Annotated in this window: 48 protein-coding genes and 1 tRNA gene; 30 read left to right on the top strand and 19 right to left on the bottom strand. The window is 59.3% G+C overall.

Annotation, left to right across the window (positions count from 1 at the left end):
* Positions 1-103: 103 nt before the first annotated feature.
* A tRNA-Arg gene (locus ACIOU6_RS18340) sits at positions 104-180 on the bottom strand.
* Between the two features lie 275 nt (positions 181-455).
* On the opposite strand from ACIOU6_RS18340, the gene folD reads away from it, so the two are divergent.
* Positions 456-1,310: a bifunctional methylenetetrahydrofolate dehydrogenase/methenyltetrahydrofolate cyclohydrolase FolD gene (folD, locus tag ACIOU6_RS18335; protein ID WP_221730453.1), complete on the top strand. Its 855-nt coding sequence runs from the start codon at positions 456-458 to the stop codon at positions 1,308-1,310.
* A 242-nt stretch (positions 1,311-1,552) separates the two neighbouring features.
* Positions 1,553-2,491, top strand: coding sequence for a D-alanyl-D-alanine endopeptidase (gene pbpG, locus ACIOU6_RS18330; protein WP_221730454.1), 939 nt, complete (start codon positions 1,553-1,555; stop codon positions 2,489-2,491).
* Between the two features lie 53 nt (positions 2,492-2,544).
* On the opposite strand, the gene ACIOU6_RS18325 is transcribed toward pbpG, so the two are convergent.
* The 3 genes from ACIOU6_RS18325 to ACIOU6_RS18315 all read right to left on the bottom strand — a co-directional run bounded on the left by ACIOU6_RS18325 (position 2,545) and on the right by ACIOU6_RS18315 (position 3,729).
* On the bottom strand, positions 2,545-2,751 hold the full coding sequence (locus tag ACIOU6_RS18325) for a hypothetical protein (protein WP_401138549.1): 207 nt from the start codon (positions 2,749-2,751) through the stop codon (positions 2,545-2,547).
* A 12-nt stretch (positions 2,752-2,763) separates the two neighbouring features.
* Positions 2,764-2,970, bottom strand: a complete 207-nt coding sequence (locus ACIOU6_RS18320; protein ID WP_401138547.1) for a DUF6021 family protein — start codon at positions 2,968-2,970, stop codon at positions 2,764-2,766.
* 87 nt (positions 2,971-3,057) lie between these two features.
* Positions 3,058-3,729, bottom strand: a complete 672-nt coding sequence (locus ACIOU6_RS18315; RefSeq protein WP_221730496.1) for a peptidase C39 family protein — start codon at positions 3,727-3,729, stop codon at positions 3,058-3,060.
* Between the two features lie 248 nt (positions 3,730-3,977).
* Between ACIOU6_RS18315 and ACIOU6_RS18310 the strand changes: the two genes are divergently transcribed.
* Entirely contained in the window at positions 3,978-4,136 is a 159-nt protein-coding gene (locus ACIOU6_RS18310) for a hypothetical protein (protein ID WP_221730497.1), read from the top strand.
* Positions 4,137-4,209: 73 nt separating this feature from the next.
* On the opposite strand, the gene ACIOU6_RS18305 is transcribed toward ACIOU6_RS18310, so the two are convergent.
* Positions 4,210-4,959 (bottom strand): TerC family protein, encoded by a 750-nt coding sequence (locus tag ACIOU6_RS18305; protein ID WP_221730457.1) that lies wholly within the window; start codon positions 4,957-4,959, stop codon positions 4,210-4,212.
* Positions 4,960-4,988: 29 nt separating this feature from the next.
* A complete protein-coding gene (locus ACIOU6_RS18300; RefSeq protein ID WP_221730458.1) occupies positions 4,989-5,231 on the bottom strand; it encodes a hypothetical protein in 243 nt (80 codons plus the stop codon).
* Positions 5,232-5,364: 133 nt separating this feature from the next.
* On the opposite strand from ACIOU6_RS18300, the gene nhaR reads away from it, so the two are divergent.
* On the top strand, positions 5,365-6,264 hold the full coding sequence (nhaR, locus tag ACIOU6_RS18295) for a transcriptional activator NhaR (protein ID WP_401138545.1): 900 nt from the start codon (positions 5,365-5,367) through the stop codon (positions 6,262-6,264).
* On the opposite strand, the gene ACIOU6_RS18290 is transcribed toward nhaR, so the two are convergent.
* Entirely contained in the window at positions 6,259-7,422 is a 1,164-nt protein-coding gene (locus tag ACIOU6_RS18290) for an MFS transporter (protein WP_339431957.1), read from the bottom strand. The two genes, nhaR and ACIOU6_RS18290, sit on opposite strands and share 6 nt — an antisense overlap.
* 336 nt (positions 7,423-7,758) lie before the next feature.
* Between ACIOU6_RS18290 and sstT the strand changes: the two genes are divergently transcribed.
* Complete coding sequence (sstT, locus tag ACIOU6_RS18285) at positions 7,759-8,991, top strand: serine/threonine transporter SstT (RefSeq protein WP_221730461.1); 1,233 nt, start codon at positions 7,759-7,761, stop codon at positions 8,989-8,991.
* A 72-nt stretch (positions 8,992-9,063) separates the two neighbouring features.
* Here sstT and ACIOU6_RS18280 read toward each other — a convergent pair whose 3' ends face one another.
* Entirely contained in the window at positions 9,064-9,573 is a 510-nt protein-coding gene (locus ACIOU6_RS18280; RefSeq protein WP_221730462.1) for a DUF1993 family protein, read from the bottom strand.
* 125 nt (positions 9,574-9,698) lie between these two features.
* On the opposite strand from ACIOU6_RS18280, the gene ACIOU6_RS18275 reads away from it, so the two are divergent.
* On the top strand, positions 9,699-10,343 hold the full coding sequence (locus tag ACIOU6_RS18275; RefSeq protein WP_401138541.1) for a YceH family protein: 645 nt from the start codon (positions 9,699-9,701) through the stop codon (positions 10,341-10,343).
* Positions 10,344-10,410: 67 nt separating this feature from the next.
* Here the strand turns inward: ACIOU6_RS18275 and ACIOU6_RS18270 are convergent, their stop codons facing one another.
* On the bottom strand, positions 10,411-11,229 hold the full coding sequence (locus tag ACIOU6_RS18270; RefSeq protein ID WP_401138538.1) for a shikimate 5-dehydrogenase: 819 nt from the start codon (positions 11,227-11,229) through the stop codon (positions 10,411-10,413).
* Between the two features lie 245 nt (positions 11,230-11,474).
* On the opposite strand from ACIOU6_RS18270, the gene ACIOU6_RS18265 reads away from it, so the two are divergent.
* The 3 genes from ACIOU6_RS18265 to ACIOU6_RS18255 all read left to right on the top strand — a co-directional run bounded on the left by ACIOU6_RS18265 (position 11,475) and on the right by ACIOU6_RS18255 (position 12,544).
* Complete coding sequence (locus tag ACIOU6_RS18265; RefSeq protein ID WP_221730465.1) at positions 11,475-11,834, top strand: hypothetical protein; 360 nt, start codon at positions 11,475-11,477, stop codon at positions 11,832-11,834.
* A 230-nt stretch (positions 11,835-12,064) separates the two neighbouring features.
* Positions 12,065-12,259: a hypothetical protein gene (locus tag ACIOU6_RS18260; protein ID WP_221730466.1), complete on the top strand. Its 195-nt coding sequence runs from the start codon at positions 12,065-12,067 to the stop codon at positions 12,257-12,259.
* Between the two features lie 102 nt (positions 12,260-12,361).
* Positions 12,362-12,544, top strand: coding sequence for a hypothetical protein (locus ACIOU6_RS18255; protein WP_221730467.1), 183 nt, complete (start codon positions 12,362-12,364; stop codon positions 12,542-12,544).
* On the opposite strand, the gene ACIOU6_RS18250 is transcribed toward ACIOU6_RS18255, so the two are convergent.
* The gene (locus tag ACIOU6_RS18250) at positions 12,541-13,602 is read right to left on the bottom strand and encodes an AI-2E family transporter (protein WP_339431951.1); all 1,062 of its coding nucleotides are present in this window, start codon (positions 13,600-13,602) and stop codon (positions 12,541-12,543) included. The two genes, ACIOU6_RS18255 and ACIOU6_RS18250, sit on opposite strands and share 4 nt — an antisense overlap.
* Positions 13,603-13,799: 197 nt before the next feature.
* Here ACIOU6_RS18250 and yegQ point away from each other — a divergent pair, with 197 nt between their 5' ends.
* The gene (gene yegQ / locus ACIOU6_RS18245) at positions 13,800-15,131 is read left to right on the top strand and encodes a tRNA 5-hydroxyuridine modification protein YegQ (RefSeq protein WP_401138533.1); all 1,332 of its coding nucleotides are present in this window, start codon (positions 13,800-13,802) and stop codon (positions 15,129-15,131) included.
* Between the two features lie 108 nt (positions 15,132-15,239).
* Here yegQ and ACIOU6_RS18240 read toward each other — a convergent pair whose 3' ends face one another.
* Positions 15,240-15,953, bottom strand: a complete 714-nt coding sequence (locus ACIOU6_RS18240) for a FadR/GntR family transcriptional regulator (protein ID WP_401138530.1) — start codon at positions 15,951-15,953, stop codon at positions 15,240-15,242.
* A gap of 355 nt (positions 15,954-16,308) precedes the next feature.
* On the opposite strand from ACIOU6_RS18240, the gene ACIOU6_RS18235 reads away from it, so the two are divergent.
* Positions 16,309-17,655 (top strand): MFS transporter, encoded by a 1,347-nt coding sequence (locus tag ACIOU6_RS18235; RefSeq protein WP_221730471.1) that lies wholly within the window; start codon positions 16,309-16,311, stop codon positions 17,653-17,655.
* Between the two features lie 24 nt (positions 17,656-17,679).
* Positions 17,680-19,023 carry a glucarate dehydratase gene (gene gudD, locus ACIOU6_RS18230; protein ID WP_401138526.1) on the top strand — a complete coding sequence of 448 codons (1,344 nt, stop codon included), beginning with the start codon at positions 17,680-17,682 and terminating at the stop codon, positions 19,021-19,023.
* 57 nt (positions 19,024-19,080) lie between these two features.
* On the opposite strand, the gene ACIOU6_RS18225 is transcribed toward gudD, so the two are convergent.
* On the bottom strand, positions 19,081-19,959 hold the full coding sequence (locus ACIOU6_RS18225; RefSeq protein ID WP_401138523.1) for a LysR substrate-binding domain-containing protein: 879 nt from the start codon (positions 19,957-19,959) through the stop codon (positions 19,081-19,083).
* 160 nt (positions 19,960-20,119) lie between these two features.
* On the opposite strand from ACIOU6_RS18225, the gene ampC reads away from it, so the two are divergent.
* Positions 20,120-21,286, top strand: a complete 1,167-nt coding sequence (ampC, locus tag ACIOU6_RS18220) for a class C beta-lactamase (RefSeq protein ID WP_401138520.1) — start codon at positions 20,120-20,122, stop codon at positions 21,284-21,286.
* 117 nt (positions 21,287-21,403) lie between these two features.
* Here the strand turns inward: ampC and ACIOU6_RS18215 are convergent, their stop codons facing one another.
* On the bottom strand, positions 21,404-21,970 hold the full coding sequence (locus ACIOU6_RS18215) for a DUF4174 domain-containing protein (protein ID WP_221730475.1): 567 nt from the start codon (positions 21,968-21,970) through the stop codon (positions 21,404-21,406).
* A gap of 207 nt (positions 21,971-22,177) precedes the next feature.
* On the opposite strand from ACIOU6_RS18215, the gene ACIOU6_RS18210 reads away from it, so the two are divergent.
* Positions 22,178-22,642: a GNAT family N-acetyltransferase gene (locus ACIOU6_RS18210; protein ID WP_401138515.1), complete on the top strand. Its 465-nt coding sequence runs from the start codon at positions 22,178-22,180 to the stop codon at positions 22,640-22,642.
* Between the two features lie 28 nt (positions 22,643-22,670).
* Here ACIOU6_RS18210 and ACIOU6_RS18205 read toward each other — a convergent pair whose 3' ends face one another.
* From ACIOU6_RS18205 to ACIOU6_RS18190, 4 genes are all read right to left on the bottom strand, one after another.
* Positions 22,671-22,997, bottom strand: a complete 327-nt coding sequence (locus ACIOU6_RS18205) for a hypothetical protein (protein WP_401138512.1) — start codon at positions 22,995-22,997, stop codon at positions 22,671-22,673.
* Between the two features lie 8 nt (positions 22,998-23,005).
* A complete protein-coding gene (locus ACIOU6_RS18200) occupies positions 23,006-23,791 on the bottom strand; it encodes a sulfite exporter TauE/SafE family protein (RefSeq protein ID WP_221730478.1) in 786 nt (261 codons plus the stop codon).
* Positions 23,792-24,014: 223 nt separating this feature from the next.
* A complete protein-coding gene (locus ACIOU6_RS18195; protein ID WP_401138509.1) occupies positions 24,015-25,229 on the bottom strand; it encodes an MFS transporter in 1,215 nt (404 codons plus the stop codon).
* An 80-nt stretch (positions 25,230-25,309) separates the two neighbouring features.
* Positions 25,310-26,059, bottom strand: coding sequence for a hypothetical protein (locus ACIOU6_RS18190; RefSeq protein WP_401138506.1), 750 nt, complete (start codon positions 26,057-26,059; stop codon positions 25,310-25,312).
* A 244-nt stretch (positions 26,060-26,303) separates the two neighbouring features.
* Here ACIOU6_RS18190 and ACIOU6_RS18185 point away from each other — a divergent pair, with 244 nt between their 5' ends.
* The 3 genes from ACIOU6_RS18185 to ACIOU6_RS18175 all read left to right on the top strand — a co-directional run bounded on the left by ACIOU6_RS18185 (position 26,304) and on the right by ACIOU6_RS18175 (position 28,863).
* A complete protein-coding gene (locus ACIOU6_RS18185; RefSeq protein WP_401138503.1) occupies positions 26,304-27,452 on the top strand; it encodes an aldose epimerase family protein in 1,149 nt (382 codons plus the stop codon).
* A gap of 90 nt (positions 27,453-27,542) precedes the next feature.
* A complete protein-coding gene (locus ACIOU6_RS18180) occupies positions 27,543-28,364 on the top strand; it encodes an aldo/keto reductase (RefSeq protein WP_401138500.1) in 822 nt (273 codons plus the stop codon).
* 28 nt (positions 28,365-28,392) lie between these two features.
* A complete protein-coding gene (locus ACIOU6_RS18175) occupies positions 28,393-28,863 on the top strand; it encodes a DUF1810 domain-containing protein (protein ID WP_221730482.1) in 471 nt (156 codons plus the stop codon).
* Here the strand turns inward: ACIOU6_RS18175 and ACIOU6_RS18170 are convergent.
* Positions 28,828-31,188, bottom strand: coding sequence for a DNA polymerase II (locus ACIOU6_RS18170; protein WP_221730483.1), 2,361 nt, complete (start codon positions 31,186-31,188; stop codon positions 28,828-28,830). The two genes, ACIOU6_RS18175 and ACIOU6_RS18170, sit on opposite strands and share 36 nt — an antisense overlap.
* Positions 31,189-31,386: 198 nt before the next feature.
* Between ACIOU6_RS18170 and ACIOU6_RS18165 the strand changes: the two genes are divergently transcribed.
* Positions 31,387-31,827, top strand: coding sequence for a CBS domain-containing protein (locus tag ACIOU6_RS18165; protein WP_008084932.1), 441 nt, complete (start codon positions 31,387-31,389; stop codon positions 31,825-31,827).
* 128 nt (positions 31,828-31,955) lie between these two features.
* Here ACIOU6_RS18165 and ACIOU6_RS18160 read toward each other — a convergent pair whose 3' ends face one another.
* The gene (locus tag ACIOU6_RS18160; RefSeq protein WP_221730484.1) at positions 31,956-32,579 is read right to left on the bottom strand and encodes a glutathione S-transferase N-terminal domain-containing protein; all 624 of its coding nucleotides are present in this window, start codon (positions 32,577-32,579) and stop codon (positions 31,956-31,958) included.
* 1,111 nt (positions 32,580-33,690) lie between these two features.
* Here ACIOU6_RS18160 and ACIOU6_RS18155 point away from each other — a divergent pair.
* From ACIOU6_RS18155 to ACIOU6_RS18100, 12 genes are all read left to right on the top strand, one after another.
* Positions 33,691-34,521, top strand: a complete 831-nt coding sequence (locus tag ACIOU6_RS18155) for an energy transducer TonB (RefSeq protein WP_401138497.1) — start codon at positions 33,691-33,693, stop codon at positions 34,519-34,521.
* 67 nt (positions 34,522-34,588) lie between these two features.
* Positions 34,589-35,275, top strand: coding sequence for a MotA/TolQ/ExbB proton channel family protein (locus tag ACIOU6_RS18150; protein ID WP_401138552.1), 687 nt, complete (start codon positions 34,589-34,591; stop codon positions 35,273-35,275).
* Positions 35,275-35,676, top strand: coding sequence for a biopolymer transporter ExbD (locus ACIOU6_RS18145; RefSeq protein WP_339431932.1), 402 nt, complete (start codon positions 35,275-35,277; stop codon positions 35,674-35,676). The genes ACIOU6_RS18150 and ACIOU6_RS18145 overlap by 1 nt, the downstream gene beginning before the upstream one ends.
* Positions 35,677-35,884: 208 nt before the next feature.
* Positions 35,885-38,596 (top strand): TonB-dependent receptor, encoded by a 2,712-nt coding sequence (locus ACIOU6_RS18140; RefSeq protein WP_221730487.1) that lies wholly within the window; start codon positions 35,885-35,887, stop codon positions 38,594-38,596.
* Positions 38,597-38,746: 150 nt separating this feature from the next.
* Entirely contained in the window at positions 38,747-40,612 is a 1,866-nt protein-coding gene (locus tag ACIOU6_RS18135) for an extracellular solute-binding protein (RefSeq protein ID WP_401138492.1), read from the top strand.
* Position 40,613: 1 nt separating this feature from the next.
* Complete coding sequence (locus ACIOU6_RS18130) at positions 40,614-41,678, top strand: microcin C ABC transporter permease YejB (RefSeq protein WP_401138489.1); 1,065 nt, start codon at positions 40,614-40,616, stop codon at positions 41,676-41,678.
* Positions 41,678-42,700, top strand: coding sequence for an ABC transporter permease (locus tag ACIOU6_RS18125; protein WP_401138486.1), 1,023 nt, complete (start codon positions 41,678-41,680; stop codon positions 42,698-42,700). Before ACIOU6_RS18130 ends, ACIOU6_RS18125 begins: the two co-directional genes overlap by 1 nt.
* Before the next feature lie 14 nt (positions 42,701-42,714).
* On the top strand, positions 42,715-44,349 hold the full coding sequence (locus ACIOU6_RS18120; protein WP_401138483.1) for an ABC transporter ATP-binding protein: 1,635 nt from the start codon (positions 42,715-42,717) through the stop codon (positions 44,347-44,349).
* A 167-nt stretch (positions 44,350-44,516) separates the two neighbouring features.
* Positions 44,517-45,038: a DUF3455 domain-containing protein gene (locus ACIOU6_RS18115; RefSeq protein WP_221730492.1), complete on the top strand. Its 522-nt coding sequence runs from the start codon at positions 44,517-44,519 to the stop codon at positions 45,036-45,038.
* Between the two features lie 155 nt (positions 45,039-45,193).
* Positions 45,194-45,730 carry a sigma-70 family RNA polymerase sigma factor gene (locus ACIOU6_RS18110; protein ID WP_401138480.1) on the top strand — a complete coding sequence of 179 codons (537 nt, stop codon included), beginning with the start codon at positions 45,194-45,196 and terminating at the stop codon, positions 45,728-45,730.
* Entirely contained in the window at positions 45,727-46,428 is a 702-nt protein-coding gene (locus ACIOU6_RS18105) for an anti-sigma factor domain-containing protein (RefSeq protein WP_221730494.1), read from the top strand. Before ACIOU6_RS18110 ends, ACIOU6_RS18105 begins: the two co-directional genes overlap by 4 nt.
* Before the next feature lie 132 nt (positions 46,429-46,560).
* On the top strand, positions 46,561-46,997 hold a 437-nt coding region (locus ACIOU6_RS18100; RefSeq protein ID WP_401138476.1), incomplete at its 3' end, for a hypothetical protein.

The raw sequence follows: 46,997 nt of genomic DNA, 5'->3' as shown, positions 1-46,997 counted from the left end.
AGTTCTCTGGTGTTCTATCCCTCTACAACGGGAGTCACAATCCCGTGCTCTACCAACTGAGCTACGCCCACCATATCGCGTTACTTGTGCCAAAGCTGCCTAATGGCGCACCCGGCAGGACTCGAACCTGCGACCATCCGCTTAGAAGGCGGATGCTCTATCCAGCTGAGCTACGGGCGCCTTATTAATCTGTACTCTTAAAGGACTACAAACTAAGTGCTTTCCAGTGTCGCAGAACCTTGATTCCGCATCACCTTCTTAACCAGTGCTAGGCTGTGCCCGACAAGTGCGACGAATAGTATAGAGCGCTCCGGATGTCGTCAAATCCTTTTTAAAAAAAATTCATTTAATTAAAGGAGTTAGAGGAATTTGCTGACCAAGCGCCTTTGCCCTCAACGCTCGACATGCGAGAATGCGTTCTCTTTTTTTCCCCTCTCGATGGTTAATCACGCGCAATGACTGCACAACTAATCGACGGCAAATCGATCGCCGCCAGCCTGCGCCAGCAGATCGCCAAACGAGTTGCCGAGCGTCGCCAGCAAGGCCTGCGCACTCCCGGCCTCGCGGTGATCCTGGTCGGCAGCGATCCCGCCTCTCAGGTTTATGTCTCGCACAAGCGTAAAGACTGTGAAGAGGTCGGTTTCCTCTCTCAAGCCTACGACCTGCCCTCTGAAACCACGCAAGAAGCGTTGACCGATCTGATTGATCGCCTCAACGACGACCCGGCAATCGACGGCATTCTGTTGCAACTGCCGCTGCCCGAGCATCTGGATGCCTCCAAACTGCTGGAGCGCATTCGCCCGGACAAAGACGTCGACGGCTTCCATCCTTATAACGTAGGGCGTCTGGCCCAACGTATCCCTCTGCTGCGTCCGTGCACCCCTAAAGGCATCATTACTTTGCTGGAAAGCACAGGCGTTGATCTTTACGGACTGGACGCAGTTGTGGTCGGCGCCTCCAACATCGTCGGTCGCCCGATGGCGATGGAGCTGTTACTGGCCGGCTGTACCGTGACCGTGACCCATCGCTTCACCAAGGATCTGGCCGAGCACGTCGGCCGTGCTGATCTGGTCGTTGTGGCTGCCGGCAAGCCGGGCCTGGTCAAAGGCGAGTGGATCAAGGAAGGCGCGATCGTAATCGATGTCGGAATCAACCGTCAGGACGACGGCAAACTGGTCGGTGACGTTGTCTACGAAACCGCCCTGCCCCGCGCTGGCTGGATCACGCCGGTACCGGGCGGCGTCGGCCCGATGACCCGTGCCTGCCTGCTGGAAAACACCCTCTATGCAGCGGAAACCCTGCACGCCTGAGTGGTATTTTTCACGCGCTAGCAATACCCCCGAGAACCCCGCCGCGTGCGGGGTTTTTCGTGCCTGAGAAAAAACTGTAACCGTTCGCCGGAAACCCCTATTTCTACAGGCCTTTTCACAAGATTTTCAGGCCACTCAAACAACCATCGACAGTTATTCAGCCATACTCCTAAAATGCGACGCTTTTAAGAAATAACCCGTTACAAACTAACGGAATATCCAACCTTTATGAGTTCGCCCGCGTGAAAATTCGTCTTTCGATTCTGAGCCTGTTTTTTGCACTTACAGGCACATTCATCACGCCATCGATCAATGCCGCGCAAACCATCGCTGCCCCCCGTGACGCTTCGCAATTGAAGATCGCCTCTGGTAGCGCCCTGCTCATGGATATGCAGACCCAAAAAGTCATTTATTCCAGCAACCCTGACGTGATTGTGCCGATCGCTTCCGTCAGCAAGCTGATGACTGGCCTGGTGGTGGTTGAAGCCCGACAGAACATGGACGAATGGATCAATGTCGATATCAGCAATACGCCGGAAATGAAGGGCGTGTTCTCCCGAGTCAAACTCAAGAGTGAACTGCCGCGCCGCGAGATGCTGTTGATTGCTCTGATGTCTTCGGAAAACCGCGCGGCCGCCAGCCTCGCGCATCACTACCCGGGCGGTTACGCAGCCTTTATCGCGGCGATGAACGCCAAGGCCAAGGCGCTGGGCATGACCAACACGCACTTCGTCGAGCCGACCGGTTTGTCTGAGCGCAACGTGTCGACTGCCCGTGACTTGAGCAAGTTGCTGGTAGCCGCCAGCAAGTACCCGATCCTCAGCGAACTCACCACCACCAAGGAAAAGACCGTCTCTTTCCGTAAACCCAATTACACACTGGGCTTTCGCAATACCGATCACTTGGTCAATAAGGCCGACTGGGACATCAAGATCACCAAAACCGGCTTCACCAATCCTGCCGGTCATTGCCTGGTACTGGTAACGAAAATGGGCAACCGCCCGGTCGCGCTGGTGATTCTCGACGCGTTTGGCAAATACACCCATTTTGCCGATGCCAGCCGCATCCGCAGCTGGGTGGAAACCGGCAGGAGCGCTAGCGTTCCAGCGGCGGCTCAACAGTACAAAGCCGACAAAAACCTCAAGGCGCGCCAGAGTGGCGTGGTCGAAGCCTCCAAGTAATTCGCGCCATAAGGAAAAGCCTCGAAATTTCGGGGCTTTTTCTCATCTGCACATCAGTCGTTAGGCAGCGGCATCTCGTCGTCATCAGGAATCCCGTCACCGGCACTCGGATCCCGCGTAGGCTGCGGCGTAACTACATTGGGTCGCGCCAACGGATCACGCAGCGGGCTCTCAGGATCCAGCACCGGGTCCACTTCCTGTTCAGGCGTGGTCGGCACACTGTCGGGCTTTTGGTCATCGAAGCTTGAATCGGTACTCATACGCACCTCGCATCAAGGTTTGAGATCGGCTAACGGATCGTAGGGCTTGGCCGGTTTGATGTCGTCTTCGCCAGGCTTCACATCTTTGGGCGCCTTTGCGGGGCCAATGGGGTCGACTTGCGGATCTTCGAGATCCGGCGAGTCGGGATCGAACCCCAGATCGTTACCTGAAGAATGCTCAGAAGAATGCGGGCCTTTCGGGGATGGGGAATCTGTCATGTTGCCTCCTGATTCACCCGTAAAACCGGGCTATAACCCTAAGAGGCTGGCCGGGCGCAGTCGTGCCCGGCAGATGACGAATGGAGCTCAGTGCGCCGCCAATGCCTTGCGCGCCTGCGCGGCTTCCGGCTCCTGACCGGCCTGTGACAACTCATCGGCGGCCTTGAGCCAGCGCTGACGATCAACCGCCACCGGAATCTGCGAAGGCTTTTGAATCAAGATTGCCCAGCCACCGGACTTTTCGAATGCCGATTCAAAAGCGCTGAAGCTCATGATTTCGCGACGGTTCATGCCCGCGCGCAGCAGCACTTTCTGTTTATTGCGGTCGTAGCCGGAAAGAATGGCATAGCGCGGTTGCGCCCAAAACGCTGAACCTTCGCTGAAGCGCACCATCACCGGATAGCCAGCAGCAACCTGCGTCAGCAGCGCTGGCAGATTGCGGTCCAGCGGATAGACGACCAAGCCATATTCCCGTGCAAGCTTCTGCATGTTCTGCTGCAATTTATCTTCGGCGCCCGGCAGGTGCAGCGGTTTTGCCAACAACCCCGGGGTGATCACGATGCCTTGCTGCGACAACAGGCTGGCCAACACTTGCGGCCCTGACTGATTGGCGTCGCCGCGATAGAACGTACCACTGAGCTCAACCCGCTCGGGCAGACGCTTCACCTCTGGTGCCACACTACCTGCGCACCCGGCCAGTACGGCTGCGCAACCAGCCACCAGCAGCGCCGCGCGAATTCGAGAAAATACCTGCACCATCATCACTCTCTGTTCAAGACGCCGGTCATCGTGTTCCGGCAGTGCCTGCGATCATAGGGCCGCAAAAAGCTGCGGTATAGCCTTAAACCGCAGACTCAACGATTGCATAGAGCAAACTGATTGGTCGCCACCGACCTTTGGTCAATAGCTTGAAACACCCCATTGACTAGACTGTCACTGACATAGAGCGATTTGAGAGAAGTGTGTGCCCGAGCCTGGGCAAAGAGGAGGCACTCATGAGCCTGACCATGACTATCGTAATGTTGATTGCCGGCTGGCTGGCCGTTGCTACTGCCATGCTGTGGGGCGTGTTGCGTATTTCCCGACGCCACCATCATCACCCCGCCCAACCTGCACCGATCGAGAAACCGGGCAAGCACCGCGCGCACCCTGCGACTGCACACTGACTGTCGGTAAAACTGTGAACAAAAAAGCCGCCTGTACTCTGGGAGTTCAGGCGGCTTTTTTACGGCTTAACGATTACGCTTGCTCAGCCAGTTTCTTCTGCCTTGCTCGACGGGACATCATGTTCAGCACCTCAATCGCCGCCGAGAACGCCATGGCCGCATACACATAACCTTTCGGTACGTGGGCGCCGAAGCCTTCGGCGATCAGCGTCATGCCGATCATGATCAGGAAGCCCAGGGCCAGCATCACCACCGTTGGGTTGTCGTTGATGAACCTGGCCAGCGGCTCAGCCGCAAACAGCATCACCAGCACCGAGGCCACTACCGCGATGATCATGATTGGCAAGTGTTCGGTCATGCCGACTGCCGTAATGATGCTGTCGATCGAGAACACCATGTCGAGCATCAGAATCTGCCCGATTGCCGCTGCAAAGCCCAGGGTCACCGTCGAGGTGGCCGATTTCGGGTCTTCCGGCGCCGGGTCCATGCTGTGGTGAATCTCGGTCGTGGCCTTCCAGACCAGGAACAGACCACCGGCGATCAGGATCATGTCCTTCCAGGAGAACGCCTGGCCGAGGATTTCGATCACAGGTTCGGTCAACTGCACGATGAAGGCGATGGTGCTCAACAGCGCCAGACGCAGAATCAACGCCATGCCGATACCGATGCGGCGCGCCTTCTGGCGGTGCTGCTCGGGCAACTTGTTGGTCAGAATCGAGATAAAGATCAGGTTATCGATGCCGAGCACGATCTCCATGACCACCAGTGTGGCTAAAGCAACCCAGGCAGCGGGGCTGGCGGCGAGTTCTAACAGATATTCCATGGGTCAGTCCTGACTCGTTGTAAGACGGTTTAGATAGTCTTTGAGGAAGATTCAGATGTTTGCGTATCTTTTTCCGGTGCTTCTTTTTTCTCGATCAACCCGCCCGTGGCTTCGCTGAGCGCTTGTTCGGCGGCTTTGTGGGTATCGTCGATCGCCTGCTTGGCGCTTTCGGCGGCTTTACCCATTAACTGTTGGGCGCTTTTCTCGGCCTGATCGCAACCAGCCAGCACCAGTAAAGACGTAAACATCAGCACAGGAAATGCGTATTTCATGAGGTTTCCTCCCAATCAACAGACAGGGCCACAGACCGGCCCTCAATGGCTGGGCATTCTAGGGAGGGAGACACTTCAGGAAAATTCGTATTTTTAGCGGCTATACTTCGATTTTCACGAACTGTAGACCCTCATGCTCAACTACCGACAACTGCATTACTTCTGGGTCGTGGCCAAGACCGGCAGCATTGTGCGTGCCTGCGAGCAACTGAACCTGACCCCACAGACCATCAGCGGGCAGATCTCCCTGCTCGAACAAACCTACGGCGTCGATTTGTTCAAGCGCGCGGGGCGGCAACTTGAACTCACCGAAGCCGGGCGCCAAGCCCTGCCCTACGCCGAGCAGATGTTTCAGCTCGGCGGCGAACTGGAGTTGATGCTGCGCGCGCAACCCAACGAGCAGCAGATTCTGTTCCGCGTCGGCGTGGCCGACGTGGTACCCAAATCCATCGTCTATCGTCTGATCGCGCCAACCATGGAGTTGAGCGAGCCGCTACGCATCACCTGCCGCGAGGACAAACTCGAACGCTTGCTGGCAGATCTGGCCATCCAGCGTCTGGATTTGGTGATCTCCGACAGCCCGATGCCATCACATCTCGATATCAAGGGCTATAGCCAGAAACTCGGCGAATGCGGGATCAGTTTCTTCGCCACCGCCGAACTGGTGGCACGCTATGGGCAGAATTTCCCGCGCAGCCTGCATGGCGCACCGCTGCTGATTCCCGGCGCAGAAACCGTGGTGCGCAGCCGTTTGCAGCGCTGGTTTGCCGAGCAGCAGATCCAGCCGAAAATCGTCGGCGAGTTCGATGACAGTGCCTTGATGCAGGCATTCGGCCAATCCGGCAGCGGGATTTTTATCGGCCCGAGCGTGATTGCCGAAGAAGTGAAGCGCCAGTACGGCGTTGAATTAATGGGTCAGACTGACGCAGTGACCGAGTCGTTCTATGCCATTTCAGTGGAGCGCAAGGTCAAGCACCCCGGCATCGTTGCGATTACCGAAGGTGCCCGACGCGAGCTGTTTACCGCGTTATGAGAGTTCAGCGCAGACTTCGCGCGGCTTGAGCGTCATCAACACCATGGCGAGCAATACCGACAGCAGAATGAACCCGGCAGCGGCGAAGCCGAGGAAGCCCAGCCCCGCGCTGTCGATCACCCGTCCACCGATCATGGCGCCAAGGCCGATGCCAAGGTTAGCCCCGGCAATATTCAGCGAAGCGGCAAAGGCTGGTGCTTGTGGTGCGGCTTTCATCAGGCGCACATGGCTGACCAGGAACAACGCCGCTTGGGTCACGCCCCAAATCCCCATCGCCACTGCCAACCCAAGCGGCGAATGAATGTTTGGCACCAGCGACACCATGCCGGCAATCATGAACGCACAGAACAACACCGACGCCCCCAGCGGATGCCGATCCACCGCACGTCCGCCCAGCGAGTTGCCGATCAGCCCGACCGCGCCGAAGCCCATCAGGCACCAGCCGACCACCGTGCCGTTGAAACCGGCGAGGCGCTCAAGGATGTCTGCCAGATAGGTGTAAGCGGTAAACATGCCGCTAAACACCAGAATCGACAGCACAATATGGCCGATCATCAAAGGGCTGCGCAGGATTTTGAACTGCGAGCGGAAGCTGACCTGATGCTGGTGCAGACTGGTTTTCGGCAGATATACAAACAGCAGCAACGCCTTGGCAAACGCGATCACCGCGAGAATACCGAAGGCACTGCGCCAGCCGAAAGCATCGGAAATCAATGTACCGACAGGAATGCCAAACACCGTGGCGCAGACAATGCCGAAGCCGATCTTGGCGATGGCGCGCCCGGCGTAGTCCGGACCGACGATGTCCACTGCGGTTTCACTGGCCAAAGCCCAGAACACCGGCAAACCCAGCGCGGGGATCAGCCGCGCAACCGCCATTACCCAAATATTCGGCGCCAATGCAGCAACGGTATTGGCCAGGCCAAACATGATCAGGATGGTGATGAACAGCTTGCGTCGCTCGAAGCGGGCGAAATACGCGGTCAAGAATGGGCCGAACATTGCCACGGTAAAAGCGAATAGCGTCACCAGCAGACCGGCCTGCGGGATGGTGACCGCGAGGTCTCGGGCAATCGCCGGCAACAGGCCAACGATGACGAACTCGGTGGTCAGCACCGTGAAGCCAGCGGCGGACAACAGAAGGATGGGCAACAGCATGGGAAACTCCAACGAAACGACGACACCAGCGATGACCAAAAGGCCCGCTGGCAGAACTTGAAAAAGAGGAAGGAGAATCTTAACAGAGTGTTTCCAGACTGACTTGCACAAACCTGTCGATCTTGCCGGCGAATCGGGTGGCAGATCGTCACATGCCTGAAGGATAAGGCCTACGCTGTGGTAAAGTCCGCGCCCTGCAAAACGTACACCCTGTTCAGCGGCCGGTTTAATGGCGTTGAAATTGCGTCAACACTTTCGGTTCGTGGCGCTGGCCTGCCCTGTTTCGCCAGCGCATTTACGCAACCCTGCACCCTATAAAAAATCAGAGATGCCGCTATGAATGCTTCATCCCCTTCTTTCTTGCAACGCTTAAGCAAACTGAGCCTGGTCACACAAATTGTCATCGGCCTGATCGCGGGTATCGCCTTGGCGCTGGTCGCGCCCGAGGCCGCGAAATCCACGGCGTTCATCGGCAAGGTCTTTGTTTCGGCGCTGAAGGCCGTGGCACCGATTCTGGTGTTCGTGCTGGTGATGGCCTCGATTGCCAACCACAAGCACGGTCAGGAAACCCACATCCGTCCGATACTGTTCATGTACCTGCTGGGTACGTTCAGTGCGGCAGCGGTCGCCGTGGTTGCCAGCATGATGTTCCCATCGAACCTGGTGCTGTCCACGGACAACGTCGCAGTGACCGCACCGGGCGGCATCACCGAAGTGTTGCAAAGCCTGTTGCTGAGTGCGGTCGATAACCCGATTCATGCACTGATGAACGCTAACTTTATCGGCATTCTGGCCTGGGCCATCGGTATGGGCGTTGCCATTCGCCATGCCGGCGAGACCACCCGCCAAGTGCTGGGCGATCTGTCCAACGGTGTGACCGTGATCGTGCGCGTGGTGATTCGCTTCGCCCCGCTGGGCATTTTTGGCCTGGTCGCGTCGACACTCGCCACGTCAGGTTTTGATGCACTGATCGGTTATGCGCATCTGCTGGCGGTATTGCTCGGCTGCATGCTGTTCGTGGCGCTGGTGATGAACCCGCTGATCGTGTTCTGGAAGTTGCGCCGCAACCCTTATCCGTTGACCCTCAAGTGCCTGCGCGAAAGCGGTATCACGGCGTTCTTCACCCGCAGCTCAGCGGCGAACATTCCGGTCAACCTGGAATTGAGCAAGCGTCTGGGTCTGCATGAAGACACTTACTCGGTGTCGATCCCGCTGGGGGCCACCATCAACATGGCGGGGGCGGCGACCACTATTACCGTGCTGGCGCTTGCTGCCGTGCACACGCTGGGTATCGCGGTGGACATTCCAACCGCCATTTTGCTCAGTTTGGTCGCGGCGGTCTGCGCGTGCGGCGCGTCGGGCGTTGCCGGTGGTTCGCTGCTGCTCATTCCGTTGGCGTGCAGCCTGTTCGGCATCCCGAGCGAGATCGCCATGCAAGTGGTTGCGGTGGGCTTCATCATTGGGGTATTGCAGGATTCGGCCGAGACCGCGTTGAACTCCTCCACCGACGTGCTGTTTACCGCTGCGGCCTGCTTGGGCGAAGAAGAGAAAGCCCAACGCACCGCATAACCCCTCTCACAAAGGGAAATGAAAAAGCCCGCCAAGGCGTAAACCTTGGCGGGCTTTTTGCTGCCGGGTGGTTTAGAACGCGCCCATGTAATCGCGTTTACCCACTTCAACACCGTTGTGACGCAGCAAGGCGTAGGTGGTGGTGACATGGAAGAAGAACTGCGGCAGACCGTAGGTCAGCAGATAAGCCTGGCCGCTGAAGCGCTTCTCTTTCGGTGTGCCCGGACGGGTGACGATTTCGATGCCTTCCTGGCCATTGATCTGCTCAGGCTTGATCTCGCCGATAAAGGCCAGAACCTTGGCGATCAAGGCTTGCAGCTCAGCGAAGGTGGTTTCGCTGTCGTCGTATTTCGGAATCTCGACTTCGGCCAGACGCGACGAAACGCCTTTGGCGAAATCAACCGCGATCTGCACCTGACGCACCAGCGGGAACATGTCCGGGTACAGACGAGCCTGCAGGAAGGCGTTCGGGTCGATGTTTTTCTCGGTGGCGTGGGCTTCAGCCTTTTTCAGGACATCGCTCAGGGCGTTGAGCATTTGTTGAAAAACCGGGACGGATGCGGCGTACAGGGAAATGGTCATGGCAATCTCATGTGGTGGCTGGGTGGAACGTGGAGGCGATTATAGCCATGCTTGATGACCACACGGCTTGCCTTTTGTTTGGCAAGGATTAGGCTAGGCGCCTTCGACTGCAGAGGGAACGCGCGATGTCCACAGAACCAGAATCCAGCTTCGACGAACCACGGCTCAACGCCACGGAAATCCGCATCCTGGGATCACTGATCGAAAAACAGGCCACCAGCCCGGAAACCTATCCGCTGACTCTCAACGCGCTGGTGACCGCGTGTAATCAGAAAACCAGTCGCGAACCGGTGATGAACCTGACTCAGGGCCAGGTGGGCCAGAGCCTGCGTGCACTGGAAGGTCGCGGCTTCGCCAAATTGGTCATGGGCAGCCGCGCCGACCGCTGGGAGCACAAGGTCGACAAAGCGCTGGAGTTGGTGCCGGCGCAGGTGGCGCTGACCGGGCTGATGTTTCTGCGCGGTCCGCAAACCGTTAACGAACTGCTGACACGCAGTGGGCGCATGCATGATTTCGAAGATGCCGAGCAAGTGGTGCATCAGCTTGAGCGCTTGATCGCTCGCGGGCTGGCGGTGTTGATTGCGCGCCAGGCTGGGCAGCGCGAAGACCGCTATAGCCATGCGCTGGGCGATCCGGCGGATATCGAGGCGATTCTGGCGGCGCGGCAAAATCCCGGGGAGCGCGTCAGCGGCGGGGTTTCGATCGAACGGATCGAAGAGCTTGAGGCGCGGATTGCGGCACTGGAAGAGCGCCTGGCCCGCCTCGAATAAACACCATCCCCCTTTGGGAGCGGGCTTGCTCGTGAAGAAGCCCGCTAAACCAACACAGACTTAAGGATCAGCTACGGGCAAATGCCACCGCCGCCTGAAACTGCTCTTCGGTCGGCCGCACCCCGGTGTACAACACAAACTGCTCCAGCGCCTGGATCGCTATCACTTCCAGCCCGGTAATGACCCGCTTCCCTTGCGCGCGGCCACACATGATCAGCGGCGTTTCCGAAGGAATGGCCACCACATCAAACACCGTGTCGGCCGCCTTGATCACCTCAGGTTCAAACGCCAGTTGCCCCGCCTCAGGGCCGCCATCCATGCCGACCGGCGTCACATTGATCAGCATCTGCGCACGTTCATCCCCCAGTTCAGCCTGCCAGCGATAACCCAGCGAGTCTGCCAGCGCACGTGCGGCGCGTTCATTGCGCGCCACGATCAAGCCGTTTTTATAACCGCCGTCGCGCAAGGCACTGGCCACTGCCTTGGCCATACCGCCGCTGCCGCGCAGAGCGAAAGTCGAATCCTTGGGCACCGCGTGGGTTTCCAGCAACTGCGCGATGGCGATGTAATCGGTGTTGTAGGCCTTGAGATGGCCATTAGTGTTGACGACAGTATTGATCGACTGAATCGCCGCCGCCGAGGCATCCAGTTCATCGACCAACTCGATGCAGGCTTCCTTGAACGGCATCGATACGCCACAGCCACGAATGCCCAAGGCGCGAATCCCGCCGACAGCGCCGATCAGGTCCTGGCTGCTGAACGCCTTGTAGTAGAAGTTCAGGCCCAGTTGCTCATACAAATGATTATGAAACCGCAGACCGAAATTGCCTGGGCGTCCGGACAGGGACATGCACAGCTGGGTGTCTTTGTTCGGGTTCATCTGCATGAAACTTCTCCTTCAAACGCACTTTCGGATGGACGGGATTAGCCATTCCATCGGGTTCTGAATGATCATATCGCTTGCCTGCACCGGGCTTGCGCGAGCCGGTAACGAAACCGCTACAGACCTTACACAAAATTTACCCAGCGGCTGTGCTGATTTTAAAAATTTCGCTGTCTTAGAAGTATCCCCGCGACATCCATGGACCTATTGCAGGCCAGGGAGCCGGGTTGAAGAACCGAGGAATTATCATGATTCGTAAACTCTCCATTATGGCCTTGCTGATCGGCGCACTCGCTGTAACAGGCCAGGCAGAAGCCGGTCGTGGCCATGGCTGGCAAGGCCCGGCGGTGTTTGGCGCGATCGTCGGCTCGGCCATCATCGGCTCGGCACTGATCAACCAGGATCGACCGGTGTACGTGCAGCAACAGCCGGTTTACGTTCAGCCCCAACCGGTTTATGTGCAGCAACCGCCACCACCGGTCTACTACCAGCCAGCGCCGGTTTATGTGCAGCAACCGGTTTACGTCCAGCCGGCCCCCGTCTACTACGGCCCGCCTCGCGGCTACTACGGTCACCCACATGGCTACTACGGCGGCCCACGCTGGTAATCGATAGACAGAGCCCTGCTTTATAGCGGGGCTTTTTTATGACCGTCGGTCGGCCAGCGTCTGAAAAAATCTCGCCAAGGTCGCTGTGAGGACAGTTTCAAGAGCTAAAGTCGGCATGATTGGCTTGACCGTAATGGACCCCTCCATAAAACGGTCATCTTTTTGTCATGACGGAACCGCAATCTGAATCCGTCCGTAAACAACAGGTTGATAACAACAAGGACGATTGTATGCCTACACAAAACCCGCACCGCGTCGTCGGCCTGTGCACCTCAAGCAAGGTGTACAGCGCGCTGACCGAACTCAAGCACCTGGAAGGCCACCGCTGCGCCAAGTTTCTTTCGCTGCTGGCCGAGAACCTTGTGCACAAGGGGCTGCTCAATGAGCGCGAAGTGGTGCACATGCTCGACCAGGTTGTCGACTGAAGCAGCCCTCACTGTTATCAATGACCGCTATCAAAAGCGTTGATTGTCCCTGAGAACCACGAATGCCTAAGGTGGCCCCATCGTTTGATGGAGGTTTCAGTCATGGCTCAGGTTCAAATCATGTCGGTCATTGGCAGCGCCGTTCCCGCTCCACTCAGAGAGCTGGGTTTGCTCGCCTGTTGGTATCTGGTGCGCGACGGCGAGCCGATCAGCGGTCCGCTGACATCGTTGCCAGCGGCGCAGGCCTTGTCGCAACAGATCGTCCGCAACCCGTTTCAAGCCTAAGGTAGCTGCACCTTGGGCTTGGTCTCGACGAACAGCGCCCAACTGGACATGAACAGCGCCGCAATCAACGGCCCGATCACAAACCCGTTCAGACCGAAGACTGCCAGACCGCCCAGCGTCGAAATCAGGATCAAGTAGTCGGGCATGCGAGTGTCCTTGCCCACCAGAACCGGCCGCAGCACGTTGTCGACCAGACCGATCACAAACACCCCGAACAACCCCAGCACGACGCCCTGCCAGATCATCCCGCTGAGCAAGAAATAAACCGCCACCGGCGCCCAGACAATCCCCGCTCCCACCGCCGGCAACAGCGATAGAAACGCCATCAACACCGCCCACAGCAACGCGCTGGGTATGTCGAGAAACCAGAAAATCGCTCCGCCCAACGCGCCTTGCGTGATCGCGACGACCAGATTGCCCTTTACCGTGGCCCGCACGACCCGGTTGAACTTCAGTTGCAAACGACGCTTTTGATGCTCTTCCAGCGGAATCGCAATGCGTACCTTGCGCACCAGCTCCGCGCCGTCGCGCAGAAAGAAAAACAGCAAGTACAGCATGACGAAGAAACTCACCACGAACTCGAACGTACCCTGGCCAAAACTGAATGCCTGGGTCGCCAGTACCTGACTGCCTTGCATCGCCGCTTTGACGATTTTTTCGCGCAGGGCATTGAGTTCACCCATGCCAAAGCGGTCCAGCAGATGCTGGAAGTATTGCGGCAGGCTGTGCTTGAACTGCGCCAGATAGGCCGCAATGTCCAGCTCGCCACTTTCGATATTCTTGTAGAGCGTCGCCCCTTCCTGCACCAGCAACACGCTGAGGATGATCACCGGCAAAATCGCGATCACCAGGCAGATGCTCAACGTACACAGCGAGGTGACATTGCGCTGCCAGCCGAATTTCCCCTGCAACTTGCGCTGCATCGGCGCAAACAGAATGCCCAGGATCACCGCCCAGAACACCGCGCCATAAAACGGCAGCAGAATCCAGATAAAGGCCACCGTGACCAGTACCAGCAGCACCGTCAGGGATTTGAATTGAAGACTTTTTACGTTCATGTCCGGTCCATGTCAGTCAGGCGTCATGTACGCCCAAAACCTTAGTCAGCCGGGGCGTGCGCGAGTGCCATCTTTATTCATGGGGCGTCGCTGCGGCGCCTGCGCAGCGCAGCCTCACTGACCCAAACGTAGATACAGATCAATAAACCCCGATTTCATCCGCATTACCCTGCCGCGCTTTTGCGACCGATGCCGCCATGACCCTCACGCCAGACCTCACCGCCCCGGAACTGCTCGCTCCCGCCGGCACCCTGAAAAACATGCGTTACGCCTTCGCCTACGGCGCCGATGCGGTGTATGCGGGCCAACCGCGCTACAGCCTGCGCGTGCGCAACAACGAGTTCGACCATGCCAATCTGGCGCTGGGCATTCGTGAGGCTCAGGCACAGGGCAAACGCTTCTACGTGGTGGTCAACATCGCGCCGCACAACGCCAAGCTGAAGACCTTTCTCAAGGACCTGGCGCCGGTGATTGAAATGGCACCGGACGCGCTGATCATGTCCGACCCCGGGCTGATCATGCTGGTGCGTCGGCATTTCCCGCAGATGCCGATTCACTTGTCGGTACAGGCCAACACCGTGAACTGGGCGAGCGTTGAGTTCTGGCAACAGCAAGGGCTGAGCCGGATCATCCTCTCGCGGGAATTGTCGCTGGAGGAAATTGGCGAGATTCGCGAGCAAGTGCCCGGCATGGAGCTGGAAGTATTCGTTCACGGCGCGCTGTGCATGGCTTATTCCGGCCGTTGCCTGCTGTCGGGTTACATGAACAAACGCGACGCCAATCAGGGCACTTGCACCAACGCTTGCCGCTGGAAATATTCGGCGCAGGAGGCTACCCAGAATCAGCTCGGCGAGATCGTGCAGACCTTCCAGCCCGAACCGACGCTGGGCATTGGCACCCCGACCGATCAAGTGTTCCTGTTGCAGGAAGCCAACCGTCCGGATGAGTTGATGCCCGCCTTCGAAGACGAGCACGGCACTTACATCATGAACGCCAAGGACCTGCGCGCGGTGCAACATGTCGAGCGTCTGGTGCGCATGGGCGTGCATTCATTGAAGATCGAAGGCCGAACCAAATCGCACTTCTATTGCGCCCGCACCACCCAGGTATATCGCCGAGCAATTGATGATGCGGTGGCCGGGCGTGAGTTCGATCGCAGCCTGATGACCGATCTGGAGTCACTGGCCCAGCGCGGCTACACCGAAGGTTTCCTGCGCCGGCATGTGCATGACGAATACCAGAATTATCAGAACGGCAGTTCGGTGTCGCAGCGTCAGCAGTTTGTTGGGGAATTGACCGGCGAGCGGCGTGATCGTCTGGCGCAGGTCAAGGTGAAGAACCGTTTCGCCCTGGGTGATCATCTGGAACTGATGACGCCCAAGGGCAATTTTCATTTTGATCTGCATGAACTGCAGAACCTCAAAGGGCAGGCGATCGAGGTCGCACCGGGGGATGGGCACACGGTCTATGTGCCGATTCCGGATACGGTGGACTTGCACTTTGGGTTGTTGATGCGCGATGTGAATTGAGGCTGAGGCCGCCTTCGCGAGCAAGCCCGCCTCCACACTGCCTCTCTGCCTTGCAACCCCCCCTGTGGGGGCGGGTTTGCTCGCGAAGAGGTCCGCTGCCTGCGCCAATCAACCCTGCGCGCAAAACCGATCCCGGCTATTGGTCAGGTGCAGCCACATCGCTGCACGCGCGGCGTCTGCATCCTGACGCTTGATCGCGTTCACAATCGCCTCGTGTTCCAGATTCGCCAACTGCCCGAGCTTGCTCAGATCCGCCGCCCCGCGCTCGGCCGCATTCAGCCGATGACGCGGAATCATCGCGCTGCCCAAGTGCTGCATGATCTCACTGAAACAGACATTGCCAGTGGCCTCGGCGATCAGCAGGTGAAAGCGCCGGTCGGCCTCGACACAACTGTCGTTATTGGCGAGTTGGCGCTGATAGTCATCCAGCGCTTGCCGCATCTGCAGCAACTGCTGCTCGGTACGCCGTTGCGCCGCCAATGCCGCTGCCTGCGTTTCCAGCCCCATGCGCAACTCGAGCATGCTGCGCACGCCGAGCGCCGTGTCGACATTGAGTCGCAATCCCTGCTCCGGCGCACGCTCGATCACGAACGTACCAATGCCGTGGCGCGTTTCGACCCATCCCGACGCCTGCAATTTGGAAATCGCCTCGCGCACCACCGTGCGACTCACACCATGTTCCTGAACGATGGCGTTCTCCGATGGCAGCTTGTCGCCGGGCGACATCTGTCCGAGCAGGATGCTCTGGGTGAGCTTCTCCACCAGATCATGGGCCAGGTTGTGCGCACGCTTGCGGGCAGGGGCGTCGAGGTCTTCTTGCATGGTTGGTTCCAGTGAGCGGACTGGCGAATCGTAGCACCGCACAGGCGTATGACGGGATTGATTCTAGCGCTGAAAAACCCACCTACTTGTATGACAACACTCAATATCTATTAATAATCTGCCGGGTTTGCTATCGACTTCACGCAATTTTGATCGCGTCCTCATGAAATCGCCACTGCCAAAAAAGTAACAAAAACAGGGTTAAAACCCAGAAAAGCATAAAAACCCTGTCATCCAGAGCAATAAAATCATCCCTGCCCACTTGTAGGACAAAAAATCGTAGTTGTATGATGTCTATCAACATCGCCGTATCCAGCCCTACCCCGCATAAAAATAATCAGTGGGAGCAAACCAAGTGAAAACCTCCGTCTCGGGGATGAACGAAAGCGTCAACTCAACGCTTTCGTCCGCCATCTCGAAAGTCAAACGCCACGTACTGCCGCTCTTCGTGATCATGTTCATCGTCAATTACATTGACCGGGTGAACATCGGATTTGTCCGCACCCACATGGAACACGACCTGGGCATTGGTGCCGCCGCTTACGGCTTCGGCGCCGGCCTGTTCTTCATCGGCTATGCGCTGTTCGAAGTCCCCTCCAACATGCTGCTGCAGAAAGTCGGCGCGCGAATCTGGTTGACCCGGATCATGCTCACCTGGGGCCTGGTCGCCGCCAGCATGGCATTCATCCAGACCGAAACTCATTTCTACATTTTGCGTTTTTTGCTTGGCGTAGCAGAGGCCGGGTTCTTTCCCGGGGTGATCTACTACTTCACCCGTTGGCTACCGGGTGTCGAACGCGGCAAAGCGATTGCGATCTTCCTCAGCGGTTCGGCGATCGCCTCGCTGATCTCCGGCCCGCTGTCCGGTCTGCTCCTGCAAATCAACGGGCTGGGCATGCACGGCTGGCAATGGATGTACTTCATTGAAGGGATGTTCTCGGTGTGCCTGTGCGTGTTCGTCTGGTTCTGGCTCGACGCCAAGCCCCATGACGCCAAATGGCTGACCCGCGCCGAGCAGGACGCATTGGTCACCGCCATCGACGATGAACAGAAGGCCCGCGAAGCGGCCACACCCCTGCGTCCATCAATGGGCAAACTGCTCAAGGACCGGCAGATCATTCTGTTCTGCCTGATCTACTTCTTCATTCAGCTGACGATCTACGCCGCGACCTTCTGGTTGCCGAGCATCATCAAGAAAATGGGCGAGATGAGCGACCTCCAGGTCGGGCTGTTCAACTCGATTCCGTGGCTACTGTCGATTGTCGGCATGTATGCCTTCGCGTCCCTCTGCGCCAAGTGGAAGCACCAGCAGGCATGGGTCGCCACGGCACTGTTGATCGCTGCGGCGGGGATGTTCATGTCCACCACCGGCGGGCCGATCTTTGCCTTCGTCGCGATCTGTTTTGCAGCGCTGGGTTTCAAATCCGCCTCGTCGCTGTTCTGGCCGATTCCCCAGGCCTATCTGGATGCGCGGATCGCCGCGGCGGTGATTGCGCTGATCAACTCAGTGGGCAACCTCGGCGGCTTCGTAGCGCCGACCACGTTCGGCCTGCTGGAACAACACACCGGCTCGATTCAGGGCGGCCTCTATGGGTTGGCCGCGACCTCGATCATCGCCGCGATCATCGTGTTCTTCGCCCGCACCTCAGCGAAACCCGCCAATGCTGCCGCCGTGGTCGATGCCACGCCGAAGCACGCCTGACTCTCTGTTTTCAAGGATAAAACAATGAACGTAAACGACACCGCCAAAGCCCCGATCATCACTGATATGCAAGTCATCCCGGTGGCCGGCCACGACGGTATGCTGCTCAATCTGAGCGGCGCCCATGGGCCGTTTTTCACCCGCAACATCGTCATTCTCAAAGACAACGCCGGCCACACCGGCGCGGGCGAAGTACCCGGTGGCGAACGTATTCGCCAGACACTGGAAGACGCACGCAGCCTGGTGATCGGCAGCCCCATCGGCACGTATCAGAAGATCCTCAATCAGGTGCGCCAGGCCTTTGCCGACCGCGATGCCGGCGGCCGAGGCCTGCAAACTTTCGACCTGCGCATCACCATCCACGCAGTCACCGGCCTGGAAGCCGCCCTGCTCGACCTGCTCGGCCAACACCTCGACGTACCGGTCGCAGCGCTGCTCGGCGAAGGCCAGCAACGTGAAGAAGTGAAGATGCTCGGCTACCTATTTTACGTCGGCGATCAGCGCGAAACCGACCTCGCCTATCGCAGCGAACCGGACGCCGATAACGACTGGTTCCGTGTGCGTCACGAGAAGGCCATGACTGCTGAATCGGTGGTGCGTCTGGCCGAAGCTGCCCATGCCAGATACGGCTTCAAGGACTTCAAACTCAAGGGCGGCGTACTCAGCGGTGAGGCAGAAATCGAAGCGGTGACGGCACTGGCCGAGCGCTTCCCCGAGGCCCGAATAACCCTTGACCCGAACGGCGCGTGGTCGCTCAAGGAGGCGATCCGTTTGTGCCGCGATCAGCATCACGTTCTGGCGTATGCCGAAGACCCGTGCGGGGCGGAAAATGGCTATTCGGGCCGTGAAGTGATGGCCGAGTTTCGCCGCGCCACCGGGCTGAAAACCGCCACCAACATGATCGCCACCGACTGGCGCGAGATGGGCCACGCGATCCAGTTGCAATCCGTTGACATCCCGTTGGCTGACCCGCATTTCTGGACCATGCAGGGTTCGGTGCGCGTGGCGCAGATGTGCCATGAGTGGGGCCTGACCTGGGGCTCGCACTCCAACAATCACTTTGATATCTCGCTGGCCATGTTTACCCATGTGGCGGCGGCAGCACCGGGTGAAATCACCGCCATCGACACCCACTGGATCTGGCAGGACGGCCAGCGCCTGACCAAGGCACCGCTACAGATTGTCGACGGCTGCGTGCAGGTGCCGAAGAAACCCGGGCTGGGTGTGGAACTGGACATGGATCAAGTGGCCAAGGCTCACGAACGCTATAAAGGCATGGGCCTGGGTGCGCGGGATGACAGCGTGGCCATGCAGCTCCTGATTCCGGGATGGACATTCGATAACAAACGGCCGTGCATGGTGCGCTGATTTTCAAGTCCGCCACACGCCAAAGGTGGGAGCGAGCAAGCTCGCGCCCACAAGGGTTCAGGGCTGACCTGAGATTTGTAGCAACCAGTCCCTGAACGCCAGCATCGCCGCGGTCTCTGGTCGCGATTGCAATCGCGTCAGCCAATAACTCCCCGTGGTGATCTCGATCGTAAACGGCTGACAAATCGCCTCTGCCGCCAATTGCCGGGCGAACATCAGGGGCGGCGCCAACGCCACCCCACAGCCCTGCAACGCCGCTTCCATCATCGCCAGGGACGAATCGAACACAATGCTCTGCGGCGGCGCCGCCTGAGTCGCCAGACCCGCCGTTTGAAACCATTCCGACCATTCATCCGTTCGGTAGGAACGCAGTAACGTCTGCTGCAATAGATCCCCCGGCGCATGCAACTGTCGGGCGATTTCCGGCACACACAACACCGACAGCGGCGCATCGAGCAAGCGGGTCGCCTCAATACCGTGCCACGCCCCGGCGCCAAAGCGGACTGCGTAATCCAGCCCTTCGGCAGCGACGTCCACGCGATTGTTGTTCGTCGACAGCCGTAAATCTATGAGCGGATGTTTCGCCCGAAAGTCCGCCAGCCTCGGCAACAGCCAGCCCACAGCGAACGTCCCCACCGCGCCGACGGTCAACACTTCGCGATACTGCCCCCCGGCGAGGCGTTCGAGAATCTGCGCGATGTGATCGAATGAGGTGCTAAGCACCGGCAACAGGGTTTCGCCTTCACTGGTCAGCATCAGCCCACGGGGCAAGCGTTTGAACAGGGTTACGTTGAGTTGCGCTTCGAGGCTTTTGACCTGATGGCTGACGGCCGCTTGGGTCACGCACAGTTCCACAGCCGCGCGGGTGAAGCTCAAATGACGTGCTGAAGCCTCGAAAGCGCGCAGCGCGTTGAGCGGCAATTGTGGTCGAATCATGCCTTGTCCCAAATTTTTCTAATGGCTCATGCGAAATTTCGTCGTTTGTCGATTGCCCTCGGTGTGCCTAAATTGGCGGCGCTGATCAGTAGCCCGACGGGGAAATCACCCGCAGTGTAGCGGGATACAACAATCAACACTCACGGAGAGTGGATCATTTATGCGTTCAATCAACCCGACAAAACTCTTTTCCTACAGTACTTTCGGCCTTTTCTTTGGCGCCACGGCCTGCCTGGCCGCGCCGCAAACCGACGAACAACTGCAAGCACTGGTCAAAGGTGCCGTCACGCCCGTCATGCAGCAGCAGAACATCCCCGGTCTGGCCGTTGCCCTCACCATCAACGGCAAACAACATTACTTTAACTACGGCGTCGCCGCCAAAGACACCGGGCAGAAGGTCAGTGAAAACACCCTGTTCGAAGTCGGATCGGTGAGCAAAACCTTGACTGCGACACTCGCCGGTTACGCGCAGGCCACAGGCAAACTGGATCTGTCGACCAAGGCCAGCAAGCTTTGGCCGGAGTTGAAAGGCAGCGCTTTCGACAACATCAGTGTGTTGCAACTGGGCACTTACAGCGCTGGCGGGTTGCCGCTGCAATTCCCCGCAGCGGCGGATTCGGCTGACAAGATGCTGGGCTATTACCAACAGTGGAAACCGGTTTATCCGGCAGGCAGCCATCGCCTGTATTCCAATCCGAGCCTTGGGTTGTTCGGTTATCTGACGGCGAAAAGTCTGGGCCAGCCGTTTGATCAAGCCATGAGTGAAACCCTGCTACCGCAACTGGGCCTCAAGCACACCTACATCAAAGTGCCGGCATCCGAAGCCAAGCTCTACGCTCAGGGTTACGACAAGAAAGACCAACCGGTTCGGGTCAGTCCGGGCGCACTGGATTCCGTAGCCTACGGCATCAAAACCAGTGCAGCAGATCTGCTGCGTTACGTCGAGGCCAACCTGAAACCGGCCAGCCTTGAAGCGCCGCTGCAAAAAGCCATCGCCGCGACCCACACCGGTTACTACACCGTCGGCGACATGACCCAAGGCCTGGGCTGGGAACGTTATGCCTACCCGATCAGCCTGGCTCAATTGCAGAACGGCAACTCGACGCCGATGGCGATGGAGGCGCACAAGGCCAAGTGGCTGACCCCGCCACAACCTGAACCGGCCAATGTGCTTTACAACAAAACCGGCGCAACCGGTGGCTTCGGCGCGTACGTGGCGTTTGTGCCGTCGAAGGAGCTCGGCATCGTGATTCTGGCGAACAAGAATTACCCGAATGCGGAACGGGTGAAGATTGCGCATGAGATTTTCAGTGCGCTGACTGAATGATGCAAAACCTGTGGCGAGGGGATAAATCCCCTCGCCACAACGTTTTGTGTAAAAGGCATGCAATAAAAAATGGGCGACCTGCTGAGGTCGCCCGTTTTTTTGATTCAGGCCATGCCATCAATCATCCGGCATTTGCGGCGGCTTACTCGGTTTGACTGGCTTGCTTGGCTTGGCACCTTTCGCACCTTTGGCCGGTTCAGGCTCGCTGGCGGCCGGCGCTTGGGCGGCTGCAGCGGCCGCTTCCTTCTCGGCCATTGGCATGGCGTCGATAGTCTCGAAGATCTTCTTCAGGTCCACCGATTTCGCCTCATCCCCCGACGCCGAAAGCTTGGTTTCGCCGTCCTTGCCCACCAGGAACACTTTCGGATAGGCTCCGGCACCCAGCTTCAGCGAGCGCAGCAGCGCCATGGTGTCTTGCTGGCCCATGTCCTTGCCGTCAAGTTGGCCTGACATGTTGAGGATGGTGTAAACCTTGATGTTGCGGTCGGCGACGCCTTTTTTGTTGGCGGGGTCCTCCAGCGACTTTTTCAGGCTCACCCACACCGGGTCGACGGTGCTTTTTGCGATCACGATCAGCGGTCGGGCGCGGCCCATGTCTGCGGCAATCGGCGAATCGTTGTCAGCGGCGAACAAGGGGCCGGCAATCGCCAGCAAGAGTGTCAGGGTCAGTGACCTGATGAGCATGCGCATCTCCTTTTGATATCCACGCTCTACTGATTGCGCATCGTGGCGATTGTTCCGGGTGTGTCTGGCAAATATGTTTCGCCTTGTCAGAAGCTTAGGTCAGGACCGGCATTGCGCAACCGAACCCGTGCAATCGTAACGACGATTTGATTACCGTGCATGCGCGCTTTAGGGTAGCTGTTCTGCCCACGAAACGGAGTTCAACGCATGCACATCGAATACCTGTGCGATCGCCCCGAATTTATTGAAGAACTGGCCGAACTCAACTTCAACGAGTGGGGTGAATTCCGCCCCGGCGATACGCTCGAGGCCCGCACAAAACGCATGCGCAAAGCCAGCGGCAAAGGCGCGATTCCCAGCGTGGTGGTGGCGATTGAAGACGACAGGCTGCTCGGTGGCGCGCTGCTTATCGACAGCGACATGAAAACCCGTCCGAAGCTGACGCCCTGGCTGGCCGGGGTTTATGTGAAGGCAGAGGAACGTGGACGCGGGGTTGCTTCGCAACTGGTCAATCAGATTGTTGAAGAGGCGAAGACGTTAGGCGTGCAGACGCTGTATCTGTACACCGACGCGGCGCAATCGCTCTATGCGCGGCTGGGTTGGGAGGTGGTCGAGGATCTGGTCTACGAAGACTTGCCGGTGACGATCATGAAGTACACCTTCGCCGACTGAGACAATCCCTGTGGCGTGGGTGCTTGTCTCAGCCCAGCGCCAAATCGAGTGCCGCTAGTAATTGTGACGGTTCAATGCAGTGCTCGCCGAGTCTGAGTACCCCGCCGTCGAGATCAACGCTCAGCATTACCGATGCGCGATCTCCAGGATATTTGCGCAGGAGCAAGTCGATGCCACTGGCTGTCTCGTCCGCCGTGCCGATCAAATCCCATAAGCTGTCGCCCAGATCCAGCAACACCTGCTGACGCTGCTGATCAACCACAAGCGGCGCATACAGCCAATGGCTCATGCGCATTTCGCGGGGTTCGACAGTGATGGCGATGCGGCCATCGCAATGCAGGCTGGTTTCGCTCATATCAAGGATCAAAAAGCCAGTTTGTAACCGATCAGCAACAGCATCGTCGCCAGGCACGGGCGCAAGACTTCATCGGAGATGCGTCCGGTCAGGTGGCTGCCCAGCCAGATGCCCGGCAGCGAACCCACCAGCAAAAAGCCCAGTACGCCCCAATCCATGTTGCCCATGCTCGCGTGGCCAAGGCCTGCGACGAGGGTCAGCGGCACGGCGTGGGCGATTTCAGTGCCGACCAGACGGCGGGTCGGCAGCAGTGGGTAGAGGATAAACAGCGCAACAGTGCCCAAGGCGCCGGCGCCGATCGAAGTCAGGGCGACCATGGTGCCGAGGATCAGACCGGTGATCACGGTCATCACATTCAGCCGCGAACCGCTCGGGTTGTAGTTGCCGCCGGCACGTTTATGGGCGAAATCCAGCAAGCGCTTCTTGAAAAAGATCGCCAGTGCCGTGGCGAACAGCACAAAGCCCAGGGCTTGTTTGATGATGGCGTTCATCGCATCCGGCGCGGTGTGCAGGGTGCTGAGGAACCACAAGGTCATCACCACCGCTGGCACGCTGCCGAGGGTCAGCCAACCGGTGATGGCCCAGTCGATGTTCTTGTTCTTTTTGTGAACGAGGACGCCGCTGGATTTGGTGATGGCCGCGTACAGCAGGTCGGTGCCCACCGCCGTCGCCGGGTTGATGCCGAACCACAGCAGAATCGGGGTCATCAAGGAACCGCCGCCGACACCGGTCATGCCGACGATAAAACCCACCACCAACCCGGCAATCACCAGGCCGAAATTTGCCAATTCCATGAAGACGTCCAGAAAAACGACAGGAAAAATATGGCCGCAGCATAGCGATTTTTCTTATAACCACCTATATCGATGCGGTCTATCGTTATGCCTTTCAGCTACACCGCCTATCCCCTGTGGGGCTTGCTCGCGAAGAGGGCCTGTCAGTCAACTCATGGAGTGACTGACCCAGCGCTGTCGCGAGCAAGCACGCTCCCACAGGAGATCGGGGGTGATTAGAAGATCAATGCACCCGCCGCCCCGGTTTGAAACTGTGATGACTGTTGATCCACACCGTGGCCAATGCGATCAGCGAAAGGATCAGCAATGCCCACGGGAACGACATCGCCCCCGCCCGATCCAGCAGCAATCCGCCAAACAATCCGCCACCGGCAATCGCTATGTTCCATGAGGTGGTGAGCATCGCTTGCACCACGTCAACATGATCGCCGGCCGAATCCGCCGCTGCCGTCAGCAACAAAGTCGCCGAGCCACCAAACGACAGCCCCCACACGGCCATGCAGGCGTAAATCAGCCATTGCGACGGGGAGACGATGGCCAACACCAGCGCCGTCATGGCAAACACTGCGAGGCTGATGAGCGTCAGCCAGCGCAGCCAGCGGTCCACCAGCATGCCGATGATCCAGATCCCCACCAGCGAACACAGGCCGAACACCAGCAGCACCAGATCAACCCGCTCGGCCAGGCCGGCCTGCATCAGAAACGGCGAGATGTAGGTGTAGAGAATGTTGTGTCCGAGCATCCACGTCAGCACCACGAACAGCACAGGACGAACGCCCGGCAGACGCAGGGATTCGAGCAATGGCAGGCGTTCTTCGCTGTTCTGCCCCGGACGATCCGGCACCGCGATGACGATCCACGCCGCCAGCACCAGTGCCAGCGCCGACATGATCCCGAACGAAGCACGCCAGCCGATCAGATTACCCAGCCAGGTACCCGCCGGCGTGCCCAGCGACAAGGCCACCGGCGTACCGAGCATGGCAATCGCCAGCGCCCGCCCCTGTTGATGCACCGGCACGATCCCGCGCGCGTAACCGGCCATGATCCCCCACGACAGCCCCGCCGCCATCCCGGCGAGAAAGCGCGAAATCAGGGTCAGGCCGTAATGGCTGGAGAACGTGGTGACGGTGTTGAACACCAAAAACCCACCCACCGTCATCAACAGCACCCGCCGCCGTGGCCAGCCACGCGTGGCGACGGTCAGCGGAATCGCCGCGACAATCGAGCCCAGCGCATACAGCGTCACCAGTTGCCCGGCGAGCACTTCACTGACGTTCAGCCCAGCGCCGATTTGCGGCAATAACCCAGCCGGCAGGGTTTCGGTGAGGATGGCAATGAAGCCGGTCATGGCGAATGCCAGCAGCGCGGCATAAGGCAATTTGTCGGCACGGGCGGTGCGGTCGACGCAGGTGAAGTCGGCGCTTGCGGGGTCGGTCATGACAGGTGCAGCTCCTTTTGAGGCAAACATGGCGAAGGATTGTATACAAATAGCCCGACCTTCACGCTACCCGACGCGACTTATTGCACCGGCAAAAAATTCAGGAACAGCAGACTCTGGGCGTAGTTCAGGCCGATGCGCCGATAGCGCTCGTCAAGCATCTGTGTAAGCAGATCGAGGCGCGCCACGATTTTGCCGAACTCGGTGGCGAAGCTCAGGTTGCTGCCCTCCTCCGAAATTTCGTTGGAGAACAGCAGTGGCTGGCCTTCCTTGTTCTGGCGCTGGGACAGAATCCATGTGGCTTTTTCGATGTTGCGCGCCGCGTTGTGTACGAAGGTCGGGTTGATCGCATCGGTCATGTAGAACTCGACCCGATTGTTGTGCGCGGTGACCAGCATGCTGCCAATGGCATAGATGAACGCGCCAACCCGATCACCGAGAAACTCAGGGCTCATCGCATAACTGAGCGCTGCCAGATCTTTTCGGCCACCCAGCACCGGCAACGGTTGTTGCTGCTCGATGGCCAGGCGCACCTGTTTCACGGCGGTGTTGATGTTGAGGAAACCCGATTTGCGCAGCTCGTCCGGGTTGCGCAGGTACAGCTTGCCCATCAAGCGATAAAGGCTGTTGAGGTTGTCGCGCATCGCCAAAGTGGCCATGCGGTCGACGCTGGTCTGCAGAAACTCCTGCGGTTGACCGTTGCGAATCTGAGCGATGAAACCATTGCCCTCCTGATGCGTACAACCGCTGATCCACAGCGACAACAAGCAGGTCAGCAACAGGCACGGGCGACGAAAAAAATGGGCGATAGGGTGAAAAGCTCTCGGCATGAGTTCTCGAACAGGCACATTCCTGTGCGGCGGGAGTCACCGCATCCTGGCCATGGATAGAGCCGCTGATTGCGAAAAAGTGCAATACCGGCAGCGTTTCCTGACCTTCGGCGTGACATGGACAACTATTTAGTCCGACTTTATTTTTGCAAAAACTGTTTAATCCGCTATAAATTTCCATTCACAGCTTAAATAGCATGACTATTACCGCATTCTGAAAACAACAACAAAAGGAAGGTCAACCATGCTTCAATCCCGTCACCTGCTCTCCGGCCTCGGACTGTCCCTGATGATCGCCACCCTCTCAGCCAACGCGGCGGGCCTCAGCGCCGAACATAAAGCCTTCGGCAAAACCAACGATGGCACGCCCGTCGAGCAATACATCCTGCGCAACAGCCATGGCATGCAAGCCACCGTCATCACCTACGGCGCGACCCTGCAATCGCTGTTGGTGGCCGACAAGCACGGCACATTCGACGATGTCGTGCTGGGCTTCGACGATGTGCAGGGCTACCAAAAAGGCACCGCCTACTTCGGCGCGACCATCGGCCGCTTCGGCAATCGCCTGGCCGACGGCGCGTTTGAACTCGACGGCAAGCGCTTTCAAGTGCCGCAAAACGACAAGTCCAATGCCTTGCATGGCGGCCCTCAGGGTTTCGACAAGAAGGTCTGGAAAGCGCAGGAAACCAAAGACAAGGATTCGGTCGGCGTGACCCTCACCTATCTGTCGGCGGACGGTGAAATGGGCTTCCCCGGCAACCTCACCACCGAAGTGACCTATCGCCTGACCGACAGCAACGAACTGCGCATCGACTACAAGGCCAGCACCGACAAACCGACCGTGCTCAACCTGACCAACCACAGCTACTTCAATCTCGCGGGCGCCGGCAATGGCGACATCCTCAAGCAGGTCGCGACGCTGCATGCCAGCCATTACACCCCGGTCACCGCCAATCTGATCCCGACTGGCGAACTGGCGCCTGTGGCCGGCACGCCGATGGACTTCACCCAGCCAACAGCGATTGGGGCGCACATCAAGGCTGATCACCCACAACTGAAATTCGCTGAACCGAAACAGGGCGGCTTCGATTTCAACTGGGCGCTGGATACCAAGGGCGACGTGAGCAAAGTCGCTGCTGAGGTCAGTGATGCGCAGTCCGGTCGGCACTTGCAGTTGTTCACCAGCGAACCGGGCGTGCAGTTCTACACCAGCAACTTCCTCGACGGCACGGTCAAAGGCAAAGGTGGCAAGGTCTATCCGCATTGGGGCGCGTTTACCCTGGAGACCCAGCACTACCCGGATTCGCCGAACCAACCGAACTTCCCGAGTACGCGACTGGATCCCGGGCAGGCCTACACGCAGAGCGTTGTATTGAAGTTTTCCGCGAAGTAATCCTCCCTTCTCCTTTCTGGAAACGGACGCAACCGCTGGGCTATTCTGCTGCCCACTACAGGTATCGACCCTTTCAGAAAGGAGATTTGAATGCGTACCCTCGAATTGGCTGGCGTGCAGGTTCCAGTGATTGGCCAGGGCACCTGGCGCATGGGCGAAGACCGCTCGGCACACACGCGTGAAGTGGCGGCTCTGCGCAGTGGCGTTGAACTGGGCATGACCTTGATCGACACTGCCGAAATGTATGCCGAGGGCGGTGCCGAAAGTGTTGTAGGTGAAGCCATTGCCGGTATTCGCGATCAGGTGTTTCTGGTGAGCAAGGTCTACCCGCACAACGCCAGCCGCCAAGGCATTCCGCAAGCCTGCGAGCGCAGTCTGCGCCGGCTCGACACTGATTACATCGACCTCTATCTGTTGCATTGGCGCGGCCAGTTTCCGCTGGAAGAAACCGTCGAAGCCTTCGAGCGCCTGCGCGAAGCCGGCAAAATCGGCCGTTGGGGCGTGTCGAATTTTGACGTCGATGACCTCCAAGAGTTAGCCAATCCGGCGTGCGCCACCAATCAGGTGCTCTACAACCTGGAAGCGCGTGGCGTCGAATTCGACCTGTTGCCCCGGTGCCAACAGCAACACATGCCGCTGATGGTCTACTGTCCGATTGGTCAGGGCGGCGCGATGCTGGCAGAACCGGTACTGAAGCAGATTGCCGCTCGTCACAACGTGACCCCGGCGCAGGTTTCGCTGGCGTGGATTGTGCGTCAGGATGGCGTGATAGCGATCCCTAAAGCGGTGCGGCCGGAACATGTGCAACTCAATGCACAAGCGGCGCAACTGCAACTCGATGCCGGGGATCTGGCAGCGCTGGACCAGGCGTTTCACGCGCCAAAGCGCAAGCAGCGGCTGGCCATGGTCTGAGCCACCGCCGACCGGCGAGAGCTTTGCGATGAGAAGCACTGATCAGTACGACCCGTTCAACCTGCAACGTTTCGTCCAGGCCCAGGACCCGGTGTTTGATCGGGTACAGCGCGAACTCGACGAGGGCCGCAAGCGCAGCCACTGGATGTGGTTTGTCTTCCCGCAGTTCGCAGGCTTGGGCGGCAGTGAGATGTCCCGGCGCTTCGCCATCGATACGGCCGAAGAAGCGCGAGCTTATCTCGAGCACCCGATGCTCGGCGCGCGGCTGCGTACTTGTACGCAGCTCGTGCTGAATGTGCGCCAGCGTTCGATTGCGGATATTTTCGGCCATCCCGATGACTTGAAATTTCACTCCTCGATGACGCTTTTTGCCCAGTTCGCCGTTGAAGACAGCCTGTTCAACCAGGCGTTGGAACGCTACTTCCACGGCATCCTCGATGACTGGACCCTGCAACTGCTGGACTCAAAACAGGCCCAGTTGCCCCCCGATCAGGGTTGAGAAATCGTCGTCGACAAACGGCAGAATCGCATCCGCCACCGGTTGCAGTTGCCGGCTGATGTAGTGGTCGTAGTCGATGGCGGCGCGGCGCACTTCCAGCGGTTCGGGCCCGGCCAGGGTGATCACGTAACTGATCCAGCCACCGTTCTGGTACTGCCGAGGCCGTTCGTGCCGGGCATTGTAATCGTCGGCCAGCCGCGCGGCGCGCACATGGGGCGGCACGTTGCGCTCGTAATCGTCGAGGGTGCGGCGCAGGCGCTTGCGATAGACCAGTCGATCATCGAATTCGCCGGCCAGGGTTTTGCGCACGTAGTCGCGCACATAATCCTGATACGGCTTGCGCTGGAAGATGCGCTCGTAGAGTTCCTGCTGGAATTGCCGGGCCAGCGGCGACCAGTCAGTGCGTACGGTTTCAAGGCCTTTGTAGACCATTTCTTCGCTGCCGTCGGCACGGGTCACCAGGCCGGCGTAGCGCTTCTTGCTGCCCTCTTCCGCGCCGCGAATGGTCGGCATCAGGAAGCGTTTGTAGTGAATCTCAAACTGCAATTCGAGGGCGCTTTGCAGCCCGTATTCGTCACGCACATGCTCGCGCCACCAGTCGTTGACGTGCTTGACCAACGCGTGGCCGATGCTTGCCGCCTCTTCCTGCCCGTGGGGGCGACGCAGCCAGACAAACGTGGAGTCGGTGTCGCCATAGATCACCGCGTGGCCCTGTTCTTCGATCAGCTTTCGCGTACGCAGCATGATTTCGTGGCCGCGCAGGGTGATCGACGACGCCAGCCGCGTATCGAAGAAACGACAACCGCTGGAGCCGAGTACGCCGTAGAAGGCGTTCATGATGATCTTCAGTGCCTGGGACAGCGGCGCGTTGTGCTCGCGTTTGGCAGTCTCGCGACCGTCGGCGACCCGCGAGACAATGGCCGGCAGGCAGTGCCGGGTTCGCGAAAAACGGGCGCCACGAAACCCCGGCACCGAGTCGGCGTCGTCGGGGTGTTGCAAACCTTCGATCAGCCCCACCGGGTCAATCAGAAACGTGCGGATGATCGACGGATAAAGGCTTTTGTAGTCGAGCACCAGCACCGATTCATAAAGCCCTGGTTGCGACTCCATGACAAAACCGCCGGGGCTGGCTTGCGGCGGATTCGTGCCCAGGTTCGGCGCCACGAACCCTTGGCGGTGCATCAACGGCATGTACAAATGCGTGAACGCCGCCACCGAGCCGCCGCTGCGATCCGCCGGCAGGCCGGTCACGCTGGCGCGCTCCAGCAAAAACGTCAGCAGCTCGGTCTTGGCGAAGATCCGCGTGACCAGTTCGCAATCTTTGAGGTTGTACTTGGCCAGCGCCGGTTTGTCCTCGGCGAACATGCGGTTGATTTCGTCCATGCGCTGGTACGGGTTGTCGATGGACTTGCCTTCGCCGAGCAACGTTTGAGCGACGTTTTCCAGGCTGAACGAAGGGAAACTCCAGGTCGCCGAGCGCAGGGATTCGATGCCATCAATGATCAGCCGTCCCGCTGCCGAGGCGAAATAATGATGACGGCTGCCGTGCTCGCGCCACTGCATTTCTTCGCCGCCTCGGCCGAGCTTCAGCGGCACGCCGAGGCGCCGCGCGTGTTCGTGAAGGATGCGCAGATCGAACTGCACCACGTTCCAGCCGATGATTGCGTCGGGGTCGTGGCGGGCAAACCAGTCATTGAGTTTCTTCAGGATGACCGTACGTGAGTCGCAGTACTGGAGGTCGAAGTCGACGATGCTGTCGTCACCGTTCGCCGTGCCGAGCATGTACACCTGACGCTCGCCACAGCCTTCCAGGGCGATGGAATACAGCTCGCCGGTTTCGGTGGTTTCGATGTCCAGCGAGACCAGGCGCAGTTTCGGCCGGTATTCGGGGGCGGGTTTGAGGTGGGCGTTGAGCAGCGTGCCGTCAGCATCGGGCGTGCCGTTGAACCACACCGGGGCAGTGATGAAGCGCTCCATCAGATAGCGCTCAGGCGGACGCACATCGGCCTCATAGACATCGACGCCGGCGCGGTTGAGCGCCGTTTCCAGGCGCATCAACTGGCCGTGCTGCTGGCAATACAGACCCAGTACCGGACGATGTTCGAAATCCTGCAAGGCCAGCGGGCGCAGTTCCACATTCTTTTCGTCATGCAGCAAACGTTCGGCGGCTTCGCGCTGCTCGGCCGGGATAAACGCTACTGACGGCTGATGTGGCAAGCGCACACGACGCGGCCCGGCATCGGTCGCCAGCCAGAACTCGACTTCGGTGCCGGCCGGGGTATCGCGCCAATGCCGGGTCAGGACGAAGCCCTGCTGTAAATCCACCACTGCAACCTCAGGAATTGAAACAGAGGGGCATTCTACGCGGCATTGCACGGCATGGCCCTTGCGATAAATGTCCGACAAACGCTGAAAAAACCGTCAAATGACGTTTTTTGCGTGCTATCTGCCGCTTTGCCACCTTGCCCTGAGCGCCAGCGTCTACGATGCTTGGATAACAACGACAACACCTGAGTAACCGCCATGAAGACCGTCGCCCAACTGCTCAAGCTCAAAGATCAGAAAAATCAGGAAGTGCATCAGATCAAACCTGATCACATGGTGCTCGAAGCGCTGATGAAGATGGCCGAGAAAAACGTCGGCGCCTTGCTGGTGGTGGAAGATGACAAAGTGGTCGGCATCATCAGCGAACGTGATTACGCGCGCAAACTGGTGCTGCATGGCCGCTCATCGGTGGGCACGCCGGTTCGCGACATCATGGTGGCCAACGTGATCACCGTGGACACCCACCAGACCGTCGACACGTGCCTGGGCATCATGTCCGACAAACGCCTGCGCCACTTGCCGGTGGTGGAAAACGGCAAATTGATCGGTTTGCTGTCGATTGGTGACCTGGTGAAAGAGGCGATTGCCGAACAGGCAGAGCTGATCAAACAGCTGGAGCAGTACATTCGCGGGGAGTGATCTCCAATGCAACACAATTCCCCTGTGGGAGCGGGCTTGCTCGCGAAAGCGGTGGGTCAGTCGACCTATTCGTTGACTGACTCAGCGCCTTCGCGAGCAAGCCCGCTCCCACTTTGGCCCCTCGCTGTTCAGGAAGGCCAATGCCGGGCGAAAACCGGCGCCAGCACCGGATGCCGGTCGATCCTCTGTAACCACGCATAAAACCCCGGGCGCGTCTGGCGCAAATGCTCGCGGCTGCCCGCCCAGCGCGTCACCACCGCCGCCAACACATCCAGCGCTCCCGGTATTTCGTCGTCCAGGTACAACTCGGCGGAGAACTGGTCGGCGAACACCTCCCAACTCCAGTGCAAGCGCTCGCGGGCGCCAGCCATCAGATTCTGCCGCGCCGCTTCGTCAGGCATCACCAGCCAGCGCTCGGGGTAGTCAACGACTCCGACCGCCGCATAGCAATTGCTGACGATATACACCAGGCCGCGAATGGCTTGATCGCGAGCGTCAGCCTTGGCGGGCAGCAATCCAGACTTGGGAAAGGTCAGGCCCAGATGAATCAGAATCGCCGCGCTCTCGGTGATCGCACTGCCATCGGGCAGTTGCAGGGTCGGGATCTGTTTCAGTGGATTGAGTTGTGCCAACGCCTCGGCGGCTTCGGCACTGGCTTCGATATCAATGAAGCGATAAGCAATCTGGCACAGCTCCAGCGCCGCTTCGATGGCGGCTGCGCCTGAGTTGCGGTGTCCGTAGAGCTGATACATACACTCTCCTGCTCAAGACCAACCCAACACATCAGACTCAAGGGTAGATGCCCACGGCCCTGATGTAGAAATATTCTTGCCTTTGTATCCTGATTGGCACGCTTTTCCCATGCACTCGCCACTTGCGAATTCAAGCCTCGCAAAACAGCGCTTACGGTGCCCATCCCGCACCAAGAGCAATCATCGAACGCTATCCGCGTTCTTGTAAGGTGCGATACCGAACCAAAAGTTCGTGTATCCGAGCTGGCAACAAGGAGTTCACCGCGTGAACCTTCAATCGCTCTGCCGCATCACTGCCCGTTTACCGCGACCGGCCCAAAGACGTGTTCACCTGAACAGTCCAGACGGGCATAACATCTACTTTATTACCTGACCCAAACGACCACGCACTGTGTTAGGCGCAGAGTTAAGCGCCGACGGCGGCGTGTTATTTATTTTTTAAATACACCGCATGAAGTGACTGCGTCTGCGACGCACAAATACTGCCGCAGCAGATTGTCGAACAATAACTTCCAACACTTTAAATGCACCAAAAGCGCTCTTCTAACCGCAACTAACCAACACTTGAAACATCGATTTCATTTAAACAAAAACAAGGAACATGGCCTGTGACCCGCTAAAACATTGACCCGCACCAAATCAGTCCGCCTCGCACCATCAAGTGCCTCGACTGACCAGAACGCGACGGCTCTATCTCGCCAACCGGCGTGATACAGCGCACGGTCTGACTCGCCTGCAAAAAAGCCCCGGAATACGGAGTTGTGGAGATTCATGCGCCGGAGAAAATCCCGGTCACCCATAAAACTTATATAAATGCGACATGGGTAACAGCGATGAAATACTCGCGCTACATTTCAGCAACATCTGGCACAACGGTTGCAAACACGAAGATGTGCAACAGCCCAAACCTACAAAGAAGAACACCAGGGAATGGATAATGAACACGCGAACGCGATAGCGCCAAGCCAGTAACTGTACGCAAGCCCTGTTCAATAGATAGTTCAACTATCGGCTTACGCACACCTTAAAGAAAGTTGCACCCACCCACTCGAACATGACGCAAATGTTCGGACGGCACCTTATTGCCCTTCATCCACCCGAGGGAGCTTTAATGAACGATGCGGTAAAGCACAGAACCCTGCCGGGGCCGTTACGGGAAACGCCGATCCCGCCGGCTTCGGGCAGGCCGGCCTTCAAAGCCAACACTTCGCAACCCGGCGGTTTGAACAAACAGCAGATGGTGTTGCTGGTTGCCGTGTCGGCATTGATACACGGCGGCGCCTGGTGGTTTCTTCAGCAGAGCCGACCCGAGCCACTGCCTACTCCACCGCAGATCCCGGAAATGACCGTCGAGCTGACCAGCCCGACGCCACCGGTACCGCCTACACCCGAGCCGCCCCCACCGCCGCCTCCGCCTCCACCACCGCCGCCCGAACCCGAGCAACCGGTGGAAGACGAAGACGCGGTCAAACCGCCGCCCAAACCGGTGGAGAAGCCCAAGCCCATCGAAAAACCCAAACCGGTCGAGAAACCCAAACCGGTGAAAAAGGTCGAGCCGCCGAAAGCTCCGCCCGCCCCGGCGCAACCGGCTGCCCCTGCGGCGCCAACGACACCGAGCGCACCACCGGCCCCCGCCGCCGCGCCTGGCCCGGTGAAAGAGTCGGCAGCGATTTCCGGTCTCGCCAGCCTCGGCAACCCGCCGCCGGAATACCCGTCGCTGGCGCTGCGCCGTAACTGGGAGGGCCGCGTGGTGCTGCGCATTCAGGTGCTGGCCAGCGGTCGCGCAGGCTCGGTGACGGTCACCAAGTCCAGCGGCAAGCCGCAACTGGATGACGCCGCCGTCGCCGCGGTGAAGAACTGGAAGTTCATTCCAGCCAAGCGCGGTGACACGCCGATAGACGGCTTTGCCACCCAGACCATCGATTTCAAATTGCCGCAATAACCGAACGCTCAATCAACGCACAACCGAATAACGCAAGCGAGGTGTAACCATGAACGATTTGTCTTCGATGATTGTCCCCGGTGTGCTCTGGGGTCTGGTGCTGTTTTCCGTGCTCAGCTGGGCGATCCTGCTGGTCAAGTCGGCGCAATACCTGCGCCAGAAAGCGCAGAACAAGCAGTTCAGCAAAGCCTTCTGGGGCGCGCCGGACCTGCTCACCGCCGCCGAACACGCCAGCCAATACCCCGGCTCCCTGGCGCGTATCGCCAGCAGTGGTTTCGAAGCGCTGTTGGTCGAAGAATCGCCACGCACCACCCAGCAACTGGCGCACACCATCAACCGTTCGGATCGCCTGGAACGCAACCTGCGCCAGCAGATCCAGAAAGAACGCCGCTCGCTGGAAAACGGCCAGGCCATCCTCGCCAGTATTGGCAGCACCGCGCCGTTCATTGGTTTGTTCGGCACCGTGTGGGGAATCATGGAAGCCCTCAAAAGCATCGGCGAAACCGGTTCGGCCAGCCTTGAAGCCGTCGCCGGCCCTATCGGCCATGCATTGATCGCCACGGGCGTGGGGATCGCCGTCGCGGTGCCGGCGGTGCTGATTTACAACTTCTTCCTGCGTCGACTCAAACTCGCCTCGGCCGACATGGACGACTTCGCCCATGACTTCGACGCCCTCGCCTCGCGCAGTGCGTTTTCCGTCAACCGTCAGGCCATTGCCAGCAAAACCACAGCCGCCGTGCGGGAGGCCAGCTGATGTCCTTCTCCACTCAAGACAGCGATGAAGTGCTCAGCGAAATGAACGTCACGCCGCTGGTGGACGTGATGCTCGTGTTGCTGGTGGTGTTCATCGTCACCGCGCCGCTGATGACCAACGCGATCAAGGTCAACCTGCCAAAAACCGACGCCGTCGCCCCCGCTGAAAAGAAAGACCCGGTGGTGGTCAGCGTCGATCAGGACGGCAAGTTTTATCTGGCCAAGACCGAACTGGCCCCGGAATCCCTGGAGGCCAGCCTCAAGGAGGTCAAGGCCAAGGATGCCGATGTACGCGTTCAGCTTCAGGCCGATTCCGCCGTCAACTATGGGCAGGTGGCCAAGGCCATGGCGTCCATCGAACGCTCGGGCATCAGCAAAATATCGGTGATGACCACCCACTGAGTGCGGTGCCGGGCGCGCCTTGAGAAACGCGCCCGGCACCGCTGATCGAATCCCGTCGCAACCCGCCGACCGAAAAACGCAAAGCGCCTTTCGGAGGGGATCGGCTTGCTTGAAGAAAGTGGTTTTCCGCACGCGGTATCACCGAAAGCGGAGCAATGAGGGGCTCACAAGGCCAATTCGATAACGTCTAACAAAGTCGGAAACAACCATGCTGATGAACACTCCACGCTTCACGCTCAAACCATTGGTGGCCACGATTTCTCGCCACCGTTTTGTTCCGCTGTATCTGGTGGCCATGGGGATGGGCGCCGGGACCGTGCAAGCGGCCGAGGACGACAATGCGGCTGTTCCGGCAGCCGCCGCAGTCGTTGCGCCGACCACGCAACTGCAACGGGTCGAAGTGACCGGTTCGGCGATTCGCCGGGTCGATGCGGAAACGGCGGTACCGATCACCATTCTCAAGGCCGATGAGCTGCGCAAACAGGGCGTGACCACCACTGCCGAACTGGTGCAGCGCATCACCGGCAGCCAGTCGATCAACAACAGTGCAGGCTCGGTCGGCAGCGCCACCGGTGGCGCTTCGTTCGCCGACATGCGTGGCATCGGCGCCAACAAAACGCTGGTGTTGCTCAACGGTCGACGCCTGGCCAACAACGCGTTGTCGGGCACCAACTCCGCTGGCGGCGCGGTGGATCTGAACATGATCCCGTTTGCCGCGATCGAGCGCGTGGAAGTGCTGCGCGACGGCGCCTCGGCGCTCTACGGTACCGACGCCATTGGCGGCGTGATCAACTTCATCACCAAAAAATCACTGACTGACGGCCAACTCACCCTCGGCGGCGAAACCCCGACCCACAGTGGCGGCGGTGCGACCAAGGACATGAGCGCCAGTTGGGGCTTCGGCGATCTGGAAGAAGACCGCTTCAACGTGCTCGGTGTGTTCAATTACAACAAGCAGCAGAACCTCGACGCCAATGACCGCTCCTTCGCCCGCGACTACGTGCCCGGGCGCGGCCTGGATCAGACCTCCGGCACCGCGTTCCCCGGCAACTACAGCCAGAACGGCAACGCCACCAACCCGTTGGCCAACAGCAATTGCAACGGCCCTAACCTGGTGGGGCGCGATGGCGTGTGCCGCTTCAGCACCCGTGAATACATCGACCTGGTGCCACAAACCGAGAAGACGTCTTTCTTTGGCAAGACCACCGGCAAACTGGCGGACGACCACAACGTCAACCTCGAATACTTCTGGTCGCGCAACAACAACGCCACGGCGGTCGGCCCCGCGCCACTGACCGGCCTGAGTCTGGATGCCTCATCGCCCTACTACCCCGGCAACGGCATCACGCCAGGCCCCACCGGTTTCGCCCTCGACCCCACCCAACCCGTGGATGTGAACTGGCGCGAAACCGCCGCCGGCCCGCGTGAGTCGAAAGACCAGAACACCAGCCAGCGCTTTCTGCTGAGCTTCGACGGTCTGGTCGGCGGCTGGGATTACAACGTCGGCGCCTCGTACAACCAGAACAAAATCGTTTCCAGCGTCACCAGCGGTTATGTCAGCGATCAAGCCATGATCGATGGTCTGGCCAGCGGTTTGCTCAATCCGTTCGGCCCGCAATCGGCTGCCGGTCAGCAGTACATCGACAACGCTGCCTACCACGGCGCCTACTCCACCGCTGTTGGCCGGGTCGCCGGTTTCGACGGCCGGATCAGCCGCGAAATCGGTGACTGGTTCGGTGCCGGCCCGTCCGGTCTGGCGCTGGGCGGCGAGTACCGCAAAGAGAAATTCCATCAGGACTTCGAACAGTTTGCCGGCGACATCCAGAGCCTGGGTATCGACCCGGCCGGCAGCGTCGAAGGCGACCGCAGCGTGAAAGCCGCTTATGCGGAAATCAACGTGCCGGTGCTCGACAGCCTTGAACTGTCTGCCGCTGTGCGCCACGACAAATACAGCGACTTTGGCAGCACCACCAACCCGAAATACTCGTTCCGCTACCAGCCGCTCAAAGAGCTGGTGGTGCGTGGCGCGTACAGCGAAGGTTTCCGTGCGCCGTCGCTTTACGAGCTGTATTCACCGCGCAGCATCACGTACACCCAGGGCTACTACAACGATCCGGTGCTGTGTACCGGCGGCGTGGTGCAACCGGGCGGCAACGGCGGGCGCGATTGCGGTCAGCAGTTCCTCAACCAGATCGGCGGCAACGAGGATCTGGCCCCGGAGAAGGCGCGCAACGTGACACTGGGCTTCGTTTATCAGCCAATGAGCAACCTCTCCGTGGGTCTGGATTTCTGGTGGATTCACATCTCCAACCAGATCCAACCGTTCCCGGAATCCACCGTGTTTGATCAGGCCGGCAGCTACTCCGACCGTTTCGTGCGCAACGCCGACGGCACGCTCAACTACATCGTCACCGGCAACGCCAACCTGGGCATCGTCGAAACCAACGGCATCGATGTGTCGCTCGATTACCGTTTCCCGAACACCCCGTACGGCCAGTTCGGTCTCGGGCTGCAGGGCACCTACGTCGACGAATACGACTTCCAGAGCACCATCAAAGGTCCGTTCACCGACAAGGTCGGCGACTTCCAGGGTGACGGCGTGGTTGCGCGCTGGAAGCACAACCTGACCGGCAGTTGGACCTTCGGCGCGGCACGGGCGTCGCTGACCAACCGTTTCACCACCGGCTACAACGACTACGACCGCGATACCCACGCGCGGGTCGCGTCGTATTCGGTGTGGGATCTGTCGGCCGGCTACACCTTCGACAAGGTGCTGGACGTGGACGCGGGGATGAAAAACATGTTCGACCGCAACCCGCCGTTCTCCAACCAGGCTTACAACTTCCAGAGCGGCTATGACCCGCGCTATACCGACCCGCTGGGCCGCACGCTGTTCGCGCGCATGACTTACCACTTCTAACCGCAAACACCAGATGTCTCCCCTGTGGGAGGGGGCTTGCTCCCGAAGGCGATGTGTCAGTCAACACCCCCTTCACTGATCCATTGCCTTCGGGAGCAGCCCCTTCCCACAGATTGACCTGTGTGCATTCAGGAATTAAGGAGTGACTTCATGACTTTCATGCGCAACATGGCTGCTCTGCTGCTCGGCAGCACGCTGCTGTGCAACGCGGCACCTGCGCTGGCCGTCGGCAGCTATGCGATGACGGTGTACGGCGAGGCGCCGAAATACCCGGCGGGTTTCCAGCATTTCGATTTCGTCGATCCCCACGCACCCAAGGGGGGGTCACTCAGCCGCGCGTCGATGGAGATTGGTCAATTCAACTACATCACCCCGTATGCCGATCAAGGCATTTCTGTGGTGCAGGTCAACGACTGGGTGTATTCGCCGCTGGCGTTCCGCTCACTGGACGAGCCCTACACCGTCTACGGCCTGGTCGCGCAGCAGATGGAGCGCGATCGCGCAGGACTCTGGGTACGTTTCACTCTGAATCCCAAGGCACGCTTCGCTGATGGCACGCCGATCACCGCCGAAGACGTGCGCTACACCTTCAACCTGCTGATGACCAAGGGCAGCCTGAGTTATCGCCAGCAATACGCCGACGTGCAGGACGTGTTGATCGAGAGCCCACGGCAGGTGCGTTTCACCTTCAAGAACAACCTCAATCGCACGCTTGCGCTGGATCTTGCGACGATGCGCGTGGTGCCCGAACACTGGTGGAAAACCCGCGACTTCGCCAATGGCGGCGGTTTCGAGCCGCCGTTGGGCAGTGGCCCGTACCGGGTCAGCAAGGTCGACGCCGGGCGCAGCATCAGTTTTGAGCGCGACCCGGATTGGTGGGGCAAAGACCTGCCGGTCAGTCGCGGGATGTACAACTTCGACAACCTGACGGTGAATTTCTACGGCGACACCGACGTCGCCCGGCAATTGCTGCAGGCCGGCGCATTCGACTACAACCGCGAGTTTTCATCCTCGGGTTATGTGGTCGGCTACGACAGCCCGGCGCTGCGCGATGGACGCTTGCAACAGTCAATCCTCGCCCCGGAAAAACCGACGGCGGCGCAGGGCTTCGTGTTCAACCTGCAAAACCCGATTTTCCAGGATCGCCGCGTGCGTCAGGCGATCAGCCTGTTGTGGGATTTCGAGTGGACCAACAAGCAAATGATGCGCGGCTTCTACGTGCGTCAGAACAGCTATTGGCCCAAGAGTGAAATGGCCGCCACCGCGCTGCCCGACGCCGAGGAATTGCGGATCCTCGAACCGCTGCGAGGGCAGATCCCCGACGAGGTATTTACCGAGGTCTACAAGGCGCCGAAAACCGATGGCAGCGGCTACATCCGCGACAAGCAACTGCAAGCGCTGAAGCTGCTGGCCGAGGCCGGCTGGACGGCGAAAAACAATCGGTTGGTCAACGCTGCCGGCGAACCGCTGGAGTTCACTTTCCTCGACGGTCAGGGCGGGTTCGACCGCATGCTGTTGCCGTTCAAACGCACCCTCGCGCAGATCGGCATCACCCTCAACCTGCGCCGGATCGATTCGGCGCAGTACGTCAATCGGCTCAACGCCCGGGACTACGACATGATCGTCACCAGTTTCCCGCGCAGCGGCGATCCGATCGTCTCTCCCGGCCGCGAGTTGTACAGCCTCTACGCCTCGCAAAGTGCCACGCAAGTCGGCAGTTCCAACTCGATGGTGCTGGCCAACCCGGCGGTTGATCAGTTGATCGACGGCCTGGTCCAGGCCAACACCCGCGACGCCATGGTGCATTACGCCCGCGCCCTCGACCGGGTGCTGCAATGGGGTTACTACATGATTCCCAACTACTACTCCAAAGGCACGCCGACGGTGTATCAGAACCGCTTCGGCATGCCGCCGGTGCAACCGGCGTACGACGAAGGCCTCAACACCTGGTGGGAGGTCTCGGCCAAGCCGTTGACCACGCAACAGATGCACGCACAACTTGCGGGGGGCCAGTGACATGCTGCGCTATCTGAGTCGACGCCTGTTGCTGATCATCCCGACGTTGCTGTGCATTCTGGTGGTCAATTTCCTCATCGTGCAGGCCGCGCCGGGTGGCCCGGTGGAGCAAGCCATTGCGCGCCTACAAGGCTTCGGCGGGCACAGCATGGGCGGTGGTGGCGAAGTCGCCGCGATTGGCGGTGCCGGACGCAGCAGCCGTGGCCTCGATCCAGCGCTGATCGAGGAAATCAAACACCACTACGGCTTCGATAAACCGCTGCACGAACGCCTGTGGCTGATGCTGAAAAACTACGCGCAACTGGACTTGGGCAGCAGTTTCTTTCGCGGCGCCAAGGTCACCGATCTGATCATTCAAAAACTGCCAGTGTCGCTGTCCCTCGGCTTGTGGGCGACGCTGATCACCTATCTGATCTCGATCCCGCTGGGCATTCGCAAAGCGGTCAAGAACGGCAGCGCCTTCGATGTCTGGAGCAGCACGGCGATCATCATCGGCTATGCGATGCCGGCGTTTCTGTTCGCGATTCTGCTGATCGTGGTGTTTGCCGGCGGCAGTTACGTCAACTGGTTTCCGGTGCAGGGCCTGGTGTCGGACAACTTCGACAGCCTCAGCACCCTGGGCAAAGTCGGCGACTACCTCTGGCACCTGGTGTTGCCGGTGACCGCGTTGGTGATCGGCGGTTTCGCCACGCTGACCATCCTGACCAAAAACAGCTTTCTCAACGAGATCAGCCGCCAGTACGTCGTCACGGCGCGGGCCAAGGGTTTGACCGAACGCCGTGTGCTTTACGGCCATGTGTTTCGCAACGCCATGCTGTTGGTGGTCGCGGGGGTGCCGTCGGCACTGATCGAGGTGTTCTTCGCCGGTTCATTGCTGATCGAAACCATCTTCAACCTCGACGGCCTCGGGCGCATGAGTTACGAGGCGGCGGTGTCGCGGGACTATCCGGTGGTGTTCGGCGCGTTGTTTCTGTTCACCCTGTTCGGCCTGCTGATCAAGTTGATCGGCGACCTCTGCTACACCCTGCTCGACCCGCGCATCGACTTCTCGGCGAGGACTGCCTGATGTTCACACTCTCTCCTCTGGGCCAACGCCGTGTCGCTCAATTCAAGGCCAACCGACGCGGGCGCTGGTCGCTGTGGCTGTTCATCGGTCTGTGCCTGATCTGCCTGGGTGGCGAGTTGATCGCCAACGACAAACCGCTGGTGATCCGCTACCACGACACCTTTTACTTCCCCATCCTCAGTGAATACCTGGAAACCGACTTCGGCGGCGAGCTGCCGTTCCAGCCGGACTATGCCAGCGCCTACGTACACAAACTGATAGAGGATCAGGGCGGCTGGATGCTGTTCCCGCCGATCCCGTTCAGTTACGACACGGTCAATTACGACCTCACCGAGCCGGCACCGAGCCCGCCTTCGACGAGCAATTGGCTGGGCACCGACGATCAGGCGCGGGACGTGTTGGCGCGGGTGATTTTCGGCACGCGGATTTCGATTTTGTTTGCGCTGATCCTCACCGGTATCAGTGCGTTGATTGGCATCGTCGCCGGGGCATTGCAAGGGTATTACGGCGGTTGGGTCGACTTGCTTGGGCAACGGATTCTGGAAATCTGGTCAGGGTTGCCGGTGCTGTACCTGCTGATCATTTTGTCTGGCTTCGTTTCGCCAAGCTTCTGGTGGCTGCTGGGGATCATGGCGCTGTTCTCGTGGCTGGCGCTGGTCGACGTGGTGCGCGCCGAGTTTCTCCGTGGGCGCAATCTGGAATACGTCAAAGCAGCGCGAGCCTTGGGCCTGACCGACAGCGAACTGATGCGCCGGCACATCCTGCCCAATGCGATGACCTCCACCCTCACCTACCTGCCGTTCATTCTGACCGGCGCTATCGCCACCCTCACTGCGCTGGATTTTCTCGGTTTCGGCATGCCGGCAGGCACGGCGTCGCTGGGCGAGTTGATCGGCCAGGCCAAGCGCAATCTGCAAGCGCCATGGCTGGGGCTGACGGCGTTTTTCGCGTTGGCGCTGATTCTGTCGTTGCTGGTGTTTATTGGTGAGGCTTACCGTGATGCATTCGACCCACAATCCTGATCAGCGGAGCTGACATGAACGACCATTTGATCGAGATCCGCGACCTGCGCGTCGCCTTCGCCGGGCAGGCTGTGGTGCACGGTTTGAACCTGGACATTCGCCGTGGCGAGTGTTTGGCGCTGGTCGGCGAATCCGGCTCGGGCAAGTCGGTGACGGCGCATTCGATCCTGCGCTTGCTGCCGGGTAAAACCGTCAGCAGCACGGGCAGCATCCGCTACAACGGCGTGGACTTGCTGCACGCCAGCGAGCAACAGATGCGCGGCTTGCGCGGCAACCGGATAGCGATGATTTTCCAGGAGCCGATGACTTCGCTGAACCCGTTGCACACCGTGGAAAAACAGGTCAGCGAAGTGCTGGAAATCCACAAGGGTCTGAAGGGCCGCGCCGCCCGGGCTCGTACCTTGGAATTACTGGAACTGGTCGGCATTCGCCAACCTTTGCAGCGTTTGAAAGCCTATCCGCACCAACTCTCCGGCGGCCAGCGGCAGCGGGTGATGATCGCCATGGCGCTGGCCAACGAGCCGGAACTGTTGATCGCCGATGAGCCGACCACCGCGCTCGACGTCACCGTGCAGCAGAAGATTCTTGAGCTGCTGATCGAATTGCAACAGCGACTCGGGATGTCGCTGCTGGTGATCAGTCACGACCTCAATCTGGTCCGACGCATCGCTCAGCGAGTGTGCGTGATGCGTCACGGCGAGATTGTCGAACAGGCCGACTGCGAAACCCTGTTTCGCACGCCGCAGCATCCTTACAGCCGCTTGTTGATCGAGGCTGAACCGAGCGGCGCACCCGTGCCGAGTCAGTACGATCACAACCTGCTGGAGGTGGATGACCTGAAAGTCTGGTTCCCATTGCCCAAAGCGCTGTTCAGCCGTCAGCAGTACTACATCAAAGCGGTCGATGGCGTCAGTTTCAGCCTGCAACGGGGCAAGACCCTGGGGATTGTCGGCGAATCCGGCTCGGGCAAATCGACGCTGGGTCAGGCGATCCTGCGGCTGGTGGAATCGCAGGGCAATATCCGTTTCGGCAACAAACAACTGAGCCTGCTCAATCAGCGTCTGATGCGCCCGTTGCGCCGGCAGATTCAGGTGGTGTTTCAGGACCCGTTCGGCAGCCTCAGCCCGCGCATGACGGTGCAGCAGATCATTGCCGAGGGTTTGTTGACCCATGGCATCGGCACCGAGGCTGAGCGAGAAGCGGCGGTGATTCGCGTGCTGGAGGACGTCGGGCTTGACCCGAAGAGTCGTCATCGCTATCCCCACGAGTTTTCAGGCGGTCAGCGCCAACGCATCTCCATCGCACGGGCATTGGTGTTGGAACCGGCGCTGATTCTGCTCGATGAACCGACCTCGGCGCTGGATCGCACGGTGCAGAAGCAGGTGGTGGAGTTACTGCGGCAATTGCAGATCAAGCATGGGCTGACGTATTTGTTCATCAGCCATGATCTGGCGGTGGTGCATGCCTTGGCCCATGACTTGATAGTGATCAAGGATGGCAAAGTCGTTGAACAAGGTGCTTCGCGGGAGATCTTTACGGCGCCGCAGCATCCCTATACCCAGGAGTTACTGAAAGCCTCCGGCCTCAAGCCTGAAGAAGAACCCTGTGGGAGCGGGCTTGCTCGCGAAAGCGGTGTGCCCGTTATATGAGCTGTGATTGACACATCGCCTTCGCGAGCAAGCCCGCTCCCACAAGGGAAACTGCGGTGCCTTAAAAATATTTTCCAGGCACTGCATCCAATCGGCTCCGCCACGGGTAGTCCCTGTAACAGCCACTGTTGGCTGCCAGCGATCTACCCCTTTCGGAGAAAACACTGATGAACACCACACAGCTGATTTGCTTCACCGGTTTGCTTGCAGCCACCTCGACGGCCTTCGCCCAAAGCAGTTACCCCGACACCATCAAAGTGCCGGCCGGCCACAAGATCGCGATGGAAACCACCGGTGTCGGCGAGGTCACCTACGAGTGCCGCGACAAACCCAATATGGCCGGGCAGACCGAGTGGACCTTCGTCGGGCCGAAAGCGGTGCTCAATGATCGCAGCGGCAAGCAGGTTGGCACCTACTATGGCCCACCGGCTACCTGGCAGGCTAAAGACGGTTCGAAAATCACCGGCACGCAACTGGCGGTGGCGCCATCGGGGGCCGGCAACCTGCCCTATCAACTGGTCAAGGCCAACCCGGCTGAAGGCAAAGGCGCCATGAGCGGCGTGAGTTACATCCAGCGCGTTGCGCTCAAAGGTGGCGTGGCACCGAGCAGCGAGTGCACGGCAGCCAACAAAGGCAAGCAGGAAGTGGTGAAGTATCAGGCCGATTACATTTTCTGGGCGGCGAACTGAGGTCACAGGCTCGGCACAAAACCTGTGGGAGCGGGCTCGCTCGCGAAAGCGGTGTAACCGTGACAGTGATGCTGACTGACACGACGCCATCGCGGGCAAGCCCGCTTCCAAAGGGCTCTGTGTGCTGAAGTTAAATGTGAGCTAGATTGCACTGCATGTCCTCACCCGAATCTGAATTCGATTACCAAGCCCGTCTCGCTGCCTGTGCCCGCGGCGAGCGGGCTGCCCTGCGCGATTTGTATGTGCAGGAGGGTCCGCGCCTGCTGGGTGTGGCCAAGCGGCTGGTGCGCGATACGGCGCTGGCGGAGGACATTGTCCATGAGGCGTTCATCAAAATCTGGAACGGTGCGGCGGGGTTTGATCCGGCGCGCGGTTCGGCGCGTGGCTGGATGTTCACCGTGACCCGGCATCTGGCGCTGAATCTACTGCGCAATCAAGCCCGGGAAACGCCGTTCAGTGATGATCATGAAATGGCTACGCACGACGATGACGGCTTCGACGCCCAAGCGCATTCGGCGCGCATTCACCGCTGCCTGGAACAGCTCGATCCTCAACGCCGAAGCTGCATCCTTCACGCCTATGTCGACGGCTACAGCCATGCGCAGATTTCCCAACGGTTGGGCACGCCGCTGGGCACGGTCAAAGCCTGGATCAAGCGCAGCCTCAACGCCTTGCGGGAGTGCATGGGATGACCACTGAATCGGCACAGGAACGCGATGAACTGGCCAGTGAATATGTGCTGGGCACGCTCTCGGCTGAAGATCGCGCCAACGTTCAACGACGCCTGCCGACCGACCCCGAACTGCGTGCGGCGGTGGAGGCCTGGGAACGGCGCCTGCTGGACCTGACCGACCTCGCCGCGCCGCAACAGCCATCACCACAACTCTGGCCACGGATTGAGCGCAGTGTTGAACGGCTCACACCCAAAATACCTGCCTCGGTGAAAACCTCATGGTGGAATCTGCTGCCACTGTGGCGTGGATTGACTGCTGCCGGATTGGCCGCAACATTGGTGTTGGGCTCAATCCTGCTGACCCAGACCACGCCGAAGCCGAGTTATCTGGTGGTGCTGGTCGCGCCGCAGGACAAGGCCCCGGGATGGGTGATTCAGGCCAGCGACTCGCGGGAGATTCAGTTGATTCCGCTGGGCGTGGTGCAAGTGCCGGCGGACAAGGCCCTGGAATTCTGGACCAAGGCTGACGGCTGGCAAGGGCCGGTGTCACTGGGGCTGGTCAAACCGGGACAGGCGCTGAAAGTGCCGCTGGACAAATTGCCGCCGCTGCAACCCAATCAGCTGTTCGAGCTGACGCTGGAAGGCGCCAACGGTTCGCCGATTGGCAAACCGACCGGGCCGATTCAGGCGATCGGGCGCGCAGTGAAGGTGTTGTGAAGCGCTAAGCTGCGGGTTCTGGCAATCATCATCGGCGTCGATATTCACCATCACAGCAATGAAGTTCTCATAAAAAATCTCCGGCGTAACATCCGCTCCATACCAACCAATAACACCCCGGAGCACACCATCATGAAACGCCAAACTCTTCTCAGCATCGCTTTCTCGGTTTTCGCAGTTAACGCTTTTGCCGCTACCCCGGCCCACACGATGATCGCCGCCGATGGCTCGGATCGTCTGTACCAGAACACCGTCGCCGCTGATGGTTCGGATCGTCTGCAAGGCAACACCGTCGCCGCTGATGGCTCGGATCGTCTGCAAGGCAACACCGTCGCCGCTGATGGTTCGGATCGTCTGCAAGGCAACACCGTCGCCGCTGATGGTTCGGATCGTCTGCAAGGCAACACCGTCGCCGCTGATGGTTCGGATCGCCTGCAAGGCAACACCGTCGCCGCTGATGGTTCGGATCGCCTGCAAGGCAACACCGTCGCCGCTGATGGTTCGGATCGTCTGCAAGGCAACACCGTCGCCGCTGATGGTTCGGATCGTCTGCAAGGCAACACCGTCGC

It is taken from the genome of Pseudomonas sp. NPDC087615, from assembly GCF_044743445.1.
GTDB lineage: Bacteria > Pseudomonadota > Gammaproteobacteria > Pseudomonadales > Pseudomonadaceae > Aquipseudomonas > Aquipseudomonas baetica_A.
The sequence above is the reverse complement of the archived record's forward strand: the minus strand, read 5'-3'. Positions and strand labels throughout refer to the sequence as shown.

What these genes read in the sequence shown, in the direction of transcription:
- folD (WP_221730453.1), top strand. Translation starts at nt 456, where the DNA reads ATGACTGCACAACTAATCGACGGCAAATCGATCGCCGCCAGCCTGCGC.
- ACIOU6_RS18325 (WP_401138549.1), bottom strand. Translation starts at nt 2,751, where the DNA reads ATGAGTACCGATTCAAGCTTCGATGACCAAAAGCCCGACAGTGTGCCG.
- ACIOU6_RS18320 (WP_401138547.1), bottom strand. Translation starts at nt 2,970, where the DNA reads ATGACAGATTCCCCATCCCCGAAAGGCCCGCATTCTTCTGAGCATTCT.
- ACIOU6_RS18315 (WP_221730496.1), bottom strand. Translation starts at nt 3,729, where the DNA reads ATGGTGCAGGTATTTTCTCGAATTCGCGCGGCGCTGCTGGTGGCTGGT.
- ACIOU6_RS18310 (WP_221730497.1), top strand. Translation starts at nt 3,978, where the DNA reads ATGACTATCGTAATGTTGATTGCCGGCTGGCTGGCCGTTGCTACTGCC.
- ACIOU6_RS18305 (WP_221730457.1), bottom strand. Translation starts at nt 4,959, where the DNA reads ATGGAATATCTGTTAGAACTCGCCGCCAGCCCCGCTGCCTGGGTTGCT.
- ACIOU6_RS18300 (WP_221730458.1), bottom strand. Translation starts at nt 5,231, where the DNA reads ATGAAATACGCATTTCCTGTGCTGATGTTTACGTCTTTACTGGTGCTG.
- nhaR (WP_401138545.1), top strand. Translation starts at nt 5,365, where the DNA reads ATGCTCAACTACCGACAACTGCATTACTTCTGGGTCGTGGCCAAGACC.
- ACIOU6_RS18290 (WP_339431957.1), bottom strand. Translation starts at nt 7,422, where the DNA reads ATGCTGTTGCCCATCCTTCTGTTGTCCGCCGCTGGCTTCACGGTGCTG.
- sstT (WP_221730461.1), top strand. Translation starts at nt 7,759, where the DNA reads ATGAATGCTTCATCCCCTTCTTTCTTGCAACGCTTAAGCAAACTGAGC.
- ACIOU6_RS18280 (WP_221730462.1), bottom strand. Translation starts at nt 9,573, where the DNA reads ATGACCATTTCCCTGTACGCCGCATCCGTCCCGGTTTTTCAACAAATG.
- ACIOU6_RS18275 (WP_401138541.1), top strand. Translation starts at nt 9,699, where the DNA reads ATGTCCACAGAACCAGAATCCAGCTTCGACGAACCACGGCTCAACGCC.
- ACIOU6_RS18270 (WP_401138538.1), bottom strand. Translation starts at nt 11,229, where the DNA reads ATGCAGATGAACCCGAACAAAGACACCCAGCTGTGCATGTCCCTGTCC.
- ACIOU6_RS18265 (WP_221730465.1), top strand. Translation starts at nt 11,475, where the DNA reads ATGATTCGTAAACTCTCCATTATGGCCTTGCTGATCGGCGCACTCGCT.
- ACIOU6_RS18260 (WP_221730466.1), top strand. Translation starts at nt 12,065, where the DNA reads ATGCCTACACAAAACCCGCACCGCGTCGTCGGCCTGTGCACCTCAAGC.
- ACIOU6_RS18255 (WP_221730467.1), top strand. Translation starts at nt 12,362, where the DNA reads ATGGCTCAGGTTCAAATCATGTCGGTCATTGGCAGCGCCGTTCCCGCT.
- ACIOU6_RS18250 (WP_339431951.1), bottom strand. Translation starts at nt 13,602, where the DNA reads ATGAACGTAAAAAGTCTTCAATTCAAATCCCTGACGGTGCTGCTGGTA.
- yegQ (WP_401138533.1), top strand. Translation starts at nt 13,800, where the DNA reads ATGACCCTCACGCCAGACCTCACCGCCCCGGAACTGCTCGCTCCCGCC.
- ACIOU6_RS18240 (WP_401138530.1), bottom strand. Translation starts at nt 15,953, where the DNA reads ATGCAAGAAGACCTCGACGCCCCTGCCCGCAAGCGTGCGCACAACCTG.
- gudD (WP_401138526.1), top strand. Translation starts at nt 17,680, where the DNA reads ATGAACGTAAACGACACCGCCAAAGCCCCGATCATCACTGATATGCAA.
- ACIOU6_RS18225 (WP_401138523.1), bottom strand. Translation starts at nt 19,959, where the DNA reads ATGATTCGACCACAATTGCCGCTCAACGCGCTGCGCGCTTTCGAGGCT.
- ampC (WP_401138520.1), top strand. Translation starts at nt 20,120, where the DNA reads ATGCGTTCAATCAACCCGACAAAACTCTTTTCCTACAGTACTTTCGGC.
- ACIOU6_RS18215 (WP_221730475.1), bottom strand. Translation starts at nt 21,970, where the DNA reads ATGCTCATCAGGTCACTGACCCTGACACTCTTGCTGGCGATTGCCGGC.
- ACIOU6_RS18210 (WP_401138515.1), top strand. Translation starts at nt 22,178, where the DNA reads ATGCACATCGAATACCTGTGCGATCGCCCCGAATTTATTGAAGAACTG.
- ACIOU6_RS18205 (WP_401138512.1), bottom strand. Translation starts at nt 22,997, where the DNA reads ATGAGCGAAACCAGCCTGCATTGCGATGGCCGCATCGCCATCACTGTC.
- ACIOU6_RS18200 (WP_221730478.1), bottom strand. Translation starts at nt 23,791, where the DNA reads ATGGAATTGGCAAATTTCGGCCTGGTGATTGCCGGGTTGGTGGTGGGT.
- ACIOU6_RS18195 (WP_401138509.1), bottom strand. Translation starts at nt 25,229, where the DNA reads ATGACCGACCCCGCAAGCGCCGACTTCACCTGCGTCGACCGCACCGCC.
- ACIOU6_RS18190 (WP_401138506.1), bottom strand. Translation starts at nt 26,059, where the DNA reads ATGCCGAGAGCTTTTCACCCTATCGCCCATTTTTTTCGTCGCCCGTGC.
- ACIOU6_RS18185 (WP_401138503.1), top strand. Translation starts at nt 26,304, where the DNA reads ATGCTTCAATCCCGTCACCTGCTCTCCGGCCTCGGACTGTCCCTGATG.
- ACIOU6_RS18180 (WP_401138500.1), top strand. Translation starts at nt 27,543, where the DNA reads ATGCGTACCCTCGAATTGGCTGGCGTGCAGGTTCCAGTGATTGGCCAG.
- ACIOU6_RS18175 (WP_221730482.1), top strand. Translation starts at nt 28,393, where the DNA reads ATGAGAAGCACTGATCAGTACGACCCGTTCAACCTGCAACGTTTCGTC.
- ACIOU6_RS18165 (WP_008084932.1), top strand. Translation starts at nt 31,387, where the DNA reads ATGAAGACCGTCGCCCAACTGCTCAAGCTCAAAGATCAGAAAAATCAG.
- ACIOU6_RS18160 (WP_221730484.1), bottom strand. Translation starts at nt 32,579, where the DNA reads ATGTATCAGCTCTACGGACACCGCAACTCAGGCGCAGCCGCCATCGAA.
- ACIOU6_RS18155 (WP_401138497.1), top strand. Translation starts at nt 33,691, where the DNA reads ATGAACGATGCGGTAAAGCACAGAACCCTGCCGGGGCCGTTACGGGAA.
- ACIOU6_RS18150 (WP_401138552.1), top strand. Translation starts at nt 34,589, where the DNA reads ATGATTGTCCCCGGTGTGCTCTGGGGTCTGGTGCTGTTTTCCGTGCTC.
- ACIOU6_RS18145 (WP_339431932.1), top strand. Translation starts at nt 35,275, where the DNA reads ATGTCCTTCTCCACTCAAGACAGCGATGAAGTGCTCAGCGAAATGAAC.
- ACIOU6_RS18140 (WP_221730487.1), top strand. Translation starts at nt 35,885, where the DNA reads ATGCTGATGAACACTCCACGCTTCACGCTCAAACCATTGGTGGCCACG.
- ACIOU6_RS18135 (WP_401138492.1), top strand. Translation starts at nt 38,747, where the DNA reads ATGACTTTCATGCGCAACATGGCTGCTCTGCTGCTCGGCAGCACGCTG.
- ACIOU6_RS18130 (WP_401138489.1), top strand. Translation starts at nt 40,614, where the DNA reads ATGCTGCGCTATCTGAGTCGACGCCTGTTGCTGATCATCCCGACGTTG.
- ACIOU6_RS18125 (WP_401138486.1), top strand. Translation starts at nt 41,678, where the DNA reads ATGTTCACACTCTCTCCTCTGGGCCAACGCCGTGTCGCTCAATTCAAG.
- ACIOU6_RS18120 (WP_401138483.1), top strand. Translation starts at nt 42,715, where the DNA reads ATGAACGACCATTTGATCGAGATCCGCGACCTGCGCGTCGCCTTCGCC.
- ACIOU6_RS18115 (WP_221730492.1), top strand. Translation starts at nt 44,517, where the DNA reads ATGAACACCACACAGCTGATTTGCTTCACCGGTTTGCTTGCAGCCACC.
- ACIOU6_RS18110 (WP_401138480.1), top strand. Translation starts at nt 45,194, where the DNA reads ATGTCCTCACCCGAATCTGAATTCGATTACCAAGCCCGTCTCGCTGCC.
- ACIOU6_RS18105 (WP_221730494.1), top strand. Translation starts at nt 45,727, where the DNA reads ATGACCACTGAATCGGCACAGGAACGCGATGAACTGGCCAGTGAATAT.